The sequence below is a fragment of the Solihabitans fulvus genome, from assembly GCF_008386585.1.
Lineage (GTDB): Bacteria > Actinomycetota > Actinomycetes > Mycobacteriales > Pseudonocardiaceae > Solihabitans > Solihabitans fulvus.
Window position 1 is genome coordinate 113,182 of sequence record NZ_VUOB01000002.1, and the last position, 57,671, is coordinate 170,852.

Below are 57,671 nucleotides of genomic sequence, written 5' to 3' on the forward strand. Positions count from 1 at the left end.
GCCCTGCGGCGACAAGTCACGCTGTGTCCGTCGTGACGATTTCGAGGCTTCCGGAATCACCCTTCGCCCCGCACGTGCACAGGCTAACACGATCGATTCAGGGCACTGGTCGAGCCCTGGCGGCCCTCCCGGTCGGCCGCCTCCGGCACGCCGACGTCTCTGGCGAAGTGGTTCAGCGTCCCGGTCGGCAGCACCAGCAACGGCAGGTTGTGCCGCGACCGTCCCGTCGCCGCCGGCCACGCCGAGCGCCCGCACCCATGGGTCCGCGACGGCGTCCGTCAACTGCCGCACCAGGTCGACGCCCACCTCGGGCTCCAGGATCCGCGCAGCCGGCCAGAGCCGCGCGAACTCCGCGCACGGATCGTGGTCGCCTGCGCCCGAGTCGGGGTTGACCAGCAGCACCAGGCCCGCGCCGGTCGGCGATCTCGACGCCGTGTTCGCAGACGCGGGTGAGGACGTCGGCGGCGTTCGCAGCCCGCGCGCACCGGCCATCAGTTCGGCGGCCGGGCGGCGGCGCGGAAACAGGCGCTTGGCGACCAGGCTCGCCGAGGTGCTCGCGATCGCGATGGCGGCGATCCCCCTGAGCCCCGCGCGCCGCTGCTGGCCCTTCCGCATGGCCAACAGGGCGGCGACGGCGAACCACAGCCCGCTCCTGTTCGCCGAATGCGACAGCGACTTCAGACCCTGGTCCGCCGCGCTGCGCGGCAGCGCCGCGGATCGCCTGACCAGGGCCTGATCGGCTTCGTTGACGCTCGCAAGAGACCTGCGCACACGCCTGAACACCCCTCCGACCGTAGCCGGACGGTGGCCGACACGCCGTTCGACCCCCGAACGGCTCACTGATCGACACGCCATGAGCGCCTACTGTTGAGGGATGCAGCGGCGGATCTTCGGCATTGAGACCGAGTTCGGGGTGACCTGCACCTTCCATGGGCAGCGCAGGCTGTCACCTGACGAGGTGGCGCGGTACTTGTTCCGCCGGGTGGTCTCCTGGGGGCGGTCGTCCAACGTGTTCCTGCGCAATGGCTCCCGGCTGTACCTGGACGTCGGTTCGCATCCGGAGTACGCGACGGCCGAGTGCGACGACCTGGCGCAGCTGGTCACCCACGACAAGGCGGGTGAGCGCATCCTCGAGGACCTGCTGGTCGACGCCGAGCGTCGGCTGGCCGACGAGGGCATCGGCGGCGACATCTTCCTGTTCAAGAACAACACCGACTCGGCGGGCAACTCCTACGGCTGTCACGAGAACTACCTGGTCGCGCGGGCCGGCGAGTTCTCCAGGATCGCCGACGTGTTGCTGCCGTTCCTGGTGACCCGCCAGCTCATCTGCGGGGCCGGCAAGGTCCTCCAGACCCCGCGCGGGGCCGTGTACTGCCTGTCGCAGCGCGCCGAGCACATCTGGGAGGGCGTCTCCAGCGCCACCACCAGGTCGCGGCCGATCATCAACACCAGGGACGAGCCGCACGCGGACGCCGAGCGGTACCGGCGTCTGCACGTCATCGTAGGCGACTCGAACATGTCCGAGGTGACGACGCTGCTCAAGGTGGGCAGCGCGAACCTCGTGCTGGAGATGATCGAGCAGGGCGTCCAGTTCCGCGACTTCAGCCTGGACAACCCGATCAGGGCGATCAGGGAGATCAGCCACGACCTGACCGGCAGGCGGACGGTCCGGCTGGCCGGCGGCAAGGAGGCCTCCGCGCTGGACATCCAGCGCGAGTACTTCGAACGCGCCGTCGAGCACGTCGAGCGGCGGTCGCCCGATCCCGTCGCCCAGCGCGTCATCGAGCTGTGGGGCCGGACCCTCGACGCGATCGAGGCAGGCGACCGGTCCAAGATCGATCGTGAGATCGACTGGGCGATCAAGCACCGGTTGGTCGAGCGGTACCAGGAGAAGCACGGGCTGGAGCTGTCCAGCCCGCGCATCGCCCAGCTTGACCTCGCCTACCACGACATCCGCAGGGGCCGGGGCATCTTCGACCTGTTGCAGCGCAAGGGACAGGTCGAGCGGGTGACCGACGACGGCGAGATCGAGGCCGCGAAGGACACCCCGCCGCAGACCACCAGGGCCAAGCTGCGCGGCGACTTCATCGCCGCGGCGCAGGCCGCCGGCCGCGACTTCACCGTCGACTGGGTGCACCTCAAGCTGAACGACCAGGCGCAGCGGACCGTGCTGTGCAAGGACCCGTTCCGCGCAGTGGACGAGCGCGTGGAACGGCTGATCTCCTCGCTGTAGCGGCAGGACGGCGGAAACTCGCGTTCACCGACGCGGGTTTCCGCCGTTTCCGTGAGTTCTTCGGTGTTTCTACGGCATTTGGCGCTTGCGGCGGGGGCCGGTGAGCGTGTCGAGATCGATGGTCAGCTCGAACGGCTCGGTCGTCTCGTAGGTGCCAGTGAACCGGCCAAGCAGGCTGTATCTGCCGGTCCTGTGGTCCAGGGCGTGCACGGTGACGCCGGGGCCGTCCTCGGACAGCACGTCTACTACCCAGTAGTACGGGATACCGTTGGCTGCGTACTCAGCCGCTTTGGTGCCGTAGTCGCGCGCCCAGGACTCGCCGGGAGACACGACTTCGATAGCCAGCCGGGCGTCCTCGGCGTGGAATCGCCCCGCGTCGGTCTTGTCGGCGGGAAGCACGACGACGTCGGGAATCCGGCGCGGACTGACCCCGCTGAACTCGCCCTCGAACTCCTGAACTGCTTCCCAGTCCTCGGGGAGTTGGTCGTTGAGCAGTCCGGTCAGGCGTTGGGTAGCCAGGAGATGTGGGCCACTGGGGCGGTTCATGACGAGCAGCAGTCCATCCTCGATCTCGTAGCGGTGGCTGTTGTCCTCGGGCAGCGCGTCGAACTGCTCGACGGTGATGGGGTCACCGCTGTGGCCGGGAGCGCTCACGGCGTGGATCCTCCCTAGGCACGCGAGGTGGCGAACAGGACGTATTCGCAGCTTAGCTGGATGTGGCCTGGATGATGGAGTGACCCGGGCAGTGCTGCTGGGGCTCCTGTGGTTGAGTCGGGGGAGTTCCCGTCCAGCAGGAGGAGCTATGCGCGCGGTGGCCGTCACCGGCTTCGGAAGCACACCCCGGCTCATGGAGCTGCCACGGCCCGAGCCGGGGCTCGGCGAGGTCCTGGTCCGGCTGCACGCCGCCGGCGTCAACCCGTTCGACTGGAAGGTCGTCGACGGGATCCTCAAGGACGTCGTCCCGCACGGCTTCCCGTTGGTGGTGGGGATGGACGGCGCGGGCGAGGTGATCGAGGTCGGTAGGGGGATCACCCGCTTCCAGCCGGGCGACGCCGTCTACGGCCAGTTCATGCGGCTGCCGCAGGGCGGCGGTTCCTACGCGGAATTCGCCGTCGCCGACGAGTCCGCCATCGCGCTGGCGCCGCGCAGCGTCGGACCCGCCGAGGCCGCCGCGATCCCCACCGCGGGGATGACCGCGGCCAACGTCCTCGCCGCGACCGGGGTCGTGGACGGCGTGCGGGTGCTGATCGTCGGCGCGACCGGGGGAGTCGGCACGTTTGCCACCCAGTTGGCCGCAGGCCGGGGCGCGCACGTCATCGTCACGGCCCGAGCCGCCAGCGCCGAGCTGATGCGCGGGTTCGGCGCGCGGGAGGTCGTCGACCACACCACGGGATCGGTCGCCGACCAGGTGCGCGCGGCCCACCCCGACGGCGTCGACGTGCTGATCGACCTGGTCAGCGACCGGGCCGCGCTGACGGAGCTGGCCGGCGTGGTGCGCGACGGCGGCACCGTCGCGAGCACCATCGGCGCCGCCGACGTCGAGGCGCTGACGGCGAAGGGCCTGCGCGCCAGCAACTTCCAGAACACCTCCTCGGCCGCGCTGCTGGACGCGCTCGCCGTACAGGTCGACTCCGGGCTGCTCACGGCGCCGATCGGCCGCGAGGTGTCGCTGGACGAGGCGCCGGCCGCGCTGGCGGACAGCCGAACCGGCCGCGCCGCGGGCAAGACAGTGATCCTGCTGGGTTGAGGGCGGTGCGGTTGCGTTGCCGGTGACACGGCTGGGGTGACCGCGATCCGGCGTGGCTGAGGGCGGTGCGGCTGGGCTGGCCGCGATCCTGCCGGGCTGAGAGCCGTGCGGCTGGGCTGGCCGCGCGATCCTGCCGGGCTGACGGCGATGCTGCTGGGCTGACGGCGATGCTGCTGGGCTGACAGCGCGTTCCGAGCGTTGGCGCAACCTCCGGACGGGGGCAGACACGCGGCCGCGAGTGCGGCAGCATGATCGCGATCTGCCGGGTCGTCGAGAGGTGGTCCCATGCGGGCGCTCGTCCGGATGTTCGCGTTGGCCGGTGTCGTCGTGTCCCTGTTGCTGCCAGCCGTCGCGCAGGCGGCGCCGTGCCCGACCCCGTCGTGGCGGCTCACCCTGACGGGAGTGGACGCGCGGCTGCGCGGGCTGTCGGCCGTCGACGACGAGGTGGCCTGGGCGAGTGGCAGCAAGGGCACCGTGCTGCGGACCGTCGACGGCGGCCGGACCTGGCGGCAGGTGGCTCCGCCGAACACCGGCGCCCTGGACTTCCGGGACATCCAGGCGTTCGACGAGGACCGCGCGGTGGTGCTGTCCATCGGCCCCGGCGCCTCCTCCGGGATCTACCGCACGGAGGACGGCGGCGCGCACTGGTCGCAGACCTTCGGCAACACCGATCCCAACGCCTTCTACGACTGCATCGCGTTCTTCGACACGCGCAGGGGCCTGGCGCTGAGCGATCCCGTGGACGGCAAGTTCCGCCTGGTGTCCACTGTGGACGGTGGGCGCAGTTGGCGGCCGGTGCCGACCGAGGGCATGCCGGCCGCGCTGCCCGGCGAGGGCGCGTTCGCCGCGAGCGGCCAGTGCCTCAGCACCGCGGGCGGCCACGACGCCTGGATCGGCACCGGCGGCGGGGCCACCGCGCGGGTGCTGCACTCCGCCGACGGCGGCCGGCACTGGGAAGCCTCGGCGACCCCGCTGCCGAGCAGCCAGTCGTCCGGCGTGTTCGCCGTCGCCTTCCGGGATGCGCGGCACGGCCTGGCGATCGGCGGCGACTTCGCGAATCCCGGCTCGCCGACTCCGGCCCTCGCCGTGAGCGCGGACCGGGGACGCACCTGGCAGGGCACCCCGCAGGCTCCACGGGGCTACCGGTCGGGCGTGGCGTGGTCGGGTCGTCGGTCGGTGGTCGCGGTCGGCCCGACCGGCAGCGACCTGAGCACCGACGGCGGCGCGCACTGGACGCAGTTCGACTCCGGCAGCTTCGACACCGTGAGCTGCACCGAGGACGGCGACTGCTGGGCGGCAGGAGAGAAGGGCCGCGTCGCCCGCCTGATCGAGCCGGACCGCGACTAGCGTCCTTCGCGACGAATCGCCGGTGCGCCAACGAATCGGGCCCGTCGCGGTGCTGACCCGCGTGCGGCCTCGGGCTAACGGGCGGTAGGCAGTCCGTGCGCCTCGGCCAGTCGCGCCAGCGCCGCGCCGAAGGCGGCGGTGCCCGCCGGGTCGAGCGCGCCGAGCAGGTCCGTGTCGAGCTCGCGGGCCAGCCGGACGGCCCTGCGCTGGAGGTCGCGTCCCTGCGCGGTCAGTTCGATCAGCTGGCGCCGCCGGTCCACGGTGTCGCGGACCCTGCGCACCGCGTCCAACGCCTCCAGCTCGTCGAGCATGTCAACCACCACGCTCGGGGTGACGCCGAGGCCTCGGGACAGGTCGAGCTGCGCGAGCGGGGCGTCGGCGAGCAGTTCCAGCACTCCGCAGTGGCGGGGGCGCAAGCCCAGCGGCACGAGTGCCTCGGCGAACCGCGCGGTGGTCGCCTGGCCGAGCTTGCCAAGCAGGAACACCACGGTTTCGGTCACTGACTCTTGCCTCGCCATGGCTGTCACGTTAGCGTACCCATATGATTCGGCAACCGAATGATATGGCTCCCGACCGGATGAGTCGGAACGTTGCGATCGGCACGGTGCTCGCCACCGTTCTCGGCTCCGGGTACTTCGCGGTGGGCGGCCTGCTCGCGCCCGGCACGCTGGTGCCGGGCGGGGACACGCCGGCCGCCCGCACCTTCGCCGCGTACGTGGCCGCGCGCAGCGCGATCCTGCTCGGCGCCGCCCTGTGGCTCGTCCTGCGGCGCTCCTGGCACGACTTGCGGCTGTTGCTCGTGCTCAACGGGAGCGTGCAGGTGCTCGACGCGGTGATCGGTGTGGCCAAACATCAGGCCCCGCAGGCGATCGGGCCCGTCGTGTTCGCCGCGGCGTTGTTCGGCGCAGCGGCACTGCTCGGTCGCGGCGCGTCACCGTCGAGAGAATCTGCTGCCTGACTGTCGTTTTGGTCGGACACGATCGGGCAGTTACGGCCCTCGGGCTTTCGTGATCGAATTGGTGTCCCCGCGTCCCGGCATTCACTGATTTCCGGCAGGGGTCTGGACGCGGGCCGATCCTTGATCTAAATTTCCGCCAACGCGCCTGCCGAGCTGGGTGGATGCCCGCAGGTCCGAGGCGTTCCGAGGTGCGCGGAAAAGGATTTCCGCCCATTTTTCGCGCACCGTGGAAGATTTTCTCGGTGTGCCGCGCGCACGCCGCGAGGAGGTCGGCCGATGATTTCCAGCCGGGCTTTACGGGTGTGCGGCGTCCTGGCTGCGATCGCGCTGCTCGGGGCGTGCGGCTCCGGCAGCGCGTCCCCGAACGACTCGCTGGTGCGCCGCGCGTCCGCCTTCCACAAGCTCACCATCGGCATCGCCTACGACGTGCCCGGCATCGGGCTCAAACGTGTCGACGGCAAGGTTGTCGGCTTCGACATCGACGTCGCCCGCTTCATCGCCAACGAGCTCGGCGTCCAGGACCGCGACATCACCTGGCGGGAGGCGGAGCCGAGCGAGCGGGAGAACCTGATCAGGAGCAACGCCGTCGACCTCGTGGTCGAGGCGTATTCCATCACCGACGAGCGCAGGAAGCTGATCTCCCTGGTCGGCCCGTACTTCGTGGCGGGGCAGAGCCTGCTGGTCCGGCTCACCGACAACGACATCACCGGGCCGGACCACCTCAACGGGCACAAGCTCTGCTCCGTGACCGGCTCGACCTCGGCCGAGGAGGTGCGGGACAAGTACGCGCAGGGCACCCAGCTGGTCGAGTACAACCGGTTCTCCGACTGCGTCACGGCCCTGCTCGGCGGCCAGGTGGACGCCCTGACCACCGACGACGTGGTGCTCGCCGGCTACGCGGCGCAGAACCCCGAGCTGCTCAAGGTCGTCGGCAAGCCCTTCACCAAGGAGCTGTACGGGATCGGCCTGCGGCTCGGCGACGCGGACGGGAAGACCGCGATCGCCGCCGCGCTGCGCAAGATGATCGACAGCGGCGCGTGGAAGCGCTCGCTGGAGGCCAACATCGGCCCGTCCGACTACCCCATTCCCTCCCCGCCCGTCCTCGACGGCAAGTGACCGCCTGTCCTCGACGGCAAGTGACCGCCGCCGTGCGACCCCGGCCCGGTTCGGCCGAATGCCCCATTCGCCCTGCATGGCGAGGTGAACGGGACATTCGGCCACGCCGCACCCGGGTGTGTCGACAGCGCGCGGCTGGTCAGCGTTAGGGTGCCTGCGTGGCCACCGCACGCGCCGAACGGCTCGTCAACCTGGTGTTGTGCCTGCTGTCGACCCGTCAGTACCTGATAGCAGAGCGCATCCGCGCCATCGTCCCGGGCTATGCCGACGCACCCACGGACGAGGCGTTCTTCCGCATGTTCGAACGCGACAAGTCCGAACTGCGCGACCTCGGCATCCCGCTGGAGACCGGGCGCAACTCCATGTTCGACAACGCGGACGGCTACCGCATCGCCCGCAGGGACTACGAACTCGGCGACATCGACCTCGAACCCGACGAGGCCGCCGCCGTCGCCCTCGCGGCCCGGCTGTGGGACTCGCCGCAGCTCACCGGGGCCGCGCACGGCGCGCTGCTCAAGCTGCGCGCGGCCGGCGTCGACGTCGACCAGGCCGCCCCCGCCGTGATCGAGCCCAAGGTGCGCACCAGCGAGCCCGCGTTCGCGCCGCTGCTCGCCGCCGTGCAGGCCGGGCAGGTGGTCAGCTTCGAGTACCGCAGGCCGACCCCGGCCGAGATCCGCCGCCGCACCGTCGAGCCGTGGGGCGTGGTCGCCTGGCGCGGCCGGTGGTACCTGGTCGGCCACGACCAGGACCGCAGGGCCACCAGGTGTTTCCGGCTCTCCCGCGTGGTCGGCGAGGTCAGGACCATCGGCAAGCCGGGGGAGGTGCGCCGGCCGACCGACGGCACCGACCTCGACCTGCTGTCCATCGTGGCCGGCAGCAACCCCGGCGAAGCGCAGCCGGCGTCGGCGAAGCTGTGGGTCGCGGACGGCCGCGCCAAGGGCGTGCGCAGGCGGGCCCGGACCGTCGGCAGGCGCACGGTGGCCGGCGTCGACGGCGACCTGCTTGAGCTCGACCTGAACTTCCCCGACTCGGCGGCCAGCTGGATCGCCGGATTCGGCCCCGACGTGGTGGTCCTGGAACCCGAGCTGCTGGCCAAGGGCGTGCGGGAACGGTTGTTGGGCGCGCTCGCCAGGCAGCGGGCCGGAGAGGTGCGCAGGTGAACGGCACGGTGGTCCTCGAAGCGGACGTGTCGGCCGGGCAGCGGATGGGGGAGGTGCGCGCGTGAACGGCTCAGCCGAACGTCTGCCCAGGTTGTTGGCCCTGGTGCCCTACCTGCTGGCCAGGCCGGGTATCCGCATCGACGAGGTGGCCGCCGACTTCGAGGTCACCGAACGGCAGCTCCGGCGCGACCTGGAACTGCTCTGGATGTGCGGGCTGCCCGGCTACGGGCCCGGTGACCTGATCGACCTGTCCTTCGAGGGCGAGACGGTCACCGTCGCCTACGACGCCGGCATGAAGCGCCCGCTGCGGCTGACCGCGGCCGAGGCCACCGCGCTGCTCGTCGCGCTGCGGGCGCTCGCCGACACGCCAGGGGTTGCCGACGCCGCCGCCGTGCAGCGGGCGCTGGCCAAGATCGAGGCGGCCGTCGGGCAGGCCCAGCCCGCCGGCGTGATCGTCGGGCTCGGCAGCCGCGACACCAGCGGCACCATCGAACTGCGCGACGCGGTCCGCGCCGCAGTGCAGCGCGGCAGGGCGCTGCGGATCCGCTACTACACGGCGTCGCGGGACGAGGTCACCGACCGGGTCGTCGACCCGATGCGCCTGCTGCTCGTGGAGGGCCGCAGCTACCTGGAGGCCTGGTGCCGCTCGGCCGAGGGCGTCCGGTTGTTCCGGCTCGACCGCATCGACGAGGTGACCGAGCTGGACGAGCCCGCCGCGCCGCCGCCGCACGCCCAGCTCACCGACACCTCGGAGGGCCTGTTCCGGCCGGAGCCCACCCAGCAGGTCGCCAGCCTGGTGCTCGAGCCGGACAGCCGGTGGATCGCCGAGTACTACCCGGTGGACGAGGTGACCGAACTCGGCGACGGGCGCACCAGGGTGCTCATGCGCTACGCCGACACCTCGTGGATGGTCCGGCTGCTGCTCGGCCTCGGCGGCGACGTGCTGGTGGAGGCGCCGGACGAGCTGGCCGCGCAGATCACCGCGCGGGCCCAGGAGGCATTGGACCGGGCGGATCACCTGCTGGTCACCTGAGCCCGTTACGGTGTGCTTGTGCCGTACTTGCCGACCGTGCTGCTGGTCGCCCTAGGTGTGCTGCTGTTGGTCCTGATCGCGCTCCGGACGGTGCGCGCCGTGCGTCGGTTCAACGGGGTCAGGACCATGGTGGCCAGGCGCATGGACGATCAGGCCGGCCTGCTCCGCGCCAGGTCGGCCGCGTTGGGCGTGGCCTTCGCCGAACGCCGGTCGGGCAGGGGTTCCCGCGTAGGATCGAGGGAACCGGCGGGGCGTCGTGAGTAGTCTTGGCGCCGAGGCGGAGCTTCGGTCGTCACCGCAGGTGTTGGATCACCAAAGCACCCAGAGCTGAAAAGGACGGTCCACACGGTGGGGGCAAATCCACTCCGCCGCGAGCGAGCCGCGGGTCGGGGACGTCGTCGCAAGGGGCGCAAGAACAACCCCGACGGGACTATGACGCTCATCGAGCACCTGTACGAGCTGCGGCACCGCCTTGGCCTGGCACTCCTGGCGATCTTCGTCGGCGGCATCCTCGGCTTCCTGTGGTTCCAGTTCAACATCGGGCCGATTCCCAAGCTCGGCTCGCTGCTGACCGAGCCGTACTGCCAGCTGCCGCAGGAACTTCGGGCCGACATCGGCGGCCACGGCGAGTGCAAGCTGCTCCAGACCGCGCCGTTCGAGGCGTTCCTGATCCAGTTCAAGGTCGGCATCGCGGCCGGCGCGGTGTTCTTCAGTCCGGTGTGGCTCTACCAGCTGTGGGCGTTCATCACCCCCGGCCTGTACGCCAAGGAGCGCAAGTTCGCGCTCGTCTTCGTGTCCTGCGCGGTCGTGCTGTTCGCGACGGGCGCGGTGCTGGCGTACCTGGTGGTGCCCAAGGGACTCGAGGTCATCCTGCACTTCGGTGGCAACCAGTTCATCACCGCGCTCAAGGGCGACGAGTACGTCTCGTTCATCCTCGGCATGCTGATCATCTTCGGCGTGAGCTTCGAGCTGCCGCTGCTCGTGGTGATGCTCAACCGGGTCGGCATCCTGCCCTACGACAAGCTGCGCCGCTGGCGTCGGGGCATGATCTTCGGCCTGTTCGTGTTCGCCGCCGTGGCCACGCCGGGCAGCGACCCGTTCTCCATGCTGGCGTTGGCCGGCGCGCTGACGATCCTGTTCGAGTTCGCCATCCAGCTCGCCAGGCTGCACGACCGCAAGAAGGCCAGGCAGCGGGTGGCCGAAGGTTGGGAGGGCGTCAGCGACGACGAGGCGTCGCCGCTGAACTACCAGCCGGAGCCCGTCGCCCCGGCCGAACCCGTCGAGACGCCCGCCGCCGACCCGCAGCGCGTCCGCTACGACGACGCCACGTGAACCAGGGACGCACGGCGGCGTTAGCCGGGGTGCACGCTGCGCTGCTGGTCGTGCCGGCGTCCGGCCTCGGCCGCGCGGCCAGGGTTGCCGGGAGCGTGGCCGAGCGGCTGCGGTCCGCCGCGGGCCGGCTCGACCTGCTGGTGGCCGACAGCGCCGCCGGCACTCGGGGTCTCGCCGCCCGCGCGGTCGCCGACGGCGTCGACGTGCTGGTGGTGGTCGGCGGCGACGGCGCGGCACACCTCGGCGTGCAGGCGTGCGCCGGCACGGACACCGCACTCGGGTTGGTGCCGGCCGGCACCGGCAACGACCTGGCCACCGCGCTCGGCCTGCCGGCCGATCCGCTGGCCGCCGCGGACTCAGTGGCCGATGCGCTCCGCTCCGGGACGCGGCGGCGGATGGATCTTGGCAGGCTCGGGTCGGGCACCTGGTTCGCCACCGTGTTGTGCGCGGGCTTCGACTCGGCGGTCAACGAGCGGGCGAACGCGATGCGCTGGCCGCGCGGGCCGCGCCGCTACGACCTGGCGATCCTCGCGGAGCTGGCCGGGCTGCACACCTCGCCCCTGGTGGTGGAGACCGACAACGGCACGCTCGACCTGGACGGCACGCTGGTCGCGATCGGCAACACGTCCCACTACGGCGGCGGCATCCCGATCTGCCCCGGCGCCGACCCCACCGACGGCCTGCTCGACCTCACCGTGGTTGGCGCGGCCAGTCGCCGCCAACTGGTCGGCATCCTGCCCAAGCTGCGCACCGGCCGGCACGTGGACCATCCGGCGGTGACGACCCTGCGCGCCAGGTCGGTGCGGATCGCGGGGGAGAACGCCTGGGTCGGCTACGCCGACGGCGAGCGGCTGGACCGGCTTCCGCTCGCCGTGACGTGCGTGCCGGGCGCGCTCACCGTCGCCGCGTCCTGAGCGGGCGCTCAGACCGCCTCGGGGTAGAGCGTGTTGGCGACGTGGTGGGTGTCCGCGTACTCGCGAACCGAGGCGATCCTGCCCTCTCGCACCGTGAACACCCCGAGGCACTTGTTGTGGTAGGCCGCGCCGTTGGCCGCTGTGGCCCGCGAGGTCCACTCGGCGACCACCTGGTCGCCGTCGGCGAGCACGTTGGTCAGCTCGATGAGCACGGGCTCGCCGGCCTTGAGCCGGGTGCCGACGCCGCCGAGGAAGTCGTCGACGATGACGTCCCGCCCGGTCCAGACCTTCGAGAGCGGAAGCGTGCCGGGGTACTCCCAGGTGGCGTCCTCGGCGAAGCTGTCGCGGATCACCGCGAGGTCGCCGTCGCGGACGGCCTCGACGTAGCGGACGACGACGCTCTTGGGGTCGGTGACGGTCATGGCGGTGTCTCCCTGGTGCCTGTTCGGACGAACTGGTTGAGCTGGTCGGACTGTTCGAACCTAGTTGATATTGAGCACGGCGTTGCTGTGACAAATCTTGAAACGTCAGGTCAGCTGGACTGTTATACCGTCGCGCCATGATCGCTACGGCAACCGCTCGCCCTGCCCGTCTCTCGATAGCCGGGCACGGCCGTTTCGTCGCGGCGATCGTCGTTGACTCGGTCGGCACGGGGGTCTTCATCCCCGTCACGATGCTGTACTTCCTGGCGACAACCTCGCTGTCGCTGGTGCAGGTGGGCGCGGCGCTGACGGTCGGCGGGCTGCTGGCGCTCCCGGCGGGCCCCCTCGTCGGCGGGTTGGTCGACCGGTACGGCTCCAAGCCGGTGCTACAGGCGGCCAACCTGGCCCAGGCCTTCGGCTTCGCCGGGTATCTCGTCGCGGACCACACCTGGCAGATCGCCGTCTGCGCCTGGGTGAACAGCGCCGGGCGCGCGGTGTTCTTCGGCTGCTACGGCGTGACCGTCACGGCGCTGGCCGCTCCCGGTGACCGCGAGCGCTGGTTCGGCCTGCTCGGGTCCCTCCGCAACCTCGGATACGCGCTCGGCGGGCTCGTGGCGGCCGTCGCCGTCGGTGTCGGGACACGCAGCGTCTACACCGCGATCGTGGCCGTCAACGCCGTGTCGTACGTCGCCGCCTTCGGTCTGCTGCGGGCCGTTCCGAACGCCAAAGCCGGGCGCGACGCCGCCGGAGGCTGGCGGCAAGTGCTCCGGGACTGGCGGTTCCTGCCGGTCGTCGGACAGCAGCTGTGCTTCGCCGTCTCCCTGTTCGCCTTCAGCATCGCGATCCCGGTCTACGCCGTCCACGTGCTGGGGCTGCCGGGCTGGACGGCCGGGGCGGCCTTCGTGCTCAACACCCTGTTGGTCGGTTTCGGTCAAAGCGTCGTCGTCGGCAGGCTGCGGGGACGCGTCCGCAGCCGGGTCCTCGTTGCGGGGCACGGCGCCTTCGCCGTCGGCTACCTGCTGTTCCTCGCCGCCCGCGGCGTGGACGTGACCGCCGTCGCCGTCGGCGTCCTACTGCTCGGCGCAGCCGTGTACACGCTCGGCGAGATTCTCGGCGGCCCGGTCTCTTCGACGATCGCCGCGGACAGCGCCCCGGACGCCCTGCGCGGCCGGTACCTCGCCTTCAACCAACTTGCCGTGACCCTCGCGGGAGCAACCGCTCCGATCATGCTCTCCGGGCTACTGTCGACAGGGGCTTCCGCGACCTGGTTGACCCTGGTCGGGGTCAGCGTCCTCGGGGCGACGCTCGCCACCGTGGTCGGTAGGACGGTGCCGGCGGCGCGGAAGCGCATCGGGAACGGCTAGTACTCCAGCTGACAGCAGTTCTTGCGCGGCAGGTCGGATCGGTCAGGACGTGGCGTCGATCCGAACGTGCAGCCCTTCGGCGAACGTCCGTGCCGCCGCCAGATCGGCGGCGTCGGGCCGCGCCTTCCTGATGCCACCGACGAGCTTGAACGGAAGATAGGTGTCCAGTGCGCGACACGAGAAGGTGTCGACCACCTGGAAGCCCTTCTGTTCGAGCAGCCGTACCAGGGGGCGGGAGAAGCGCTGGAACCGCGCTTCGGGGAATCCGCTGGTGGCGAAGACAAACGCCGCGCCTCGTCGTTCCTCCGGGAGTGACTGGACGAACTCGCGCAGCTGTGCGTGAAAGGACCCGAGGAAGATCCCCGAGCCGAATCCCACGAGGTCATAGGTGGCGAGCTCGGCCGCGTCGATCTGCTCTGGGGTGACAACGCGGGCCTCCAGGACCTGGCCCATGACGTCGGCGACCCTCCTCGTGTTGCCATGGGACACGGACGTGCACACGATGACGGCCTTCATGACGATGCTCTTTTCGCTTGCCCGATGTCGGTGTCGTGCTGGTCGGATCGACTACATCCCTCAGAGACACCGCCCGAGCGGCGAACGTGACATCAGGGGAATGTGGTCCCGGTCACCACGACCGACCGCATGATCGGCAAACCCGGGCGTCGATCGGTGCGCGTCACCTGCGGCGGTCGGAAAGCTGTTGGTCGTACAGGCTTTCTGGTCGCAGGTGCGTCCTGGGGGACTGCGTCTCGCCGGGCTGGTGGCCCTCGGTCGGCGAGTCCTGCCTGCCGGTGCAGCCAAGCGCCCAGTTGTGCGCGGTTGGCGGGTTCTCCACGTGGTAGGTGCCCACAGAACAGTTCCACAGCACGCTGTTCGCGCCGGCCCAGCCCTGCCCACTGCCCAACGGTCGCGTGCGTGTACTGCTTCCCCAGTGCGGTGGGCAGCGGCACGTCCCTCCCCGGCGAGAGTCCGCGTCGGTGGACCGTAGGTTGGGCGCCATGGAGCTGATCCTGCGGGAGATCACCGATGGCAACCGCGACGCGATCCTGGCGCTGCGGGTGGCGCCAGGGCAGGAGCGGTTCGTGGGGTCGGTGCGGCGCGCGTTGGCGGACGCCGAGGAGTACCCACAGGCCAACCCGTGGTGCCGGGCGCTGTGTGTCGGGAACGGTCCGGTCGGGTTCGTGATGGTGAGCTGGAACGTTCGGCCGGAGCCGCCGAACCTGATCGGGCCGTGGTTCCTGTGGAAGCTCATCATCGACGAGCGGCGCCAGGGCCGCGGCTACGGCGCCGAGGCCGTGCGCCAGGTGGCCGCGCTCGTCCGGGCCGAGGGCGCCACGGAGTTGCTGACGAGCTACCTGCCGGAGGACGGTGGTCCGGCCGGGTTCTACCGGCGGCTCGGGTTCGTGCCGACCGGAGAGTTCGACGGGAACGGCGAGCCCATCGTGCGCCTCGCGCTGTCGTAGAAGCGCTGTCGTAGAAGCGTTTCCGTAGAGGCGTTGCCGTAGAAGCGTTGCCACCGAAGGAACGTCCGGCCTGTGCTAGTCGACGCCGACGGCCCGCAGCGTGGCGAGCACCAGTGTCCTGGCGACCTCGACGGTCTCGGCGAGGGAGACCTCCTCCCGTGGCCCGTGGGCGAGACGCACGTCGCCGGGCCCGAACTGGAGCGTCGGCACGCCCTCGGCGGCGTAGAGCCTGAGGTCACTTCCATAGGGCGCACCGCGTTCGCGTGGCCGGGTCGCGCCGGTGGCGTCGGCGTAGGCGGTCCCGACCAGGTCCCGCAGCGGATGGCCGGACGGCAGCCTGCCGCTGGCGAACTGGCCGCCGGACCAGGTCACGGTGGCCGGATGCTCGCGCAGCCACGGATCGTCGGCGCAGGCCTCGGCGACGCACCGCTCCAGCTCGCCGCGCGCCGCGGCGGGGTCCTCGCCGAGCCGGACGCCGAGCCTGCCCTCGGCGACGAGGGCGTCCGGCACGCTGCTCGCCCAGTCCCCGGCGCGCAGCGTGCCGACCGACAACGCGTAGGGGATGCGGTACTCCGCCATCAACGGGTCGGCTCCGGTGTTGCGCCGCGCCTCCAACCGGGCCAGCGCGTGATGGATGGGCAGGTACGCGTCGATGGCGCTGACCCCGGCATCGCGGGTGCTGGCGTGGGTGGCGAGGCCGGGGACGTCGATCCGGAAGGTCAACGCGCCGGCGTTGGCGGTCACCACCGTGCCCCCGGTCGGTTCGGTGATGATGCAGGCGTCGCCGGTGTGCCCGCGCTGGAGGGTGCCGAACGCGCCGAGCCCGCCGTCCTCCTCGCTGACCACGAAATGGGCCGCGATCCGGCCGCGCAGCCGCACCCCGCTCGCGCGGATCGCCTCAAGGGCCGCGAGATTCGCCGCCACGCCGGCCTTCATGTCGCAGGCGCCCCTGCCGTGAATGACATCGCCGACCACCCTCGGCACGAAGGGATCACCGTGCCACCGCGCGCGGTCGCCGGGCGGCACGACGTCGACGTGGCCCTGGAGGGTCATCGTCGGCCCGTCCGGGTCGCCCGAGGTGGTGGCCACCAGGCCCCAGGCCTCCTCGCGCGGCGCCTCCGTGCCGGGGAAGCCGGGATGGGCGCGCAGCGCGGGAAGATCCATGGCCCACAGGTCGACGTCAAGGCCGAGCCGGTCGAGACGGCGGGCGAGCAGGTGTTGCAGCTCCGACTCGGCGGCGCTGCCGGTCACGCTGGGGACCGCCAGCAGCTCCAGCAGGGTGCGGGCCAGGGCAGCCTCGTCGATCGCGGCGAGGGCGGCGGACTCTGCGGCAGCGAGCGCTGAGGTCATCGGGTGCTCCCGTCACGGTGACGATCACGACTGTGCGATCACTGCTGGAACTTACGCGCCAGTTCGCTTGGCGGAACAGGGAATTGGCGGAACAGGGAACGGGGAGGCCGGCAGCAGCCGGCCTCCCCGCCTGTCATGCCAGGATCATCAGCTCAGGGTGACCGCCGCGTCGTCGATGACGAAGGACGTCTGGAGCGAGCTGTCCTCGACACCGGTGAACTTCAGGGCGAGGGTCTGCCCGGCGAACGACGACACGTCGACCGTCCTGAGCACGTACCCACTGGCCGCGTCGACGTTGGAGTAGCTGGCCAGCGTGGTGGTGCCACTGGTGACGGTCAGCTTGTCGTACGCGGTGCTGCCCGTCTCTGCCGTGTCGATGTGCAGGTAGTACGTCAGCGTGGCGTGGCAGCCCGCCGGGATGGCCACCGACTGGGACAGCGTGTCGGTGTGGCTGCTGCCGTAGCCGTCGAGCCAGGCGTTCCAGGTGCCACCGTGGGCGGGCTGCTGGGAACCGTTCTGGCCGATGACACCGCTGCTTGCCGTCCACACGGTGTTACCGGACTCGAAACCGGGGTTGCCGAGCTTCTGGCCGCTGCATCCGCCGGTGGTGCCGACGGTCCAGCTGAACGACGCCGAGCCGGTGTGGCTGGCGCTGTCCTTCGCGGTCACCGTGACGGTGGAGTTGCCGGCGGTGTTCGGGGTGCCCGAGATCGTGCCGGTGGAGGCGTTGATCGACAGGCCGGCCGGCAGGCCGGTCGCGGTCCACGTGTAGGGCGCGGTACCGCCACTGGCCGACAGCGGCAGGTTGACGGCGGTGCCGGTGGCGGTGGACTGGTTGCCAGGGTTGGACACCGTGACGGTGCCGGTCGCGCTGCACGTCGGGTCACCCGACTGAGCCGGCACGCTGACGGCGTCCCACGCGGCCTTCACGGTGTTGAACTCGGTGCAGCTGCCGGGGAAGAGGTTCTTCGCCGCGGTCAGCGTCCAGGTGCGGTAGGCCAGGTACGAGCTTGCGCTGGTCTTGAGCAGCATCGCGTTGTAGAAGATCTTCACCGCGTTCTGCACGCCGAGCCCGGTGACCGTGGAGTTGTTGCAGGTCGGGCTGACCGGCTGGCCGTTGGTCGGGTTGGTGCCCTCGGCAAGCAGGTAGAAGAAGTGGTTGCCCGGTCCTGCGGCGGAGTGCACCTCGGTGCCGGGAATCGAGCTGCTGTAGCAGTTCGGGTCACCCAGCGCCGACGGGTTGTACATGTTGCGGATCGGGCCGTTGCCGACCAGGTTGATCTGCTCGCCGACGAGGAAGTCCGGCACGTCGTACGGCGCGGGCTCGTTGGCGAACCACTCGGTAGAAGCACCGAAGACGTCGGCGACGAACTCCTGCGTGCCGTTGCCGGAGATGCCACCGGGGGTGTGGTCGTCGATGCCGTGGCCGTGCTCGTGGGCGACGACGTCGATCGCGCCGATCCACTGATTGTTGTTGTTGTGGCCGATCTGGACCTGGGAACCGTCGTAGTAGGCGTTGACGTCGGCGAGGCCGACACGGATCGGCCAGCCGCCGCCGTTGCCATCGAAGCTGTTGCGGCCGAGCCACTGCGACAGCATCTTGTTCTCGGTCTGCGCCGCGAACAGCGCGTCGACGCAACCGGTCTCACGGCTGGTGGCGTCGCCGTTGCCCCAGTGGTCGCTGGACTTGGTGAACGTGGTGTTGTTCGCCGCGTCCTGGCAGCTGACGTTGCTGAGGGCAGGGTCCTGCATCGAGTAGGTGCCGCCGGACTGAGTGGTGTCCAGGTGCACCGGGTTCGGGCCGTTCCACGCGCTGGTGCCGTCGCCGTGCAGGACGTGTTCCTGCGTGTGCAGCACGGTTCCGGTGGTGGCGTCGACCACGACGTCGAGCTTGCTCGGGCCCTCGGCGTCCTTGCCTACCACGGTGCTCTGCCAGGCGAGCTTGGGCGTGCCGAGCGCGTAGGTGACCAACTGCGCCGCACTGACACCGTCCACAGCGGACAGCTGCTTGCGGGCGGTGGCCTCGGCCTCGGCCTTGGTGACCTTGGGGGTGAGCGTCGGCAGGGCGATGGTGCTGTCCTGGGCGACCGAAGTGCCCACGACCTGTCCCGTCGAGTTCGTCGCCACGACGAAGTCGCCGCCGACGACCGGCAGACCCCTGTAGGTCCTGTCGTACGGGACGTACTTCAGTCCGTTGGTGGACGAGATCGTGGCGTGCTGCTGGAAGGTGTCGTCCGCGCTGGCGTGCAGCGCGGCGGGCCTGCTTGCCACGAGACTCTGCGCGGCGTTGACGGCCATCGCCTCGGCGCTCTGGGGAGCGGCAGGGGTTGAGGCGGTGGACGGTTGCGCCTGCGCGACGGTGCTCGTGGCGACGGCTGCGACCAGGATTCCGGCCGCGGCCAAGGAGACGGAGTGTCTCAGCTTCATGGACAGTTCTCCTCTGGGCAGGGCGATTCCGGCCCGGGTGGCGGGCCGGTATCGGTAGAGGTGAAGGTGTTGCGAGATCGCGCACCAGGATCCGGCGTCAAGGGGCGGCAAACAACCGGCAAACGTACCAAGCTTATTAACAGTCGACTATATGTTGTGTTGTGAATATGTCACATACCGTGAGCAACGGCGTGATTCGGGTGAATCGGTCAGATCTTCCCAGGCTGTGGGAAGCGGACGCCGCCGCTGTGCACATCCCCGCCCACAGCGAAAAATGGCCTCACCGCCCGGATCGCCTAATGCGAGATCACCTACTGCGAGATCGCCGCGACCGGCAGCAGACCGACAGCAAAGGCCGGAGCATGACCGAACCCTTGTCGCCGCTGGACAATCCCGCCTGGGCCTCGTTGACCGGTCCGCACGCCCACTTCGCCGAGCGACACGGCCAGCTCAGGCGCTACCCGGTCGACGTCGCGCCGTTCGTCGCGGTGCCGGACCACCCCGACGAGACCGTGTGGCGCGACATCGCGGCGCTCGCCGGTCCCGGCGCGCAGGTTCCGCTCACCGGCTCCCTGACCAGGAGGACACCGCCGGACGGGTGGGAGGTGGTCGACCTCGGCGCCGGGGTGCAGCTCGTCGACGACAGTGTCGCGGCCAGGGCGGACGCCGAGGCGGTGCGGCTCGGGCCCGCCGACGTGCCGGAGATCCTTGCCCTTGTCGACCGAACGAAGCCCGGCCCGTTCCTGCCGCGCACCATCGAACTGGGCACGTATCTGGGGATTCGGCGCGGCGGCGCGCTGGTCGCGGTCGCCGGGGAGCGACTGCACCCGCCGGGGTGGACCGAGATCAGCGCGGTGTGCACCGACCAGGCGTTCCGGGGGCAGGGGCTGGCCACCCGGCTCGTGCTGGCGGTGGCGGCCGGCATCAGGTCGAGGGGAGAGACGCCGTTCCTGCACGCCATCGAGACCAACGCCACCGCGATCCGGCTTTACGAGTCGCTGGGATTCCGGCTGCGCCGCACGGCGACGTTCCGCCTCGCGCGCGTCCCGTCGGTCGAGTCCGCCGCCTGAGGTCGAACGGAGCGCGACGAGCGGCGCCGAACAGTCCACTGTGGAGGGAGCGGGGTGGGTGGTTCCGGCCGGCCTGGTCGCGTTGGTCGCCGCCGGCTCGCGCTGGAACACGGCGGCGCGGGCACCGGCGTCGGGCACACCGGTGTCGGGAACGCGCGGTTCGCTCCGACGGCCCCTGGCGTGCAGACTTGGCTGATGACCATCACGGGACCGGCCGTCGAGAAGGATCGCTGAGATGCACTCGGTTGGCCTTGTGCTGCACCCCCGGCGCGATTCGGCGCCCGCGGTCGCCGCGGTGCTGGACTGGGCGGCGAACCGCGGCATCGAGATACTCGGCATCGCCGACGAGATCGGCAGGCTGGACTGCGCGGCGGTCGGGGTGTTGCCCGCCGAGCTCGGCCGCCGGTCCGACCTGATGGTCAGCCTCGGCGGGGACGGCACGATGCTGCGCGCGATGCGGCTGGCCGACGGGCAGCGCGCCCCGGTGCTCGGGGTGAACCTCGGCAAGCTCGGCTTCCTGGCCGAGGTCGACGTGCCCGACCTGCCCGACGCGCTCTCGGCCATCGACGGCCACGAGTTCACCATCGAGCCCCGGCTGGCCGTCGACGCCGTGCTCGGTGGCCAGACCGTCACCGCGTTCAACGACGTGGCCGTGGTGCGGGTGCCCGGCGACGGCAGCGCGGTGGTCGCCGTGCGCGTCGCGGGCCAGCCGTTCGTCAGCTACTCGGCCGACGCGGTCATCGTGGCGACCCCGACGGGGTCCACCGCCTACAGCTTCTCCGCGGGCGGGCCGATCACCAGCCCGGCGGTCGAGGCGCTGCTGGTGACGCCCGCCGCGCCGCACTCCGCCTACAGCCGGGGCGTGGTGCTGTCCGTGCACGACGAGGTGGTGCTGGACATCCTGCCGTCCAGCGGGCGACTGGCCGTCGAGGTGGACGGGGAGGTCGCGGGCTACGTCCAGCCGGGAGACCGCATCGAGCTGCGGGGCCGACCGAGCGCCGCGCGCGTGGTCCGCCTCGGCCTGACCACGTTCTACCAACGCGCCCGCCGCAAGTTGCGGCTCACCGACTCCGCGGAGATTCCCCCGAGTGCGCCGGACGGCGCGGGTGGTTGGACCTGACGGTTCCGGCCTGTCGCACGGTTTCCGCGTTTGGTGCATGGGGGAGCCGTCAGCCGGTATGTTGATCAGTTGTTGCCGCGCACGGTCAGGGGCAGCACAGGTCGACCAGGAGAACGCCAAGCATGTGTACCGGCCCCACCCACGCCCTTCAGGGTGCGATCGTCGGCCTCGCCGTCACCGCAGCCGTCCCCACGATCGTCGGCTACACCCCGACCGTGCCGGCCATCCTGCTCGGCACCGTGCTGACCGCGGGCGGCGCGCTGCTGCCGGACCTGGACATGCCGCGCTCCACCGCGTCGAAGTCCGTCGGGCCGATCACGGACGTCATCTCGGACGGCGTGCAGGGGCTGTCCCGAATCACCTTCCGGCTCACGGCCAGCCGCGCCGACCGGGCACACATGAAGGGCACCCACCGCGGCCTCACCCACACGCTCGTGGCCGCCGCCGCGCTCGGCGCGGGCTTCACCTGGCTGACCGGCCTCGGCCGGATCGCGGCGCTGGCCACCGTGTTCCTGGTGTCGTTCGTGGCCCTGCGGGGCCTGCCACCGGTCGAGAAGAACTTCACCGACCTGATCACCGCCGCCGCGATCACGGGCGGCGCCTGGTGGGTGCTGACGACCCAGCCCGTTCCGGCGTGGTGGATCGGCGGCGCCATCGGCGTCGGCTGCCTCACCCACCAGCTCGGCGACGCCACGACGACGCACGGCGTGCCGTTGTTGTGGCCGTTGCCGCTGGCCGGGCAGCAGTGGCGGGGCCTTGGCATTCCCCGTTTCATGCGGTTCCACACCGGCGGCCCGTTCGAGAGCCGCGTGCTCCCTTGGCTGCTCGGTGCCGGCCTCGCCGCGCTGCTGGTCGGCCTCATCCCGGGTGCGTGGGCCGCCTGCGGCCACGTCGTGCAGTCCGCGCTGCACCACAACAGCTGAGCGGTCAGTAGGCGCCCTGGCCCCTGATGACCGCCGTGAACGTCTTCGCGACGATCAGGAGGTCGAGCGCCCACGAGGCTTCCTCCAGGTAGCGCAGATCCAGCCTGACCGTCTCCTCCCACGGCAGGTCGCTGCGCCCGCTCACCTGCCACAGACCGGTGATGCCCGGCTTGAGCAGCAGCCTGCGCGCCGCCCGTTGGTCGTAGTGCCCGAGCTCCTCCGGCAGCGGCGGCCGGGGGCCGACGATGGACATGTGACCCGCCAGCACGTTGAACAGCTGCGGCAGCTCGTCGACGCTGTATCTGCGGAGGAAACCGCCGACGCGGGTGACCCTGGGATCCCGCCGCATCTTGAACAACAGGCCGGAGCCCTCGTTGCGGTCGGTCAGACGGATCGTCAGCTCGTCGGCGTTGACGACCATGGACCGGAACTTGACCAGCGGAAAGATCGTGCCGTGTCGGCCGCAGCGGCGTTGCACGTAGAACGCGGATCCCCTGGTGTCGACCATGACGGCGACCGCCACGACGAACAGCAGCGGCGCGAGGACCAGCAACAAGACGAACGCCGCGAGCCGGTCGACGACCGGCTTCAGCCGATGCCACAGGGGAATGACCAGGTCCCTCGGCACGCCCGTCCAGGCGGCGGTGGTGTCCGGCTCGGTCTGGCTGAGTCGGACGTAGCGCAGTGACTCGGCCGGCGGGGTCGCGCCGAGGGTCCTTGCCTCGTGCAGGACCAGTTGGCGGTACAGAGCGTGCAGATAGTCCTCCAACAGGGACATCGCGATGACGCCGATCAGCCGCCGGTCGTCCTCCCGGCTGGGATCGAGGCGGCCCTGGATGCCGGCCGGGTCGACGACGGACTCACCGCCAAGGCGCAGGTACAGGACGCGTGCCATGGTGGACATCGCCAACACCATGATCCGGACGGTGCCGCGGTCCTGCCGCGGTCCCGGGTCGCGCCGGGACCGATACCTGGTGCGGTCGAAGACGTGCCTGGCCGTTCTGGCCAGGTCCGCGCCGATCCTGGTGAGCTCCCTGCTGGCGTCCTCCGCGGGATCTCCCGGCACGATCACGCCCGCGTACTCGTTCGCCACCGCGGCCACGTCGGCGACCGTGCCCATGATCTGCTGGAGGTCGCAGCTGCTCGGCAGCGGCCCGGGCGCGAGCGTCCGAGCGACGAGCGCGGCGTGGCCGAGGACCGCGCGGTCGAGTCGCCCGCCACCGGGCACCTCGAGGAACGGAGGACTGCCGTCGGCCAACCGGAACAGCTGCGCGGCGTCGTCCTTCGCGATCTTCGCGAGATCCGCGCGCCACGGCTCGTAGTTCGTCCTGGGATAGGGCACGCGCTGGCGCCGCTCGCTGTAGGTGCGGAACAGGCGAGAGGCGATGGTGTCGCCGTGCACGTCGAACGCGTCCGTGCTCCAGTACGCCTCCGGCGCGGCCGCCTCGGCGAGGATGTCGTCCAGCTCGCTGGTCGAGGGCAGCCGGAACGTGTGCTCGGACTCCAGCTCGGCGGTCAGCCACGCGCAGAACGCCCGGGCGTCCTCGTGCCGCATGCCGGCGGCCGGCTCGTCCTCCGCTCCCGCCGGGAAGACCGAGTCGACCCAGTGGTCCGGAATCCGGCAGTCGTCGACGGAGTCGAGGAGGTGCTGGTATTCCAACCAGGTGACGGGCGGGCCGGTGTACACGCCACGCGACACGCGTCGCTCGCGGGCAGCCCTGAGCAACAGGCGCGCCCGCGCCGCGTTGCGCCTGCTCGCCGGGTTCGCCCGCAGATCGGGCGGGTTGAGCCGCTGCTCGACCACCGACCGCGCCTCCGGCGACAGCTCCCTGGCCTCCTCGACGCACTGCACGGCCAGCGCCAACAGCTCCGCCTCCCGCCCGCCATCGGCGCGCAGGAACGCGACGACGAGGTCAGTGGCGTCCGCGTTGGCCGCGTACAGCAGCGCGGTCTCGTGCCACCAGTCCTGCTGCACGGCCTCGATCAGCTCGTGCCCGAGGTTGTTCTCCCTGATGTGCTCCGCCGCGAGGAACTCCTGCAACGTCAGGTGCGCGAACGTCAACAGGTCCCGTTCGCGCTCCAGCAGCAGGCCGCTGGACTCCTCGACCCTGCGCAGGAAGTCCACCGGGCTGACCCGGACGGTCACCCTGGTCAGCGCGGGCCTGACCAGTTCGGCCGCGTCCGCCGTGGAGATGTCCCGGACGCCGAGCCGCATCATCGCGTAGGCGAGTTCCTGGAGGACCATCTTCTTGCGTGCCGCCGGCATGTCCAGGGCGATGCCGCGCGCCTCGTGGCGCTTGCCGAGGAACACCTCGCAGATCTCCCGGTACAGCTCGGCCCTGCTGCCAGGCAGGGCGTCGCGGTAGTGGTGGACGGTGGCGATCATGGTCAGCAGCAGGGGGTTCGACGCCAGGTCGTGCAGGGCGCGGGTCTGGTCGAGGCGCGAGGACAGCTCCGCGGCGCCTCTGGCTGCGGCGATGCGGGAGGACGCGTTGTCGCCGCCATAGGACCGGATCGAGGTGGCGCTGTACCACTGGGTGATGAAGGCGTCGATCTGGTCCGGGCTGAAGGCCTGCACCCTGAGCACGGTGGCGCCGGTGATCTCGTTGTCCCGATAGCCGAACGGCCGGCTGGTGATCATCAGCAGGTTGTCGGTCTGCGCGCTGGCCTGGGTTTCCAGCCACGAGGCCATGGCGCGTCTCGTCGCCGGGTCCGCGATCTCGTCCAGCCCGTCCACCAGCAGCAGGAAGCGGCCCCTGCGGAGGTTCTTCTCGACCCACTGCGGAGGCCGTGGCCGGCCGCCGATGGAGGGCAGCGTCCGCTCGATCAGGTCGACGAGGTCCCTCGGCGTCGAGAAGGTCCAGTCCCGGTGATCACGCAGGTACACGATCACCGGGATCTTGCGCGGCGCCCTGAGTCTGGCCGCGGTGCGCGCGTTGCTCGCGGTGACGAACGCGATGTGCCTGAGCAGGGTCGTCTTGCCGCGGCCAGGCGGGGCGAGGATCGCGATGACGGAGCCGATCTCCCGTCCGCCGTCGCGCAGCCATTCCCAGATGTCCGCGCCGTTCGTGGTCCGGCTCGGGCCGTAGCCGACGGGGTTGGTGCTCGGCCGCACCGCCGGATCGGTGTCCAGGGCGAGACGGACGTAGATGTCCTTCATCTCCAAGGTGAACTCGGCCTTGGTGGTGACGCCCTTGAGGTCCACATACCGCGTCTCCGCGGCGACGTAGCGGAGGTAGTACCGGGTGTAGGGGGAGAGGAGTCGTTGCACCGCCCCGTCGAAGGCGTCGGCGGCGCGGGCGCTCCATCTGCTGCGGAGCTGGGTCACCACTGCGGCCGCGAATCCCACCAGCAGCACGCCGAACTCGTAGGCGAGGGTGAGCGCGACCGTGAGGGGCGGGTGGTCGCGCAGGGCGGGAATGCCGGCAATGCAGCCAACCGGGACACCGACGGCGGCCAGAACAGTCACGGCTGCTTTCGGTAAACCGGAGGTCATCGCGGTCGTTACCCCCTGCTGAGGTACCCGTGGTGACTTCGTATCGCCGATCATCGCGCCCCCGTTACCGGCGGCGTCGGCGGCGCGCGCGGGCACGCCGAACCACCTCGCGAGGACGGGGTCGAGAGCGGGTCAGACGCTGCGCAGCACCGAGACGACGGCGCCGAGCACGACGGCCCGATCGCCGTCGATGACCTCGTAGGCCGGGTTGCGCGGTTCGAGGAAGACGTGGCCGTTGCGGCGCCGGTACACCTTGACCGTGGCCTCGTCGTCGATCATCGCGGCGACGATCTGGCCAGAATGCGCCTCCGGCTGCTGGCGCACCACGACGATGTCGCCGTCACAGATCGCGGCGTCGACCATCGAGTCGCCGCGCACGCGCAGGCCGAAGACGTTGCCGCGCCCGGTGAGTTCGCGGGGCAGCGTCAGGATGTCGTCGACGTGCTCCTCGGCCGGGATGGGGGTTCCGGCCGCGATGTTGCCGACCACGGGCACCGGCACCGAGTCGCTTGCCGAGTCCTGTGTGGCCGGTTGACGCAGGAACACCCGGACGTCGATCGGGCGGGACATCGTGCTGCTGCGACGCAGGAAACCCTTGTCCTCGAGACTCGCGAGGTGTTTGGACACAGAGGACGACGACCGCAGGCCGACCGCGTCGCCGATCTGTCGAGTGCTCGGCGAGTACCCGTGCCGCACCACCCAGTCCTGGATCGTGGCCAGGATGTGCTGCTGACGTTGCGGCAGCTCCGAGGCGTCCAGGTGCTCGAACGCAGCACGATCGTCGTAGGCGGTCACCCTGGCAATGGTATAGGCACTCGATCGAGGCCGGCTCACCGGCTCGAACTCGTCGCTCCGTCACATCTCGCCGCCGCCCGTCACATCTCGCCGCCGCCGTCCGTCATAGCGGCGGCACCGTCACCGGAGGGTGCGCGCGATCGAGTTCCGAAGTGAGGATGATCATGTCTCAGCGGGTCGAAACCACCGTGGCCGGGCAGGTCGACGGGCCGCCGGACGGCCGCCGGCTCGGGCTCGCGTTGCTCGTCATCGCGGCGGCGCAGCTCCTGCTCGTGTTGGACGGCACCATCGTGACCGTTGCCCTGCCCCGGATCCGGGACGCACTGTCCATGCCGGACGCCGACCTGAACTGGGTGCTCACCGCGTACGCGCTGGCGTTCGGCGGACTGCTGCTGGTCGGCGGCCGCGCCGGCGACCTGTTCGGCCGCAGGCGGGTGTTCCGCGTCGGGTTGGTGGTGTGTGTCGGGGCCTCGCTGCTCGGCGGCCTGGCCACCAACGGGACGATGCTGATCACCGCCAGGGCGCTCCAGGGCGTCGGCGCCGCGATCGCCGCGCCAACGGCGCTGTCCCTGCTGGCAACGACCTTTCCGGCCGGGGCGGCGCGCAACCGGGCGCTCGGCGTGTACGGCGCGATGGGCGGGCTCGGGTCGGTGGTCGGGCTGCTGCTCGGCGGCGCGCTCACCGAATACCTGAACTGGCGCTGGATCCTGTTCGTGAACGTCCCGATCGCCGTGGCGATCCTGGTCGGCACCAGGGCGTTGGTCGAGGGTGACCGGGAACGCGGCGGGCTCGACCTGGCCGGCGCGATTACCGCGACGCTCGGCCTCGGCTCGCTGGTCTACGCGATCAACCGGGCGGGCCTGCATGGGTGGACCGACGGCGTGGCCGTCACCTTCGACGTGGTCGCCGTCGTACTGCTGACCGCCTTCGTCGTCCTCCAACGCCGCGGCCCGAACCCGATGGTGCCGCCGAGGGTGCTGGCCGATCGCGGCAGGCTGGCCGCGAACCTCGTCAACTTCCTTGTCGGCGCTGGCATGTTGGCCACGTTCTACTTCCTCACCCTCTACCTCCAGGCGGTGCGGGGCTACGCGCCGATGCTCACCGGCGTGGTCTACCTGCCCTTCGCCGTCGGCATGCTGGTCGCGGCGGGCGCGATCGGTCCGCTGCTGCTCGCCCGCACGTCCGGGCGGGTGGTCATCATGGTGGGGATGCTGCTCGCCGCGGTCGGCATGGCCTGGTTCGGCCTGCTCACCCCGGACCAGAACCCCTTCACGGTGCTGCTGCCCGCGCAGCTGGTCACCGGACTCGGCCTCGGACTCGCCTTCGTCGCCGTCACCATCGCCGGCGTGCACGGCGTCGACCCCTCGGACACCGGCGTCGCGTCCGGGCTGGTCAACACCACCCAGCAGATCGGTGGCGCGCTCGGACTCGCCGTCCTGGCCGCCGTCGCCACCTCGGCGACGGCGCACCAGCCGGCCGGCACCGCGCCGCGCGACGCCCTCACCCACGGCTACACCACTGGGATTCTCGCCGGCGGCGCGCTGTACCTGGTCGCGCTGTTCGTCGCGGCGTTCGCGCTCGGCCCGCGCGCGGATCGTCGCGGCGCTCGTGCCGGGCGACGCTGAACCCGTCCGCCGCGCTCGCGCGGACGCGGTGATTTCGATCGAAATCTGAAGCAGTGAAAGGAACTGACATGTCAATTGACCGAAGGAAGGCGCTCGCGCTCGGCGCCGGCGTGGCGGCGTTGGCGGCGGCCGGCGGCATGACCGGCGGCATGACCGGTGCGTCGGCGGCGGCCGGGCAAGACGTGCCGAGCGACCGGGAGCTGGCCGCGTCGCTGCCCGGCGGGTTCCGCAGCGCGCACGCGACGGTGAACGGCACGCGGCTGCACTATGTGGCCGGTGGGGAGGGCGAGCCGCTGTTCCTGCTGCCGGGCTGGCCCGCGACGTGGTGGAGCTACCGCAAGGTCATGCCGACCCTGGCCAGCCGCTACCGGGTCGTCGTCGTCGACCTTCGCGGCATGGGCAGCTCCGCCAAGCCGCAGGACGGCTTCGACAAGAAGACGATGGCGCGGGACGTCCGCGAGCTGGCGCGCCAGCTCGGGTACGACAGCGTGCACATCGCCGGGCACGACATCGGCGCGATGGTGGCGTTCAGCTTCGCCGCCAATCATCCCGAGGCGACGCGCACGGTGACGCTGCTCGACGTCCTGCACCCCGACGACGGGCTCTACGAGCTGCGGATGTTGCGGCGTCCCGACGGCCCCATCAGCATGTGGTGGATGGCGTTCAACCAGGTGCCGCTGCTGCCGGAGCAGCTGCTCGCCGGCCGAGCCAGGCACCTGATCGACTGGCACTACGGCATCGGGCTCGTCGATCAGTCCACTGTGGGCGATCGCGATCGCGCGGTCTTCGCGCACGCCTACAACACCGAGGAGGACGTCCGGTGTGGAAACGGCTGGTACAAGGCGTTTCAGCAGGACATCGAAGATATGCGGAGCTATCCCAAGGTGACCGCGCCGCTGCTCGGCCTGGCCTCGCCGTTCGCGTACCCGTGGTTCCAGGGCACCCTGCCGAGGATCGCCACCGACGTCCGGGGCGTGGTGAAGTTCGAGAAGTCCCTGCACTGGCTGTGCGACGAGGAACCGGAGCTGGTCTGCCGCTCGCTGCTGGGCTTCATCGGCTGACCGCGCCCCGGCTACCGTCCACGTCGGCGCGCCCGGGTCCGTCCGGCGCGCCGGCTTCGCCGTTGTCCACCTCGAACGAACGGAGCTCCATGACCGACGACACGTTCCTCGACCAGGTCGCTGACCGACTCGCGGCCCTGCCCGCCGTCGACGCCGTCACCCTCGGCGGCTCGCGCGCCCAGGGCACCAGCACCCCGGACAGCGACTGGGACCTCGCCGTCTACTACCGCGGCGGTTTCGACCCGGCCGATCTGCGCGCGATCGGTTGGGACGGCGAGGTTTCCGACCTCGGCGCCTGGGGTGGCGGCGTCTTCAACGGCGGGGCGTGGCTCACGATCGACGGCAGGCCCGTCGACGTGCACTACCGCGATCTCGACGTCGTGGAACACGAACTGGCCGAGGCCGGGCAGGGCCGTTTCCACTGGGAGCCGCTGATGTTCCACCTCGCGGGCATTCCCAGCTATCTGGTGGTCGCCGAACTCGCCGTCAACCAGGTGCTGCGCGGCAGCCTGCCGCGCCCCGAGTTCCCGCAGGCATTGCGGGACAAGGCTCCGGGCGAGTGGCGGGGCAGGGCTGCCGCGACGATCGCCTACGCGAAGGGCGCGTACGTCCGGCGCGGCCAGGCCACCGAGGTCGCCGGCGCGGTGGCCACCGCCGCGATGCAGACGGCGCACGCGGTGCTGGCCGCGCGCGGCGAGTGGGTCACCAACGAGAAGCGGCTGCTCCAGCGGGCGGGCCTGCGCGGCACGGACGCGATCGTCGCCGCGCTCCGGCCGGACCCTGCCACCCTGTCCCGGGCGGTTGCCGAGGCCGAGCAGTTGTTCGAGGCCGCCGCTCGGCGTGGATCTGGCGATGATCCTGCGTGCTGACGGCGGCAGACCCGTACCCTACGGCAGGTCACTGACCGGAAGTGGGGGAGTAGCCGGATGCAGCCTGGCGAGCACGGTTCACCGCAGCAGGACTTACCGCGGCAGGACTACCAACACCAGGGCCATCCCCAACAGGGATATCAGCAGCCCCAGGGTTGGCCGCAGCCGGGCATGGTTCCGCAGCCGATCGGCCAGGCGCCGACGGGCGGTGGCTGGGGGATGCCGCAGGGCAAACCGAGGACCAGCACACCCGTCGGCGTCGTCGCCGGGCTGCTCGCGCTGGTCGCCGCCGGCCTACTGGTGTGGTTCGCGGTCCTCAACATCTCCTACGCCCAAGGGGACTTCGCGTCGTCGGGCATGGCATGGCTGAATGTGGTCCAGGCGTTCGTCTCCGCCGCCCTGCTGGGGTGGCTTGGGGTGTACATGTTCACCCGCATCGCAGGCGTCGCCTGGATTCTGGCCGCCCTCTGCGTGCTGCTCGCGGTGCTGACCGTCGCCTTCCAGCCGCTGCGGGGCGCGGTGAGCTTCAGCGCCCAGTTCGACTTCGTGTTCGGCTTCCACAAGACGAACGGTGTGGCGATCGGCCTCGCCACCATCCTTGAGCTGCTGACCGCGATCGTCGCCGTCGTCGCGGGGGCCACCAACCGGTCGAGATGAACGGGACAGGGTCAAGGCCTGCGCACGCATCGCGGGGACCAGCACGGGTAGCGCGGCCAGCAGCGCGATCCCGCGCAGCACACCAGCGACGGGATAGGGCGCGCGCAGCCCGAACCCGTGTGCGAGCAGCCCGCCGGTGAGCGCGCCGAGCGGAATGAGCCCCCAGCCGAGCATCTTGTAGACGCTGGTGACGCGGCCGAGCAGGGACGGCGGCACGAGCTGCTGCCGGACGCTGACGGTCACGATGTTCCACAGCGTGGTGGCGAATCCGTTCACCGCGAGGAATGCGCCGAGCGCGACCGCGTTCGGGCTCAGTCCGATGCCGACGAACGCGACGACATTGGTGGCCAGCGCGGTCAGCAATGCTGGGAGCGCGCCGATCCTGCCGACGACGCGGGCGTTCACCAGGCCGCCGATGACGCTGCCGAGCGCGGCCCCGGTGAGCAGCAGGCCGTAGCCGCGAGTGTCGAGTCGCAGTTCCTGGGTGGCGAGCAGCACCAGCGTCACGTTGGCGAGTTGGCCGCAGAAGGTGTTGACACCGAGCAGGACCGCCAGCGTCCGCAGCAACCGGTGCCGGCCAAGCCAGCGCAGTCCGTCGACGACGGCGACGCGCCCCCGCACCTGCGCGTCGCGCCGGGGCGACCGCCGGGGCAGCGTCGCCAGCAGGACGGCGGACAGGACGAACGAGGCGGCGTCCACCCCGAACGGCAGTGCCGCCGCGAGCGCGAACAGCACACCGCCGGCGGGCGGTCCCGCGAACTGCTGGCCAACGACGGTGATCGTCTGTTGGTTGCCGTTCGCCCTGTGCAGCAAGGGCTTCGACACGAGGTCCGGCAGGGTCGCCTGGGCGGCGTTGCCGAACACGACGTCGCACGCGCCGAGACCGAAGGCCACGACGGCGAGCGCCGGGATGCCGACCGCGCCGATCGCCGCCATGGCCGCGAGCGCGCCGACGATCACCGCCTGGATCGCCTGCGACCGCCACATGAGGGCGACCCGGTCGTGCCGGTCGACGAGCGATCCAGTCGGCAGCGACAGCAGCAGCCAGGGCAGGTACGCCGCGGTCGAGACGAGCGAGACGAGCCGGGGGTCGCGGGTGATCGTGACAGCCAGCAGCGGCACCGCCGCCGTGAACACGCCGTTGCCGACACTGTCGATCCCGGTGGCGCACCACAACCGCCAGTAGGCCGGGGAAAGGCGCGGCGCGGCCGCGGTCTGCGTCATGCCGGAATCGTGGCGAGCCGGAGTGCCAGTCGGACACTGTTTAGCTCGGTGCTACATACTTGGCCGCGGTGACCCTGACGATCGAACTGGGCGTGGCGGAGTTGGCGGCGACCCGCTTCGCGATCTCGCCGCTGTCGGAAACGGTGGCCTGCCTCCAGCAGGTGGCAGGCCGCGACCGGCACGCGGTCAACCTGCCGTGGCTGCGGTGGGCGCAGGACGAACTCGGCCGCGAACCGCTCGATCTCGCGCGGACCTGGCCGCTGATCGTGAACGACCGGCGCAGCTGGCCGGAGTTCCTCGTCCCCGCTCCGCGCGACCAGGGGGCGTCCATCGAGGACGATCTGGCCGCGGTGCTGCGGACCACCGCGCGTCAGGTGCGGGCCAGTCTCCGCCGCGTGTTCGGCGACGACCTCCCGGACGCCGCCGCTGCGCTCGCCGCGCGTCCGGCGGCGGGCCTGCGCGCGATCGTCGCGGAACTGCGGGCGGCGCACGACCGTCTCGTCGCGCCGCACTGGCCGAGGATCCGAGCGGTTCTCGACGCGGACGTCGCGCACCGCGCCAGGCAGCTGGCCGCCGGTGGCGCCGAGAGGTTGTTCGCCGACCTGCATCCGGACCTGCGCTGGAGCGAGGGCTGGCTCAGGCTGGCCGGAGAACGCTGGCGACCCGAGCGCGTGGTGAATCGCGGTCCTGGCGGCCTTGTCCTCATCCCGGTCGTCCTCGGCCCCTCGCACGTGCTGATCAAGAAGAGCACGTCGACGCAGACCACCGTGCGGTATCCGGCGCGCGGCACTGGTGCACTGTGGACGGCGGGGACGCGGCCGCCGTCGGGCAGCGCGGTCCGGCTGCTCGGCCGGCCGCGAGCCGAACTGCTCCAGGCGCTGTGTTCGCCCGCGACCACCACCGACCTGGCCCGTGCGCTCGGCGTCACCCCGAGCGCCGTGTCCCAGCACCTCGGCGTCCTGCGCGACAGCGGGCTGGTCGCGCGCGAGCGCGCCGGACGCCACGTCCTGTACCTGACGACCGCCCTCGGCGCTGCCCTGCTCCGCCGGTCATGACTGTCCTGGTGAGCGCGCGGTCGATCGTGATCGCTACGACTTTCCCTAGATCCTTTTTGCACGTCCCGGTGGACGGTTGACCGGTAGATAGAGTCTGTGCTGCCTGTGCGCGGGAGCGACACAGCGATTGCCGACCCCAAGGGGGCAGCACCAACGGGGATCACGCGGAGAGGGACGGGTAGCGACCATGCCAGCCAGGGGCAGCCGGGGACCACGGCCGAGCGGTCACGTTCCCCCTCCGCCGGTGTCGCCACACAGGCCGCCACCGCCACAACACGCCCCAGCGCCGCACCCTCCGTCGCCGCCGTCAAGGTTCGGCGCGCAGCCAAGCCCGCATGGCCACGCGCCGGGTGGCGCGCGCCCGCAGGGACACGCACAGGGCGGACCGGGGCCGCAGGGCCACGTGCCGGGCGGCCGGGGGCCGCAGGGGCACGCGTCGGGTGGCGGAACGGGGTCGCCGGGCGGGGTGTCCTCGATCGGCCGCGCCGCCGCGTCGTCGATGACCGGGATCGGCCGGTCCGCGTCCCAGGCGCACGGCCTGACGACGAGCCTTGGCAAGTCGTTCACGCGCCCCGGTTCCGCAAAGCCCGGCGGTGCGGCCAGCCCGAAACACGTCTCGCCCCCGTCGCCGCGCTCGCCGGTCCCGCCGCACTCGACGACCACGTCCCCGTCCACGACGCCCGGCCCGACCAAGCCGTCCTCGTCGCCGCACGAGCCGTCGGGCGGCGCGCCGAAGCCGGTCGCCGACCCGCACTCGACGTCGTTTCCCGGACCGCAGGACCAGCAAAAGCTCCATCAGCAGCAGGCGGCCGGGCACCAGGCCGAGGCGGACAAGCAGCAGAAGCTGCGCGACGACCACAAGAACGCCGCCGCGCTCGAAGCGGAGAAGCAGAAGCAGGCCAAGGCCGAGATGGACTCGGCGCGAAAGCGCTTCGAGGACAACAAGAACGCGGCCGCGCTCGAGGTGGAGAAGCAGAAGAAGGCCAGGGCCGAGATGGACTTGGCGGAGAAGCACCACAACGACCACAGCAACGCCGCTGCGGCCGAGGTGGAGAAGCAGAAGAAGGCCAGGGCCGAGATGGACCTGGCGGAGAAGCACCACAACGACCACAGCAACGCCGCCGCGGCCGAGGTGGCGAAACAGAACAAGGCCAGGGCCGAGATGGACGCGGCGCGGCAACACTTCAACAACCACAATGCGGAACTCGGCAAGCTCGGTCCGCACCAGCAGGCCGCCGCCGCGCATCACCAGGCCGAGATGGCGAAGGCCGACCAGCACTACCGGCACAACGAGCAGCTCGGCAACCAGTCCGTCCAGCAGCAACAGCAGCATCAGGCTGAGATGGACAAGGCCAAGCAGCACTACCAGAACCACGAGCACCTCGGCAATCAGTCCGTCCAGCAGCAACAGCAACACCAGGCCGAGATGGACAAGGCCAAGCAGCACCACCAGGACCACGACAAGCTGGGTCAGCAGTCCGTCCAGCAGCAGAAGCTGCACGAGGACGCCATGGCTGCGGCCGACAAGCACTACCAGGACCACGACAAGCTGAGTCAGCAGGCCGCCCAGCAGCAGCAACATCACCTGACCGAGGCGGACACGGCGCAGAAGCTGCACGACCAGCATCAGGCCGCGGCCCAACACCACGCGCAGCAACAGGTCGAGCAACACAACTTCCAGCAGGCGGTCGACAGCTACTACAAGTCGGGTGTGCCCACGCACGTCCCGCTGGTGCACCAGGGCGGCTCCGCCATCGGCGCGGGTTTCGCCGACGACCGGGCCACGATCTCCCAGCAGTTCGCGCACAAGGCCAACCCGAGCGAGATCTACGGCATGACGCATGCCAGCCCCGACCACTTCTATCCCGACACGATGGTCGGCGGCAAGATCGTGCAACAGACGATGACCGGTCAGCAGTACGCACAGCTGTTCGCCAGCAACCCCGTCGTGCACAACGCGTTGACGAGCAATCCGAACAGCCACGTGGTGGCCATCTCGTGCCAGGCAGGCGCGGGGAAGGCCTTGCCGGACTTCGCCAACGCCCTGCACAGCATGGGATACACGAATCCGGTCCGGGGCTACACGCCGATCGTGCACGCCAATCCCGATGGTTCGGTCAGCGTGAGTGATGACGGCGTGAAGACGCGTCCGCCGCTGCCGCACGAAGTGATTACCATCCAGCCACCGAAGCCCTGAGGCTCGGACCGAACCGCGGCGACACCACCATGGAGACTCCCTTGGCCGATGACCAGGCCCAGCCCCCGGCCGAGCAGCAGAACTGGATGATGTTCATCGACCCGGCGTGGGATCCCGCGCGGGACGGGACGCCGCCCCCGGAGGCCGTGCTCGGCGGTTGGTTGCTCGACCAGGACGGCGCCCCCGGCCTGTTCCACCCCAACGCCGAGTACCGGCCGCTGCACCCCGACTCGCCGACGGATCCGATCGACGCCTCGCTGCGGCAGGTCCTCGCGGGACAGCAGTCGGCCGACCTGTTGCTCACGGCGTTGCGCGGGTCCTACCTCGAGATCGCGCTCGGCGAGGACGACCGGCCGATCGTGACGCCGGCCCCCGACCTGGTGCACTGCGTGCTCGTGGTGACCGCCGCAGTGCACAAGGACAAGGTCATCCCGGACCGGTGGCGACAGGTCGGGCTGGCGGAACTGGTCGCGCTGCTGCCCGAGGGCGTCGACGTGTTGATCAACCCAGGCGCGCCCGCGTCGATGCGGCTGCTGGCCAGCGTGCTACGGGAGGCTGTCGCCGCGCCCTGAGTAGTCGTGGAAGCCGCGCCCGCTCTTCCGGCCGAGCCGGCCGGCGCGGACCAGGTCGCGCAGCTGCCGGCACGGCTCGAACACCGCGTCGCCGGTGCACTCGCGCAGCACCAGGAGCGTGTCAAGGACGGTGTCCAGCCCGATCAGGTCGGCCGTGCGCAGCGGCCCCATCGGATGGCCGAGGCACGTCTCGAAGACCTCGTCCACCGTGTCGGCGTCCGCGGTGCCGGCCCCGGCCACCTCGGCGGCCTGGTTGACCGCCAGCATCAGCACCCGGTTCGACACGAATCCCGGCGCGTCGCCGACGACGATGGCCCGCTTGCCCATGCCGGCCAACAACCGCACGGTCCGGTCCAGGGTGTCGTCGCTGGTCGCCTCGGCGCGGACCACCTCGACGGCGGGCTTGAGCGGCGCCGGGTTCATGAAGTGCGTGCCGATCACGCGATCCGGCCGGCCGGTGAAGCCGCCGAGCAGGCCGATCGGGATCGCCGAGGTGCACGACGCGAACACCGTCGCCCGCGGGCACACCCGGTCCAGTGCCCGGTAGGCCGCCTCCTTGACCGGCAGCCGTTCGAGCACGCACTCCACCACGAACTCGGCCTCGGCCAACGCGGCAGGGTCCTCGGCCCACCGCACCCTGGCGAGCACCGTGCCGGGGGCGTGCCGCGCGCCGGGGCCGCCGAGCAGCGCGTGCAGCCGCAGCCCGTCCCGCAGCCGCGTCGGAGCGCTGGCGCGCGCCCCGTCGTCCGGATCGACCGCGACCACGTCGTGCCCGGCGCCGGCCAGGCACTGCGCGACGCCGATACCCATCACGCCGACACCGAGCACACCGACTCTCACGGGTGTCTCCGATCGACGACGCGGACGTGACCTGGCGGCGACACCGAAGGCCGGTCCTCGGGCAGCGCGAGCAGCACCTGCTCCTCGGTCCGCTCGATCGGCTCGAACCCGGCGAACCTCAGCGTCACCATCATGATCCGGTTCACCGGGGTCGGCACGAACCGCGCGACCGGCCTGCGGCCGCGCGCCAGGGCGTCGCCGACGATGTGGTGCAGCAGGGCGGCGCCGACGCCCCGCGACAGCACCCGGCAGGACATCAGCAGCAGCTCCAGCACGGTGTCGCGGCCCGAGTGCGCCACCACGGCGACGCCGATCGTGCCGTAGGACCCGAATCGGTCGGTGAGACCGGCCACCAGGACCTCGTGGTCGTCGGCCGCGCACAGCGCCCGCAGCGCGGCGAGGTCGAAGGTCCGGCCGGTCGTGTTCAGCTGGTGGGTGCGCAGGGTTAGCTCGTGCACGCGGGCGAGGTCGTCCTCGGTGGCGCGGTCCAGCGTCATGGCGAGGTCGAGCGAGGCGAGGAACTGCGCGGACGAGCCGGCGAACTCGTGCCCGGCGCGGACCCTGCGCTGCTCGGCGCGGTAGTAGTACCGACGGTTCGCCGACTCCTCGGTGACGTGCGCCGGCTGGAACTCGCGGAGCGCGTGGAGCCCGCCGACCTGGTCGGCCCGGTAGCGGCGCACCATCGGCAGGACCGAGGCGACCTCGGCCAGTTCCGCGGCGTCGTTGTCGACGAACGCGATGGTGTCCAGGCCGAGGTTCAGCTCGGCGCCGATGCGCCGGATGGCGTCGGACTTCGCGCCCCAGCCGATCTCCAGCGCGCAGAACAGGCCGGCGAGGTCGTGCTCGGCCAGGTGCGCCGCCGCGGTCGCGTGGTCGCCCCGGCTGGCCACCGCGTGCAGGATGCCCCTGCGGTCCAGCGTTCGCAGGGTGCGCACGGCGGCCGGGAACGGGCCCGGCCGGTCGCCCTCCAGGACGACGCCGTCCCACAGCGTGTCGTCCAGGTCCCAGACCAGGCACTTGACGGTGCTCGCGGGGGCCGGGGTCACCGGGACCGCCCCGGACGGCGCAGCGCGTACTCGCCGAGCCGCAGTTCGGCGGGCTCGTCGGCGCCCTCGATGATCCGCATGACCTTGGCGTCGCGGAAGAACCGGCCGACGGTGCTGTCCTGCGCGCAGCCCGCCGCGCCGTGCAGCTGGACGGCGTGCTCGCTGAGGGCGCTCGCGGCGCGCGCCGCCGCGTACTTGGCCAGCACGGTCTCCGCGATCGCGTCGGCGTCGGCCCGCGCGCGCAGTTCGGCGGCGTGCTCGCACAGCCTGCGTGCCGCGCTCGCCTCGACCAGGTCGCGGCCGAGCAGCGCGCGGACCGTCTCGTGTTCGGCCAGTCGTACCCCGCCCTGGCTGCGTCGCCCGACGTGCGCGGCCGCCAGGTCAAGGCACGCCTCGGCGAGGCCGACACAGCCCCAGGCGACGGTGAACCGGCCGTGGTCGAGCGCCGTCGCGACGACGTGCGACAGGCCGAAGCCGGGAGCGCCGACGAGATTCTCCTGCGGCACAACGACATCGTCGAACCGGAGGTTGGCGAGGTGCGCGGCGCGCATGCCGAGCTGCCCGCCGATCGGCTCGACGGTGACGCCCGCGCGGTCGGCCTCGACGAGCACGGCGACCGGTTTCCCGTCGAGCGCCGCGAGCACCAGGTAGACGTCCGCGACCGCGCCGAAGGTGACCCACAGCTTGCGGCCGCGCACCCGCAGCCCGCCCACCGTCGGCGTCGCCGAGGTGGTCGCGGCGGACAGGTCGGTGCCCGCGCCAGGCTCGGTCGCGGCGAACGCGGCCCGCCGCGCGCCGCTGGCCAGCGCCGGCAACCAACGCGCCCGCTGCTCCCGATCGCCCCAGCGCAGCACGGCCGCGGCCACCATGCCCTGCACCGTGACCAGTCCGCGCAGGGCGCTGCACGCCCCTCCGAACGCCGCGCACAGCTCGCCGAGCTCGGCGGGAGACCGACCGAGGCCGCCGTGCTCTGCAGGCACGTCCACGGCGAGGAAGCCGGCCCCGGCCACGGCGTCGAGCACGTCGGTCGGGATCGCGCCGCGCCGGTCCCAGCCGCCGGCCTCCTCCCGCGCGGACCGCGCGAAGGCGACGGCGTCGGCCAGGGCGGTCGATGCCGTCATGTCACGACCCTCCGGAGGTTTCGGACAGTTTGTGTCGGACAAATCGGGCTATGCGGTTCATTGTCCGAAAATTGTCGAGATCGAGGTCCTCGACCTCGACGGTGAGTCCGAAGGTCCGCTCGACGTGCGTCACCAGTTCCAGCGCGAACAGCGAGTTCACCAGGCCGAGCGCGAAGTAGTCGTCGTCGGGGTGCGGAACGCCCTCGCCGACCGCGCTCGAGAAAAATGTGCGGATTTCGTCAACGACCTCGTCGACAGCCGTCTCCGACCGCGTCGAGCGTTGGTTGACCATGCGACCTCCCTGCCGCCTCCCGGACCGAAGGTAACACGGCGAATATATGCGCAATATGTGCCGGGCGGAGCAACGGTATTCAGCCGACCGACCGGTAACTCCATTGTGGACGATCGGTTTCCCGTGGGAATCCCGTCAGCCGTTCGGTGGCTTGTCCGGCCCGTTGACATGCTGTGACGATGGCCATCTCGCACTGGTCGCCGGTTCGCCGATGTCGAAGATCGAGACACCGTGGGCCAGCTAGTCGAAACGGTCAGATGACGTACGAAGCGCCGCCGACGCAGTCGGCCACCGAACCGTACCCATTGTCTTCCGCCCAGCGTCGCCTGTGGTTTCTGGAACAACTCAGGCCAGGTGGTTCCGAATACAACACCAGCATTGGATACCGGCTGCACGGGCCGCTGGACGTCGGCGCGCTGCGTGCCGCGCTGAATGGCCTCGTGATCCGACACGAATCGTTGCGCACAACATTCCGAAACGTCGACGGCTCGGGCGTGCGGGTGGTGAATCCGCCCTTCGAGGTGCCGCTGCGATTACGCGAGGCGGCGCCGGGGGAGGAGACCGACGCGGCCCTGCTCGACGAGGTGACCAGGCCTTTCGACCTGCGCGAAGGGCCGCTGGTGCGGGCGTTGCTGCTGCGGCACGACCGGGCCGAGCACCTCCTCGTGCTCGCCATGCACCACCTCGTCACCGACGGCTGGTCGATGGGGGTGCTGACCGTCGAGCTCGGCAAGCTGTACTCGGCGGCCGCGCGCGGCCGGCCCGCGACGCTCCCGCCCGTGTCGTACCCGGACCCGTCGGCCCGGCCCGCGCAGCCGGACCTGGACGCGCAGATCGCCTACTGGCAACGACAACTCGCCGGCGTGACCCCGCTGGAGCTCCCGACCGACCGGCCCCGCCCAGCCGAGCGCTCCTCGGCCGGCGCGATCCACCGGTCCACGATCCCCGCCCCGCTGACCGCCCGCGTCGCCGCGCTGGCCAGATCCATGGCCACGACCCTGTTCACGACGCTGGCCGCCGCCACCCAAGTGCTGCTCGCCAGGCACAGCGGTCAACGCGACATCGCCATCGGCGCGGTGACCTCCGGCCGCGACCGGGACGACCTGGAGAACCTGGTGGGGTTCTTCGTGAACACCATCGTCGTGCGCGCCGAAGTGGACGGGTCGGCGAGTTTCGCGGAGTTCCTCGGGCGGGTCCGCAGCACCGTCGTCGACGCGATGGCCAACGACCAGGTGCCCTTCGACCGGTTGGTGGAGCTGACCCAGCCGGAGCGGGACGCCAGCCGCCCGCCGCTGGTGCAGGCGATGGTCGTGCTCCAGAACACTCCCGCGCCGCTGCCCGACCTGGTCGGCGTCGAGTGCGCCGACCTCGAGTTGCCGAGGGCGGCGGCGTTGTTCGAGCTGAGCTTCGAGTTCCGGCTCGCGGACGGCGAACTGCGCACCACCATCGAGTACAGCACCGACCTGTTCGACGCGGCCACGATCGCGCGACTGGCCGAGCAGCTGGCCGTGCTGCTGGCCGGCATCGTCGCCGATCCAGGGTGCGCGCTGGCCCGGCTGCCGGTGCTGCCGCCCGCCGAGCGTCGGCTCGTGCTGACCGAGTGGAACGACACCGGGACGGCGGAACCCGGCTGCCTGCACGAGCTGTTCGCGCGGCGCGCGCTGGAGCGGCCCGACGCCGTCGCGGTCACTGTTGAGGGCGCCGGACTCACCTACCGGGAGCTGGACATCCGCGCGAACCGGCTCGCGCACGCGCTGGCCGCCAGGGGAGTGCGCCCCGACACGCTCGTCGGGCTGTTCCTGCCGCGCGGCGCCGACGCGATCGTCGCCATGCTCGGGATCCTCAAGGCGGGCGGCGCGTACGTGCCGCTGGACCCGGCCTACCCGGCGGACCGGATCGCGTTGCTGGTCAACGACTCCGGGCTGCGGCTCGTGGTCGCCGACGCGGCGGCGCGCGACCGGCTGCCGCCTGGTGTCGAGGCCGTCGGCGCGGACGAGGGGGCGCTCGCCGGCTACCCCGGGCACGCTCCTGAGGTCGCGGTCGCGCCGGACAACCTCGCCTACCTCATGTACACCTCCGGCTCCGGCGGACGCCCCAAGGGCGTGCTGGTCGTGCACGGCGCGGTGGCCAGGCTGTGCGCCGACGAGCACGTCCGGTTCGCGCCGGCCGACGTGCTGACGCAGTACGGGACGCTGTCGTTCGACTCGTCCACGTTCGAGATCTGGGGCGCGCTGCTGTCCGGCGCGCGGCTCGCGGTCTGCTCGGAGACACCGACCGCGACCGGGCTCGCCGCCGACGGCGTCACCACGTTGTGGCTGACCGCCGGCATGTTCCACGAGATCGCCGGCGTCGACCTCGAACTGTTCGGCGGGGTCCGGCGGCTGCTGTCGGGCGGCGACGTGCTGTCGCCGCAACACTGCGGGCGGGTGGTCCGCCGGTTTCCCGGCCTGGCGCTGACCAACTGCTACGGGCCGACCGAGGGCACCGCCTTCACCACCTGCCACGACATCCGCGAGGCGGACACGCTCGGCGCGTCCGTGCCGATCGGCCGGCCGATCATCGGCACCCGCTGCTATGTCCTCGACACCGACCTGAACCCCGTCCCGATCGGCGCGCCCGGCGAGCTGTACATCGGCGGGGACGGCCTGGCGCGCGGCTACCTCAATGACGCGGGCCTGACCGCGGAGCGGTTCGTCGCCGACCCGTTCGGCGTGGGCACCCGGCTGTACCGGTCCGGCGACGTGGTGCGCTGGTCGGCCGACGGCGTGCTGCACTTCCTCGGCCGCGTCGACAACCAGGTCAAGATCCGGGGCTTCCGGGTCGAGGTCGGCGAGATCGAGGCCGCGCTGCTGCGGCATCCCCGCGTGGAGTCCGCCGTGGTGTTGGCGCGCGAGGACATCCGCGACCACAAGCGGCTCGTCGGCTACGTCGTGCCGCGCGGCGAGGTCGATCCCGGCGAGCTGCGCGCGTTCCTCGAGTCGACGCTGCCGGCCTACCTGGTGCCCAACGCGTTCGTCGTGGTGGACCGGATGCCGTTGACGAACAACGGAAAGATCGACCGAGCGGCGCTGCCCCGCCCGGAGACGCCGGCCGACCGCTCCTACCTCGCGCCCCGCACCGAGCACGAGGAGATCCTGGCCCAGGTGTGGGCGGAGGTGCTCGGCCTGGAATGGGTCGGCGTGCACGACAACTTCTTCGACCTCGGCGGCGACTCCATCCTGAGCATCCAGCTGGTGGCCAGGGCGCGACAGCGCGGGCTGACGGTGACCTCCAAACAGGTCTTCCTGCGACAGACCGTCGCCGGGCTGGCCGCGTCCGCGACCCGGTGCGGCCCCGGCGCGGCGCCGGACCGGGCCCCGGTGTCGGGGCCGGTGCCGCTGACGCCGATCCAGCGCTGGTTCTTCGACACCGTCGGGGACCGGCCGGAGCACTTCAACCAGTGGATCGCGCTCGACCTCGTCGCCGACGTCGACCCCGACGCGGTGCGCGCGGCCGTGAGGGCCCTGGTCCGCCAGCACGACGCGCTGCGGCTGCGGTTCGAGCGCAGGGACGGCGACTGGCACCAGGACGGCGCGGCCGAGGCGGACACCGCCGGCTGCTTCCGCCGTGTGGCCCCGGCCGACGCGGATCCCGTCGGCCGCGCGGCGCTGTTCGACCGGGTCGTCGCCGAGACCCAGGCCGGGCTGCGGCTGGACACCGGTCCGTTGCTGGCGGCCGTGTTCGGCGAACTCGACGCAGGGCCCCGGTTGGTGCTGATCGCGCATCACCTTGTGGTGGACGGGATCTCCTGGCGGATCCTGGTCGAGGACCTGGCCACCGCGTACCGCCAGGCGGTCGCCGGCGAGGACGTCGACCTCGGGCCGAGGACGACCTCGTTCCAGGACTGGTCGCGGCGGCTGTGCGAGCACGTCGCCTCGGGCGCCCTCGACGACCAGCTCCCGTACTGGGCCGAGGCGGCGGACGGGCCCACCGAGGGCGCGGGCGGGCCGCCCCGAACGATCACCGCGCGGCTGCCGGCCGAGCCGACGGCCGCGCTGCTGCGGGACGTGCCGGCCGCCTACCGCACCCAGATCAACGACGTGCTGCTCGGCGCGGTGGCGCGGGTCTGCGCCGACTGGACGGGCCGCGACCGGGTGGCGTTCGACCTGGAGGGCCACGGCAGGGAGGAGCTGTTCGACGACGTCGACCTGTCCCGCACGGTCGGCTGGTTCACCACGCTGTTCCCCTGTGCGCTCACGGTGCCGCGCGGCGGTTGGGGCACGGTGCTGAAGGCGGTGAAGGAACAACTCCGCGCGGTGCCGACCAGGGGACTGGGCCACGGCGCGCTGCGCTACCTCGGCGGCCATCACCTCGGCACGCGCGAGGCGTTGCTGCGCTTCAACTATCTCGGCCGCTTCGACGAGTTCGCGGCCGACGGCCTGTGCCGGTCCGCGCCGACCCCGATCCGGCTCGACCGCGCCGACCCGGCGAACGGTTCGGCGCGGCTGGACGTCACCGCCAGTGTCACCGCCGACGGCGAACTCGCGGTCGACTGGACCTTCTCGCCTGACGTGCACGAGGAATCGGTGGTGCGCGGGCTCGCCGAGCGGACCCTGTCGGCGCTCGCCGAGATCATCCGGCACTGCGCCGAACCTGGCTCGGGCGGCTGCACGCCGTCGGACTTCCCGCTCGTCGCGCTCGGCCAGGCCGACCTGGACCTGCTCTGCGGCAACGGACACGACGTGGCCGACGTGTATCCGCTGACCCCGATGCAGGGCGGCATGCTCTTCCACAGCCTGTCCGCGCCGGGGGTGTACTTCGAGCAGCTCTGCTTCACTCTCACCGACGTCGCCGACCTCGACGCGCTGGCCCGGTCGTGGCAGGGGGTCGTCGACACCACGCCCGCGCTGCGCGCGGCGGTGGTCTGGGAGGGGCTGCCCGAACCCGTCCAGGTCGTGCGCCGCCGCGCGAGGCTGCCGATCTCCCGGCACGACTGGCGCGGCCTGTCGCAGGACCGACAGGACGAGGAGCTGCGCCGCCTGCTCGCCGAGGATCGCGCCGCCGGCCTCGACCTCGGCTCGGCGCCGCTGCTGCGGCTGGCGATCGCCCGGCTGGACGGGGCGCGGGTGCGGCTGGTGTGGTCGTTCCACCACATCCTGCTGGACGGCTGGAGCACGTTCCAGGTGCTGTCCGACACGATCGCCGGCGTGCGCGGCGGGCCGATCCCCAGTGCCCGCAGGCCGTTCCGCGACCACCTGGCCTGGCTGTCCGAACAGGATGGTGCCGCGACGGAGGAGCATTGGCGTGCCGTGCTCGCCGACTTCCGCGCGCCGACCGCGCTGCCGTACGACCGACCGCCCGGCGCGGCACACCGGGCCTGCTCGACGGCCGCGGTGACCGGCGAGCTCAGCGTCGCCGACTCGGCGCTGCTGACCGCGTTCGCGAAACGCAACCGGCTCACGGTGAACGCGATCGTCCAGGGCATGTGGGCGCTGCTGCTGGCCAAGCACAGCGGGGAGCGCGACGTGTGCTTCGGCGCGGTGGTCTCCGGCCGGCCCGCCGACCTCGTCGGCGTGGACACCATCGTCGGGATGTTCATCAACACCGTGCCGGTGCGGGTGGACGTCGGCACCGCAGGCGACCTGGTCGCCTGGTTGCGCGGGCTCCAGGACGCGCAGGTGGAGTCCCGCAGGTTCGAGCACGTGTCCCTGGCCGCGCTGCGCAGGTGGAGCGGCCTGCCAGCGGGCTCGAACCTGTTCGACAGCGTCATCGTGTTCGAGAACTACCCCGTCGACCGGGACGCGCTCACCGCCGACGGCATCCAGCTGGAGAAGGTGACGGCCGTCGAGATCACCAACTATCCGCTCAACCTCGTCGCCGCGGGGGGTTCGCGGCACACCGACCGGCTGTCCTACCTTGTCGGCTACGACCCCGAGTTGTTCGACCGGGCGACCGCCGAGGCCATCGCCACCGGGTTCCGTGACCTGGTGGCGGCCCTGGCCCGCGACTCCGTGCGCCCGGTCGCCCCGAGCAGGCCGCGACCCCGGCGGCCGGTCGTCGCCCCGATCCCCGACGAGCAACCCTATGTCGCGCCAAGGAACCGGACCGAACAGGCGGTGGCCAGGATCTGGGCCGACGTGCTCGCGGTCGACCGGGTCGGCGCCAACGACAACTTCTTCGCGCTCGGCGGGGACTCGATCCTGAGCATCCGGGTCGCCGCGAGGCTGCGCGCCGAGTTCGGTGCGACGCTGCCGCCGAGGGTCCTGTTCGACAACCCGACGGTCGGCGCGCTGGCGATGATGTTCGAGCATCCGACGATCGAGGCCATGGCCCGCCTCGTCGACCTCGGGACAGAGCCAGCGCACGACTACGAACTGTGAGGCGAGAACTCGTGCCAGGCGACGACATCGCGATCATCGGCAGCGCAGCGCTCCTGCCGGACGCCGACACGCTGGATGCCCTGCACGACAACCTGTCCGCCGGCCGGGACAGCGTCGGCCAGCCGACCGGGCAACGGGTGCACCACACCGGCGGCGAGGCGGGCGTGCGCTACATGTCCATGGCCTACCTCGACCGCATTGACCTGTTCGACCACCGGTTCTTCGGGCTTCCGTTGCGGGAGGCCGAGATGATGGACCCGCACCAGCGGATGATCCTGCGGCTGGCGCACCAGGCCGTCGAGAACGCCTGCCACGCCCCGAAAAGCCTGCGCGGCTCCCGCACGGCCGTCGTCGTCGGGTACTCCCGCTCCGACTACTACACCCTCTACGAGGAGGACGACCCGCAGCAGCTGCTCGGCGCGCTCGGCGCGTCGATGGCGGCGCGGATCAGCTACCTGTTCGATCTCACCGGGCCCGCGCTGGTCACCGACACGGCGTGCAGCAGCAGCCTGGTCGCGGTGGCGCAGGCCGTCGCGGCGCTGCGGCGCGGTGACGCGGACCTGGCCATCGCCGGCGGCGTCACGCTGCGCCCGGTGCTGTTCCGGCACGACGAGCACAACCCGTTGCGGGGCATCGAGTCCGAGGAGGGGCGCTGCCGGCCGTTCGATGAACGCGCCAACGGCACCGTCGGCGGCGAGGGCGGGGGAGTGGTGCTGCTGAAGCCGCTCGCGGCCGCGCTCGCCGACGGCGACACCGTGCAGGCCGTGCTCAAGGGCGCGTCGGTCAACCACAACGGGTACCGGATGGGGAGCATGAGCGCGCCGAGCCAGCTCGCGCAGGCCGAGGCGATCACGGACGCGTGGCGTGACGCCGACGTGGCCGCGCGGACGGTCGGCTACGTCGAGTGCCACGGGTCGGCCACCCCGCTCGGCGACGTCGTGGAGGTCGACGCGCTGGGCCGGGCATTCCGGGACGCCGGGGTGACGGCGCCGCGCTGCGCGATCGGCTCGATCAAGGGCAACATCGGGCACCTGGACAACGCGAGCGGCATGGCGGGGCTGTTCAAGGCCATGCTGAGCGTGCGGCGCGGTGTGCTGTACCCGACCGCGCATTTCAGTTCGCCCAACCCGTTGATCGACTTCGACGGGCCCGTCTACGTCAACCCGGCCGAGCGAACCTGGCGTGAGCCGGCCGGGACGGCCCGGCGCGCCGGGGTCAGCTCGTTCGGGCTGAGCGGCACCAACGTGCACGTGGTGCTCGAACAGCCACCGCCGCCCCGCCCAGCCGAGCCGGACCGGGACCGCGAACTTCTGACCGTGTCGGCGAAGTCGGCGTCCGCGCTGCGGCGCTACCGCGACCTGCTCGCCGACTTCCTCGACCACACCGAGCATTCGCTGCGCGCCGTAGCGCACGCGATGAACCGGGGGCGCGACGACTACCCGTACCGGGTCGCGATCACCTGCGCCAGCAAGGAGGAGGCGAGCAAGGCGCTGCGCGCGGCGGCGCTGCCCGAGGAACCGGCGCCGGACGCGCCGCCGATCGTGTTCCTGTTCTCCGGGGACACCGTGGCCGCCGACGCGGACCTGCGCGATCTCGGCATCGCGCAGCCGCCGTCGAACCAGGCCGCCCGACTGGTCGCGGCCTGCCACGCGCGCCACCGCCGCGCGCTGTCCCTTGGCCTGCCCGACGGCCACCTCGTCGGCTTCGGCGCCGGCAACCTGGCGGTGCGCGTGGCGCGCGGGGACCTGCCGCTCCGGGATGCGTTGGCCGCCGCTACCGAGCTGGACACCGTCGTCGGTGCCGACCGGGCGCGGCTCGCGCAGGCGGTGCGCCAGTTCACCAGGGACGGCGCGGTCCTCGTCGAACTCGCGTCGGCCGGCGGACTGTCCCGCGAGCTGCGGCGGCTGGCCCCGCAGCTGCTGTGCGTCGAGTTCACCGGCCGGGACACGCTCGACCACCTCGCCGAGCTGTACCGCCTCGGCGTCGAGGTGGACTGGGACCGGTTCTACGCGGGGACCCGGATCCCGCGCGTCGAGGCGCCGACCTACCCCTTCGACGAGGTGCGGTGCTGGTGCCGGCCGGCCGGCGTGCCCGTGCGGACCGAGGGAGGCGGGCGAGCCGAGCGGCCGCCGGGGCCGGCCCCGGAGACCAGCGCGGACGCCGAGCGGCGAGTCGCCACCGTGTGGGAGGAAGTCCTTGGCGCGCAGGAAGTCGGACCCGACTCCGACTACTTCTCGTTGGGCGGCACGTCGATCGCGGGCATCAGCGTCCTGCGGCGGCTGGAACGCGACTTCGGCGCGGAGCTGAGTTTCGGGGACCTGTATGCCTTTCCGACGGTCCGCGCGTTCGCGGCCCGCGTGCTCGCCCTGCGCGTCAGCGACCCGCACGCCGACGACCACCGGGCGATCGCGCCCGTGCCGCGCGGCGGCCGGCTGCCGCTGTCCTTCGGCCAGGAACAGCTCTGGTACCTCGACCGGCTCGACCCGAACAGCCCGACCTACAACATCCCGCACGACCTCCGGCTGACCGGACCGCTCGACGAGGCCGCGCTCGCCGCCGCCGTGCGCGACCTCGTCGCGCGGCACGAGGTGCTGCACTGCCGCATCCCGAGCGACGACGACGGCCTTCCCTACCTGTGCCCGCGCACCGAGGAGCACGCGTTCCCGGTGCTCGACCTGAGCGCGCTGCCGGAGGCCCAGCGGCACGGGTCGGCGAGGTCCATCGTCGCCGAGGAGGCGCGGCGCCCGTTCGACCTCGCCGAGGGACCGCTGGTGCGGACCACCCTGATCCGGCTGGCCGACGACGACCACGTGCTGCTGTGGACCTACCACCACATCGTCTTCGACGGCTGGTCGCCGACCGTGTTCTTCCGCGACTTCACCGAGTTGTACGAGGCGCGGCTGGCCGGGCGCGCGCCGGCGCTGCCCGACCTGGCCGTCCAGTACGCGGACTACGCCGCCTGGCAACGACAGTGGTTGTCCGGAGCGCGACTCGACCGCGCGATGGCGTTCTGGCGCACCGAACTCGCCGGCCTGACGCGGCCGGAGCTGCCGCTGGACCGGCCGAGGCCGCCGGTGCGGACCTACGCCGGGGACCTGACCAGGTTCGTGGTCGACGGCGAGCTGGCCGAACGGGTCCGTCGGTTCAGCCAACAGCACGGCGTCACCACGTTCGTCACCATGCTCGCCGCCGTCGACGCCGTGCTGTTCGGGTGGGGCGGGCTCACCGACGTCGTGGTCGGCGTCGGCACCTCCGGCCGCACCAACCCGGCGACGCACGACCTGATCGGCTACTTCAACAACCTGCCGCCGTTCCGCACCGAGGTGCACGGCGACCTGTCCTTCGCCGACCTCGTGCGGCGCTGCGCCACCACCGTGGCGCGCGTGCTCGACCACGAGGACGTCCCGCTGGAGAAGATCGTCGCCGAGGTGTGCGATCACCGCGACGCGGACCGGCACCCGCTGTTCGACGTCGCCTACACCTACCAGAACGTGCCGCAGGACACCGCGACGCTCGCCGGCCTCGACTGCACCCAGTACCTCGACCACACGATGGCCGGGATCGCCGAGGGCACCGCCAAGTTCGACCTCACCTTCGGCGTCATCGACCAGGACCGTGGGCCGATGGCCGGCTACGTCGAGTACGCCACGGCCGTCTACGACCCCGCGACGGCCCGGCGGCTGGCCGACCTGCTGCCGGCCGTCGCCGCCGCCGCGATGGCCGACCCCGCCCGGCGCGTCGCGGACCTGGTCGCCGGCGAGGAGCCGCCCGTCGACCTGATGGCGCACGAGTCGTTCGAGCGCTGGGCCGCCGAACGGCCGGACCACCCAGCGGTCGTCGACGAGCGGGGCACGCACATGTACCGGACGGTCAACCGGCTGGCCAACCGTGTCGCCCGCCGGCTGATCAGCGCCGGGGTGGCGGCCGAAACCCCGGTCGCCGTCGCCGCCGACCGGGGCGTCGGGCTGGTGGTCGGCTGGCTCGCGGTGGCCAAGGCGGGCGGCGCGTGCGTGCCGATCGACACCGCCTCCCCGGCGGCGCGCAGGGACGACCTGGTCGCCGGCTGCGGGGCCCGGATCGTGTTGACGGACAAGGACTTACTGGTCGGTCCGACCAAGGACGGCGACGACGCGAACCCCGAACGCCGCGCCGGGCCTGACACCCTCGCCTACCTCGGCTACACCTCCGGCTCGACCGGCAGCCCGCAGGGCTGCGCCGTCGAGCACCGCAACCTCGCGCACACCCTGCGCTGGTACCGGCGGGCGGCCGGCATCACGGCGGCGGACCGGCTGCTCCAGGGCGTTTCGCCGGCGTTCGACGCGGCCATGCTCGAGGTGTGGGCGGCGCTCGGCAGCGGCGCGACGCTGTGCGTGGTCCCGTCGCTGCGCGACGAGCCGAGCCGGCTGCTGCGCTGGCTGGCCGACCACGAGGTGACGGTGGCGTTCCTGCCGACGCCGCTCGCCGAGGTCGTGCTTGCCGAGGGCGAGTGGCCGGCGAACCTGCGGCTGCGGGTGCTGGCCACCGGCGGCGACCGGCTCCGGTTCCGCCCGCCAGAGCGGACCCCGTTCCGGGTGCTCAACATCTACGGCCCCGCCGAGTGCTCGATCGCGTCCACCGCGGGCTACGTCGCCGCGACCCCGGCAGACACGGTGCCCGACATCGGCCGGCCGATCACCGAACTCCACCTGCTGGACAACCAGAACGGCGAAGTCCGAAGTGGACAGTGGGGTGAGGTGTTCGTCGGCGGCCCCGCCGTCGGCCGCGGCTACCACGGCAAACCCGGCCTGACCGCCGAGCGGTTCCTGCCGGACCCGTTCGCCGGCACGCCAGGCGCCCGCATGTACCGGACCGGCGACCTGGCCAGGGTGCGCCACGACGGGACGCTCGAGTTCGGCGGCCGGGTCGACGACCAGGTACAGGTCAGGGGGCAACGCGTCGAGCCTGCCGAGATCGAGCGCGCCCTCGCCGCCCATCCCGGGGTGCGCGAGGCGCTCGTCGTCGCGGCGACCGCGCCAAGCGGTTCGGTCCGGCTGGTCGCCAACGTCGTCGGCGACCGGATCGACGGGGCCGAGCTGATCGCGTGGACGGCGCGTCGGCTGCCCGCCTACCTGGTGCCAAACGACGTCGTCGTGCTGGACCGCCTGCCGAGGACGGCGACCGGGAAGTTCGACCGCAGGAGGCTGACCCAGATGCCAGTGCCGACGCAGGACGACCTCGCGGACCAGGACCAGCACGGCCGCGCGGAACGCGTGCTGACCGAGATCTGCGCCGACCTCCTCGCGGTCGACCGGGTGTCGCCGAAGGACAACTTCTTCAGCCTCGGCGGCGACTCGATCCTCGGCGTCCGGGTCGCGGCGCGGGCGGCGAAGGCCGGCGTCCACTTCACGCCCCAACAACTCCTCCAGTGCCGCAGCGTCGGCGAACTGGCCACCGTCGCGGTGATCGCCGACGCGGACACCCCGCCGCCGGTGCCAGCGCCGAGCCCGCCGCCGGCACCCGAGGCGACGCCGGCCGGGCCCCTCCAGCTGACCCCGATCATGCGGAGCTTCCTCGAGCGCACACCCGCCAGCGTCGGATCCTTCATCGAGGTGCAGACCCTCGAGGTCGCGCCGGAGATCGACGGAGCCGCCGTCCGGGCCGCCGTCGACCAGCTGGTCACCATGCACGAGGCGCTGCGGTATCGCTTCCGCCGCAACAGCATCGGCTGGCACGTCGAGTGCGGCGACACCGTCGACCCGACCATCGTGGACACGCGGGTCCTGCCGCCGCTCGGCGACGCCGAGGAACGCGCGGTCATCGTGGCGGACTGCGAGGCGATGCAGGCGGACCTCGACCTCGGCAGGGGGCCGCTGCTGCGAGTCCGCCACTACCGCAGGGGCCGCGGCCGACCGGGGCTGATCGTCGTCCTGGTGCACCACTTCGTCTTCGACAACATGTCCATCGTGGTGCTGCTGGACGACCTGGACACCCTGCTCGCCGACCACCTCGCCGGACGGTCTCGGCCCGCGAGCCCCCGACCGGCGGCCTGGCGGGAGTGGTCGCGACACCTCGGGGCCATGGCGCAGTCCGACGAGCTGGGCGGCGAACTCGGCTACTGGACGGCGGTGCTGCGGTCCGGGATGGCCTCGACCCCGCCGCGCGGGTCGGCAGGCTCGGCCGGCGGCATCGTCCTGCGCGACCTCGACCCGCCGCGCGTGGCGAGCGTGCTCACGGCCAGCGCGGCCGAGGGCAGGGAGGCGGCGACCTGCGCGGCGGCGTGCGGGCTGGCGCGCTGGCAGGGCACCGCGGGCGCGGCCATGATGGTTGAGGGGGAGGCGACCCCGACGGTGTACCGGCCAGGCGGCAGGGGGCCGTCGGTCGGCTGGTTCACCAGCCTGCACCCCGTCGTCCTGCCGGTCGCGCCAGGCGCGTCGGTGCGCGAGGCGCTGCCGGCCGCCACCGACGCGATCCGGTCGGTGCCCAACGACGGTGTCGGGTATGGGATTCTGCGCTACCTGACCCCGGGATTCCCCGCGGTGGCGGAGTTCCGGTCGCTGCCGGAGCCGGACGCGATCATGCTGCACGGCCCGAGCGACACGGGGGCGTTCGACGTCGGCGTCGGCCTGCTGCGCACCAGATGGGACTTCGGCGTGAATCTCAAGGGGCCGGTGGCGTCCTGGTTCCCGCTGATCATCGCGACCGCCGTGCGCGGCGGTTCGCTGCGGCTCGCGCTGGCCAGCACGAGCACGTACGGCCAAGAGGAGCTGGCGGCGCTCGCCGACGAGATCGTGGCCGCCTTCGCCGAGCTGGCAACGGAATGATCGCGCTCGCGGCGTCCGGCTGGTACGTGCCGGCCACGTCGGTCCCGGTCGCCGAGCTGCCCGAACTCCCCGAGCTGACCGAGGCCGAGCGGGCCACCTGCGCCGCGCTCGGCATCGAGCGGGTGCCCGTCGACGACGCGCTCACCGCCACCGACCTCGCCGTGCGGGCGGCGCACCGCGCGCTCGCTGCGGCGTGCCTGGACCCGGCGTCGATCGACGCGGTGATCACGGTGGAGCCGCGCGCGCCGGACACGCTCGTCAGCTCCGACTCGACCAGGTTGCAGGCGCAGCTCGGCGCGGACCGGGCGATGGCGTTCTCGGTTGGCGGACTGGGTTGCGCGTCGGTCACCCCGGCGCTGCTGGTGGCTCGTGGGCTGCTGCACACCGACTCCGGCGTGGAGCACGTGCTGGTGGCGCACGGCAGCAAACCAGCGTCGCCGCGCCGCTACCGCCATCCCGTGACGGTCAACGGCGACAGCGGCGGCGCGCTCGTGCTGGCGCGGCGCGGGCCGGTGCAGATCGTGGACATCCTGTTGGAGACCAGCGGTTCCTACGCCGACCTGTTCCGGGTGGTCTACCGCGACCGGCCGTTCGAGCGGTGGCGGGAGGAATGCGCCGACCTGCCCGCCTACTCGTTCCGGCTCGCGGTCGAGACCCGCAACCGGCTGCGCTCCCTGACCGGGACGCTGCTCGACCGCAACGGGCTCGGCCGGGGCGACATCGCCTGCTACGTCAGCCAGAACCTGTCCGTCGGGGCGTTCCGCGCCTACGAGGACGCGCTCGACGTCACCATCGCCGACGCCTGCTTCGACAACCTCGCGCGGTACGGACACCTGGGTCCCAACGACGTGTTCCTCAACCTCACCACCATGATCGAGCGCGGCAGCCTGAACGACGGCGACCGCGTCGTGCTGCTCAACGTCAGCCCGGCCGCGGGCTGGAGCGCGCTGCTCGTGCGGATCGGTGCAGAGGAACACACCGCGCGCCTGCTGTGACGACGGCGTCGACCTATCGAGGCCGGTGCCGCTGAACCGCAGTCGCGGTGGCTTCCTCGCCGTGTTCCCGCAGCCCGTCGACCACGCCGGTCACGTCCGCCGACGGACGGTTCTGGCTGAGCTTGAACTTGGCCTCGACGCGGGTACCAGCATCTCCGAGCGAAGTGGCGTGCCAGACGTGCCATTGACTTGCTGATTGGGAATGCCACTTCGCGTTCGGGGTTGTGCCGGGCCAGCCCGGCGTCCACCGACGCGATCCGCGCGTCTCGCCGCAGGTGCTGAGCCCGTCCGGGTTCGTCCGGGTTCGTCCGGACCCGTTGCCGGTCGCTCGCCGGCCGACGAAGACTCGATGAGGTCAACAAACCGCTTCACCCTAAGGATATTGGGGGACCAATGCGGAAATCTCATATGTTCGTGCGCAGGGCTCTGACGGCCCTGGCGGCCCTGGCCATGCTGGCGGTGCCCGCCGTCACGATGGCGGGCACCGCGCAGGCGTCTGGCCAGATCTTCGGCTCCGGCGGCGGCTGCCGCGCGCTGTACGACGACGGCAGCGGACACCAGTTCCAGCCGTCGATCAGCTGGGACGGCGCCAACGTCGTCAGCCACACCAACGGCAACTACAACTGCTCCGACGGCTACCGCACCACCGACGGGTGGAACGTCTACGGCGCGACCCTCTCGCTGCTCAAGTACAACTCCAGCAACGGGAACTGGGACAACGTCGAGCAGCAGGGCTGCAACGACGTCTCTGGCCACGGAAACACCCACGTGTGGTGCAACAACGCGTTCTCCTGGCACGGTTACGGCTACTACATCATGGACATCACGGCGTACGAGGACACCGGTGGCTCGTGGCACCCCACCGACATCGAGTCGCCGCAGATGTACGTGTACTACCAGTGCTGCATTAACTAACCAGGTCGCATCCGGTCGGATAGGCGATTGACGGACGGGCCGCCCAGCCGCGCGCTGGGCGGCCCGTCCTCGGCACGCGGCTCCCGTCACCCGCCGGGTCGGCGCTTCGGCTGTGTCATCGGGATTTCATTGCCCGCCCCTAGCGTCGCTTTTGTACACCGGCTGAACCGCGGCAACGGCGGCGCTCGGATCGCGCAGACCACCGCAGCCGGGCGAGCCCGCCCCCGAGCCGTGAGGTGACCCGTGTTCCGAACCCGCTTGTCCCTGTTGATCGCCGCGGCGGCCGTCGTGCTGATCGCGGCTCCCGCCGGCGCGGCGCCGGCCGCGCGGCCCGGTGCGGCCGGTGGAGTCAAACCGTTCGACTGCGGCGTGCCGAGCACCCGCGACATCGCCGTGACCAGGAAGGTCTACGAGGTCGGCCAGCGAAGAGGCGTGTCGCCGAGAGTCATGCTCGCCGGGTTCGAGACCGGCTGGGTCGAGTCGCACATGAACAACCTCAACTGCGGCGACCGCGACTCGCTCGGCGTGTTCCAGCAGCGCCCGTCGCAGGGCTGGGGTTCGCCGGACCAGGTGCGCGACGTCGACTACTCCTCGAACAAGTTCTTCGAGGTGGCGCAACAGATGGAGCCCGACGTCGGCGGCACCGCAGGCAACCTCGCGCAGGCGGTGCAGCGGTCGGCCTACCCCGACCGCTACGACCAGAGCGAGGGCATCGCCGTGCAGATGCGCGACGAGGCGTTCCAGCCTTACGGCACGATCGGCGACAAGTACGCCGCGATGGGCGGTTCGAACAGCCCGCTCGGCAACCCGGTCAGGGCGGAGGCCGACGCCCAGCTCGGCGGCCGGTTCACCGAGTTCGAGCACGGCATGATCATCTGGCACCCGGACGTGGCCTGGGCCGTGTACGGCGACATCCTCCAGAAGTACTGGGCCACCGGCTCCGAGAGCACGTGGGGCTTCCCGACCATGGACGAGGCCGCCGCCGGCACGTCGCCGGGCGGCACCACCGGGCGGTACCAGAACTTCGAGCAGGCACTGTTCCTGTGGTCGCCGGCCACCGGAACGCACATCGTGCACGGCGCGATCGGCGGGGAGTTCGGCAGGAGCGGCAACGAGCGCGCGCTCGGTTTCCCCACCAGCGACGAGATCTCCGGCAGCGGCGGCGAGATCTACCAGACCTTCCAGAACGCGGTGATCCACTACACCTCGAGCAGGGGCACCTGGATCACCCACTGACGGCGGGGCGGCCGTCGCCTCGGTGCGCACCGCGCGTCGGCCGCCTGCCCCCGCTGTCCGTGCCTGCCTGAGGCGCGGACCCTCCCGTGCCCGGCTGCCGCCCCGATGGCAGCCGGGCACGGGCTTGCGTCAACCGATCGCGTTCCCCATTGCGACACAGCGCCTTCGGCGGCGCGTTCGTGGCGCGGCAAGTACATTCCGGGGAACCACGAAGGGACGCACATGAAGATCGCAGTACTGGGCACCGGCGAGGTCGGCCGCCGACTCGCCACCAAGCTCGCCTCCCTCGGCCACGAGGTGACGATGGGGTCCCGCACGGCCGACAACGCGGCCGCGGCCGCGTGGGCCGAGGAGAACGACGCAGCGCACGGCACGTTCGCCGACGCCGCCGGTGTCGCGGACCTGGTGGTCAACGCCACCAGCGGCCAGGTTTCCCTTGCCGCGCTTGAGGCAGCGGGCGCGGACAACCTCAGCGGCAAGATCCTCGTCGACGTCTCCAACGCGCTGGACTTCTCGGGCGGGTTCCCGCCCAAGGTCGGCCTCCCGGACGGCGGAAGCGTCGCCGAGCAGCTCCAGCGGGCCTTTCCCGAGACGAGGGTCGTCAAGACGCTCAACACGATGAGCAACAGCGTGATGGTCGAGCCGAGCCGGGTTCCCGGTCACCACACCGTGTTCCTCAGCGGCGACGACGAGCGGGCCAAGGCCGAGGTGTCGGCGCTGCTGGAGTCCTTTGGCTGGACCCCGGCCCAGATCACCGACCTCGGCGACCTGTCCAGCGCTCGCGCCACCGAGTCGTTCGTGGAGCTGTGGCTGCGGCTCTACGGGGTGCTCGGCCCGGTCGACTTCAACATCTCGGTGGTCACCCCGGCGGTGTGACGGCGCGGTCGCGTGTCCCGGTCGGCGTTCATCGCGCACGCCGACCGAGAAGTCCTCGCGGTGGTGGGCCGTCTCGCGCTACCCGGCCGGCTCACCCGGCCGGGACGAGCGCCTTGACCGCGATCGAGGCGGCGCCGGCCACCGTCGCCTGCCCCGCCTTGGAGGCGCGGTCGGTCGGCGCGGTGAACACGGTCACCACCAGCGGCGCGTGGTTGGGCGGCCACACCACGGCGACGTCGTTGACCTCGCCGGCCGCGCCGGAGCCGGACTTGTCGCCGGCCCGCCAGCCGGCCGGCAGCCCGGCCCTGACCAGCGCGCCGCCGGTGGTGGCGGCGGTCAACCAGCCGGTGAGCAGGTCGCGGCCGGCGGGGTCCAGCGTGTCGCCCAACGCCAGGGTCCTCAGGTCGGCGGCGAACTGGGCCGGGGTGGTGGTGTCGCGCTCGTCGCCGGGGGCGCCCACGTTCAGGTCGGGCTCGAGCCGGTCGAGGCGGGTGACCTGGTCGCCGGTGGTCCGCACGTACGCGGTCGCGGCCGCGGGCCCGCCGAGCACCTGCTGGAGCAGGTTCACCGCGGTGTTGTCGCTCACGGTGATCGCGGCCTCGCACAGCGCGGACACCGTCATGCCGTCGGCGACGTGCTGGGAGGTGACGGGTGCGTACGACAACAGCTGCGACCGGTCGTAGCGGATCAGCCTGTCCAGCAGGCCGGGCTGTCGGCCGCGCAGCGCGAGGATCGCCGCCACGACGAACACCTTGTGCGTCGAGCACATCAGGAACCGCTCGTCGGCGCGGTGCCCAACGGTCCTGCCGGTCCCGGTGTCCACCGCGGACACTCCGAGCCGGCCGCCGAACTTGGCCTCCAGCGCGGCGAACGCCGCCTCGGCGGCCTGGTCGGCCGAAGGAGGAGCCGATGACGCACCCGATGACGACGCGCCGGGCGGCGTCGCGGTGGTGGAGCAGCCGACGAGCGCGACGCCGAGACCGGCCAGCCCGCCGTGCAGCAAGGCACGGCGGGATAGCCGGCCGCGTCGGATTCGGTTGTCGGGCTGCGGCATGTGGTCTCCCGATCGTGTCGAACAGGTCGAATCGAACGATCCTCCACAGAGCAGGACGTGCGGGCCGCCGCCGCGTTGCCGCGAACGGAGCAATCAACCTGTTGACACCTGTCCCCGTCAGGGAAGGACGGCGACCGTTCCGCAGGTGAGGGATCCGTTCACCGTCAGCGGTGGGCTGTCGACGCTGTAGGTGGCGGTCAGCGCGGCGTTGACGAAGGTGACCGTCCAGACGCCGTTGTTCTGCTTCGCCGTCACTCCCGCCGCGCGGGTCTTCACGAAGCCGCCGGGATGGGCCGCGGTGCCGAAGGTCAGCGACCAGCCGCCGCCGGCCACGCCGCCCACTTTCGGGGGCGGGGCGTTGTCGTCGGCCGGCGCGCCGAAGGAGTACAGCTCGCCCTTCGCGACGGTGCACGCGCTGCTGGTGAACTTCGCCGTGCCAGACTCCGCCCCGGAGTAGGTGAGTTCGCCGCCGCCGCTGGCCGAGGCTCCTGGCGTGGCAGGGGTGCCGGCTGCGGCCGATGCGCCGGGCGAGGCCGCCCCGCTCGCGGGCTGGGTGCCGGCGCCCGGACTGGTCGGGGAGGACCCGCATCCCGCGGTGAGGGCG

General features: G+C 71.6%; 44 protein-coding genes (2 of these 44 only partly in view). 27 read left to right on the forward strand and 17 right to left on the reverse strand.

Translation table 11 applies throughout. From position 1 onward, the window contains the following. Positions 1-783, reverse strand: the 5' portion of a protein-coding gene (locus F0L68_RS43230; RefSeq protein ID WP_223198414.1) for a diacylglycerol kinase family protein. The gene continues 36 nt to the left of window position 1, outside the view; 783 of the gene's 819 nt are visible here — the first part of the coding sequence; its start codon is at positions 781-783; its stop codon lies off the left edge, out of view. A gap of 91 nt (positions 784-874) precedes the next feature. Between F0L68_RS43230 and pafA the strand changes: the two genes are divergently transcribed. Beyond that, positions 875-2,233, forward strand: coding sequence for a Pup--protein ligase (gene pafA / locus F0L68_RS01900; RefSeq protein WP_149847624.1), 1,359 nt, complete (start codon positions 875-877; stop codon positions 2,231-2,233). A 69-nt stretch (positions 2,234-2,302) separates the two neighbouring features. Here pafA and F0L68_RS01905 read toward each other — a convergent pair whose 3' ends face one another. Then, positions 2,303-2,887, reverse strand: a complete 585-nt coding sequence (locus F0L68_RS01905) for a Uma2 family endonuclease (protein ID WP_188316335.1) — start codon at positions 2,885-2,887, stop codon at positions 2,303-2,305. Between the two features lie 148 nt (positions 2,888-3,035). On the opposite strand from F0L68_RS01905, the gene F0L68_RS01910 reads away from it, so the two are divergent. Together F0L68_RS01910 and F0L68_RS01915 are read left to right on the forward strand one after the other, a co-directional pair. Then, positions 3,036-3,980, forward strand: coding sequence for an NADP-dependent oxidoreductase (locus F0L68_RS01910; protein ID WP_188316336.1), 945 nt, complete (start codon positions 3,036-3,038; stop codon positions 3,978-3,980). Between the two features lie 285 nt (positions 3,981-4,265). Further along, a complete protein-coding gene (locus F0L68_RS01915) occupies positions 4,266-5,327 on the forward strand; it encodes a WD40/YVTN/BNR-like repeat-containing protein (protein ID WP_149847627.1) in 1,062 nt (353 codons plus the stop codon). 74 nt (positions 5,328-5,401) lie between these two features. On the opposite strand, the gene F0L68_RS01920 is transcribed toward F0L68_RS01915, so the two are convergent. Next, positions 5,402-5,845, reverse strand: coding sequence for a MarR family winged helix-turn-helix transcriptional regulator (locus F0L68_RS01920; RefSeq protein ID WP_149847628.1), 444 nt, complete (start codon positions 5,843-5,845; stop codon positions 5,402-5,404). Between the two features lie 59 nt (positions 5,846-5,904). Between F0L68_RS01920 and F0L68_RS01925 the strand changes: the two genes are divergently transcribed. The 7 genes from F0L68_RS01925 (at position 5,905) to F0L68_RS01955 (ending at position 11,840) form a co-directional block, all read left to right on the forward strand. After that, entirely contained in the window at positions 5,905-6,285 is a 381-nt protein-coding gene (locus F0L68_RS01925) for a hypothetical protein (protein ID WP_149847629.1), read from the forward strand. A 276-nt stretch (positions 6,286-6,561) separates the two neighbouring features. Beyond that, complete coding sequence (locus F0L68_RS01930; RefSeq protein WP_149847630.1) at positions 6,562-7,401, forward strand: glutamate ABC transporter substrate-binding protein; 840 nt, start codon at positions 6,562-6,564, stop codon at positions 7,399-7,401. A gap of 158 nt (positions 7,402-7,559) precedes the next feature. Continuing rightward, positions 7,560-8,561 (forward strand): helix-turn-helix transcriptional regulator, encoded by a 1,002-nt coding sequence (locus F0L68_RS01935; protein WP_149847631.1) that lies wholly within the window; start codon positions 7,560-7,562, stop codon positions 8,559-8,561. 61 nt (positions 8,562-8,622) lie between these two features. After that, positions 8,623-9,594: a helix-turn-helix transcriptional regulator gene (locus F0L68_RS01940; RefSeq protein WP_149847632.1), complete on the forward strand. Its 972-nt coding sequence runs from the start codon at positions 8,623-8,625 to the stop codon at positions 9,592-9,594. Between the two features lie 18 nt (positions 9,595-9,612). Next, positions 9,613-9,858, forward strand: coding sequence for a bacteriophage holin (locus F0L68_RS01945; protein WP_149847633.1), 246 nt, complete (start codon positions 9,613-9,615; stop codon positions 9,856-9,858). A gap of 168 nt (positions 9,859-10,026) precedes the next feature. Then, complete coding sequence (gene tatC, locus F0L68_RS01950; protein WP_149847634.1) at positions 10,027-10,926, forward strand: twin-arginine translocase subunit TatC; 900 nt, start codon at positions 10,027-10,029, stop codon at positions 10,924-10,926. A 29-nt stretch (positions 10,927-10,955) separates the two neighbouring features. Next, the gene (locus tag F0L68_RS01955) at positions 10,956-11,840 is read left to right on the forward strand and encodes a diacylglycerol kinase family protein (protein WP_149847741.1); all 885 of its coding nucleotides are present in this window, start codon (positions 10,956-10,958) and stop codon (positions 11,838-11,840) included. A gap of 8 nt (positions 11,841-11,848) precedes the next feature. Here F0L68_RS01955 and F0L68_RS01960 read toward each other — a convergent pair whose 3' ends face one another. Next, complete coding sequence (locus tag F0L68_RS01960) at positions 11,849-12,262, reverse strand: nuclear transport factor 2 family protein (protein WP_149847635.1); 414 nt, start codon at positions 12,260-12,262, stop codon at positions 11,849-11,851. Between the two features lie 137 nt (positions 12,263-12,399). Between F0L68_RS01960 and F0L68_RS01965 the strand changes: the two genes are divergently transcribed. Continuing rightward, entirely contained in the window at positions 12,400-13,626 is a 1,227-nt protein-coding gene (locus tag F0L68_RS01965; protein WP_149847636.1) for an MFS transporter, read from the forward strand. A 42-nt stretch (positions 13,627-13,668) separates the two neighbouring features. Here F0L68_RS01965 and F0L68_RS01970 read toward each other — a convergent pair whose 3' ends face one another. Next, positions 13,669-14,142: a flavodoxin family protein gene (locus tag F0L68_RS01970; RefSeq protein WP_149847637.1), complete on the reverse strand. Its 474-nt coding sequence runs from the start codon at positions 14,140-14,142 to the stop codon at positions 13,669-13,671. 163 nt (positions 14,143-14,305) lie between these two features. After that, the gene (locus F0L68_RS01975; protein WP_188316337.1) at positions 14,306-14,533 is read right to left on the reverse strand and encodes a hypothetical protein; all 228 of its coding nucleotides are present in this window, start codon (positions 14,531-14,533) and stop codon (positions 14,306-14,308) included. Positions 14,534-14,627: 94 nt separating this feature from the next. On the opposite strand from F0L68_RS01975, the gene F0L68_RS01980 reads away from it, so the two are divergent. Then, complete coding sequence (locus F0L68_RS01980; RefSeq protein ID WP_188316338.1) at positions 14,628-15,092, forward strand: GNAT family N-acetyltransferase; 465 nt, start codon at positions 14,628-14,630, stop codon at positions 15,090-15,092. Between the two features lie 75 nt (positions 15,093-15,167). Here the strand turns inward: F0L68_RS01980 and F0L68_RS01985 are convergent, their stop codons facing one another. Beyond that, a complete protein-coding gene (locus F0L68_RS01985) occupies positions 15,168-16,442 on the reverse strand; it encodes an ArgE/DapE family deacylase (protein WP_149847638.1) in 1,275 nt (424 codons plus the stop codon). Positions 16,443-16,589: 147 nt separating this feature from the next. After that, on the reverse strand, positions 16,590-18,869 hold the full coding sequence (locus tag F0L68_RS01990; protein ID WP_149847639.1) for a M4 family metallopeptidase: 2,280 nt from the start codon (positions 18,867-18,869) through the stop codon (positions 16,590-16,592). Between the two features lie 362 nt (positions 18,870-19,231). Between F0L68_RS01990 and F0L68_RS01995 the strand changes: the two genes are divergently transcribed. The 3 genes from F0L68_RS01995 (at position 19,232) to F0L68_RS02005 (ending at position 21,982) form a co-directional block, all read left to right on the forward strand. After that, positions 19,232-19,939, forward strand: a complete 708-nt coding sequence (locus F0L68_RS01995; protein ID WP_149847640.1) for a GNAT family N-acetyltransferase — start codon at positions 19,232-19,234, stop codon at positions 19,937-19,939. Between the two features lie 235 nt (positions 19,940-20,174). After that, positions 20,175-21,059, forward strand: a complete 885-nt coding sequence (locus tag F0L68_RS02000) for an NAD(+)/NADH kinase (RefSeq protein ID WP_149847641.1) — start codon at positions 20,175-20,177, stop codon at positions 21,057-21,059. Between the two features lie 122 nt (positions 21,060-21,181). Continuing rightward, positions 21,182-21,982 (forward strand): metal-dependent hydrolase, encoded by an 801-nt coding sequence (locus F0L68_RS02005; RefSeq protein WP_149847642.1) that lies wholly within the window; start codon positions 21,182-21,184, stop codon positions 21,980-21,982. Positions 21,983-21,986: 4 nt separating this feature from the next. Here F0L68_RS02005 and F0L68_RS45500 read toward each other — a convergent pair whose 3' ends face one another. Both F0L68_RS45500 and lexA read right to left on the reverse strand, forming a co-directional pair. Beyond that, positions 21,987-25,451, reverse strand: coding sequence for a sugar transferase (locus F0L68_RS45500; protein WP_188316339.1), 3,465 nt, complete (start codon positions 25,449-25,451; stop codon positions 21,987-21,989). 159 nt (positions 25,452-25,610) lie between these two features. Next, positions 25,611-26,273 carry a transcriptional repressor LexA gene (lexA, locus tag F0L68_RS02015; protein WP_149847644.1) on the reverse strand — a complete coding sequence of 221 codons (663 nt, stop codon included), beginning with the start codon at positions 26,271-26,273 and terminating at the stop codon, positions 25,611-25,613. A 164-nt stretch (positions 26,274-26,437) separates the two neighbouring features. Between lexA and F0L68_RS02020 the strand changes: the two genes are divergently transcribed. From F0L68_RS02020 to F0L68_RS02030, 3 genes are all read left to right on the forward strand, one after another. Next, on the forward strand, positions 26,438-27,898 hold the full coding sequence (locus F0L68_RS02020; RefSeq protein WP_188316340.1) for an MFS transporter: 1,461 nt from the start codon (positions 26,438-26,440) through the stop codon (positions 27,896-27,898). 68 nt (positions 27,899-27,966) lie between these two features. Then, entirely contained in the window at positions 27,967-28,959 is a 993-nt protein-coding gene (locus F0L68_RS02025) for an alpha/beta hydrolase (RefSeq protein ID WP_149847646.1), read from the forward strand. A gap of 89 nt (positions 28,960-29,048) precedes the next feature. Then, positions 29,049-29,828 carry a nucleotidyltransferase family protein gene (locus F0L68_RS02030; RefSeq protein WP_149847647.1) on the forward strand — a complete coding sequence of 260 codons (780 nt, stop codon included), beginning with the start codon at positions 29,049-29,051 and terminating at the stop codon, positions 29,826-29,828. 294 nt (positions 29,829-30,122) lie between these two features. Here the strand turns inward: F0L68_RS02030 and F0L68_RS02035 are convergent, their stop codons facing one another. Continuing rightward, positions 30,123-31,709 (reverse strand): MFS transporter, encoded by a 1,587-nt coding sequence (locus tag F0L68_RS02035; protein WP_149847648.1) that lies wholly within the window; start codon positions 31,707-31,709, stop codon positions 30,123-30,125. Between the two features lie 68 nt (positions 31,710-31,777). Here F0L68_RS02035 and F0L68_RS02040 point away from each other — a divergent pair, with 68 nt between their 5' ends. From F0L68_RS02040 to F0L68_RS02050, 3 genes are all read left to right on the forward strand, one after another. After that, positions 31,778-32,764, forward strand: a complete 987-nt coding sequence (locus F0L68_RS02040) for an ArsR/SmtB family transcription factor (RefSeq protein WP_223198415.1) — start codon at positions 31,778-31,780, stop codon at positions 32,762-32,764. A gap of 466 nt (positions 32,765-33,230) precedes the next feature. Beyond that, complete coding sequence (locus F0L68_RS02045) at positions 33,231-34,961, forward strand: cell envelope integrity TolA family protein (RefSeq protein ID WP_149847649.1); 1,731 nt, start codon at positions 33,231-33,233, stop codon at positions 34,959-34,961. 41 nt (positions 34,962-35,002) lie between these two features. After that, entirely contained in the window at positions 35,003-35,533 is a 531-nt protein-coding gene (locus F0L68_RS02050; protein WP_188316341.1) for a type VII secretion system-associated protein, read from the forward strand. Here F0L68_RS02050 and F0L68_RS02055 read toward each other — a convergent pair. The 4 genes from F0L68_RS02055 to F0L68_RS02070 are packed head-to-tail and all read right to left on the reverse strand — an operon-like array spanning position 35,507 to position 38,832. Continuing rightward, complete coding sequence (locus F0L68_RS02055) at positions 35,507-36,373, reverse strand: 3-hydroxyacyl-CoA dehydrogenase family protein (RefSeq protein WP_149847651.1); 867 nt, start codon at positions 36,371-36,373, stop codon at positions 35,507-35,509. The genes F0L68_RS02050 and F0L68_RS02055 overlap by 27 nt on opposite strands. After that, positions 36,370-37,419, reverse strand: coding sequence for an HAD-IIIC family phosphatase (locus tag F0L68_RS02060; RefSeq protein ID WP_149847652.1), 1,050 nt, complete (start codon positions 37,417-37,419; stop codon positions 36,370-36,372). Before F0L68_RS02060 ends, F0L68_RS02055 begins: the two co-directional genes overlap by 4 nt. After that, positions 37,416-38,540, reverse strand: coding sequence for an acyl-CoA dehydrogenase family protein (locus F0L68_RS02065; protein ID WP_149847653.1), 1,125 nt, complete (start codon positions 38,538-38,540; stop codon positions 37,416-37,418). The genes F0L68_RS02060 and F0L68_RS02065 overlap by 4 nt, the downstream gene beginning before the upstream one ends. A gap of 1 nt (position 38,541) precedes the next feature. Continuing rightward, the gene (locus tag F0L68_RS02070) at positions 38,542-38,832 is read right to left on the reverse strand and encodes an acyl carrier protein (RefSeq protein WP_149847654.1); all 291 of its coding nucleotides are present in this window, start codon (positions 38,830-38,832) and stop codon (positions 38,542-38,544) included. Positions 38,833-39,089: 257 nt separating this feature from the next. Here F0L68_RS02070 and F0L68_RS02075 point away from each other — a divergent pair, with 257 nt between their 5' ends. The 6 genes from F0L68_RS02075 (at position 39,090) to F0L68_RS02105 (ending at position 56,013) form a co-directional block, all read left to right on the forward strand. Then, on the forward strand, positions 39,090-45,191 hold the full coding sequence (locus F0L68_RS02075; RefSeq protein ID WP_223198416.1) for a non-ribosomal peptide synthetase: 6,102 nt from the start codon (positions 39,090-39,092) through the stop codon (positions 45,189-45,191). An 11-nt stretch (positions 45,192-45,202) separates the two neighbouring features. Then, positions 45,203-51,991, forward strand: coding sequence for a non-ribosomal peptide synthetase (locus F0L68_RS42095; protein ID WP_188316342.1), 6,789 nt, complete (start codon positions 45,203-45,205; stop codon positions 51,989-51,991). Then, on the forward strand, positions 51,988-52,986 hold the full coding sequence (locus tag F0L68_RS02090; RefSeq protein WP_149847656.1) for a 3-oxoacyl-[acyl-carrier-protein] synthase III C-terminal domain-containing protein: 999 nt from the start codon (positions 51,988-51,990) through the stop codon (positions 52,984-52,986). The genes F0L68_RS42095 and F0L68_RS02090 overlap by 4 nt, the downstream gene beginning before the upstream one ends. A 414-nt stretch (positions 52,987-53,400) precedes the next feature. Then, positions 53,401-53,901: a hypothetical protein gene (locus F0L68_RS02095; RefSeq protein ID WP_149847657.1), complete on the forward strand. Its 501-nt coding sequence runs from the start codon at positions 53,401-53,403 to the stop codon at positions 53,899-53,901. A gap of 243 nt (positions 53,902-54,144) precedes the next feature. Further along, a complete protein-coding gene (locus tag F0L68_RS02100; RefSeq protein WP_223198417.1) occupies positions 54,145-55,137 on the forward strand; it encodes an LGFP repeat-containing protein in 993 nt (330 codons plus the stop codon). 222 nt (positions 55,138-55,359) lie between these two features. Continuing rightward, positions 55,360-56,013 (forward strand): NADPH-dependent F420 reductase, encoded by a 654-nt coding sequence (locus F0L68_RS02105; RefSeq protein ID WP_149847658.1) that lies wholly within the window; start codon positions 55,360-55,362, stop codon positions 56,011-56,013. A 91-nt stretch (positions 56,014-56,104) separates the two neighbouring features. On the opposite strand, the gene bla is transcribed toward F0L68_RS02105, so the two are convergent. Together bla and F0L68_RS02115 are read right to left on the reverse strand one after the other, a co-directional pair. Next, positions 56,105-57,067, reverse strand: coding sequence for a class A beta-lactamase (bla, locus tag F0L68_RS02110; RefSeq protein WP_149847659.1), 963 nt, complete (start codon positions 57,065-57,067; stop codon positions 56,105-56,107). 117 nt (positions 57,068-57,184) lie between these two features. Further along, positions 57,185-57,671, reverse strand: the 3' portion of a protein-coding gene (locus tag F0L68_RS02115; protein WP_149847660.1) for a hypothetical protein. Its footprint extends 62 nt past the window's final position; 487 of the gene's 549 nt are visible here — the last part of the coding sequence; its start codon lies beyond the right edge, outside the window; it ends in the stop codon at positions 57,185-57,187.

Excerpts from the sequence above, each read along its gene's own strand:
- pafA (WP_149847624.1), top strand. The coding sequence starts at position 875 with ATGCAGCGGCGGATCTTCGGCATTGAGACCGAGTTCGGGGTGACCTGC.
- F0L68_RS01910 (WP_188316336.1), top strand. The coding sequence starts at position 3,036 with ATGCGCGCGGTGGCCGTCACCGGCTTCGGAAGCACACCCCGGCTCATG.
- F0L68_RS01915 (WP_149847627.1), top strand. The coding sequence starts at position 4,266 with ATGCGGGCGCTCGTCCGGATGTTCGCGTTGGCCGGTGTCGTCGTGTCC.
- F0L68_RS01920 (WP_149847628.1), bottom strand. The coding sequence starts at position 5,845 with ATGGCGAGGCAAGAGTCAGTGACCGAAACCGTGGTGTTCCTGCTTGGC.
- F0L68_RS01925 (WP_149847629.1), top strand. The coding sequence starts at position 5,905 with ATGAGTCGGAACGTTGCGATCGGCACGGTGCTCGCCACCGTTCTCGGC.
- F0L68_RS01930 (WP_149847630.1), top strand. The coding sequence starts at position 6,562 with ATGATTTCCAGCCGGGCTTTACGGGTGTGCGGCGTCCTGGCTGCGATC.
- tatC (WP_149847634.1), top strand. The coding sequence starts at position 10,027 with ATGACGCTCATCGAGCACCTGTACGAGCTGCGGCACCGCCTTGGCCTG.
- F0L68_RS01960 (WP_149847635.1), bottom strand. The coding sequence starts at position 12,262 with ATGACCGTCACCGACCCCAAGAGCGTCGTCGTCCGCTACGTCGAGGCC.
- F0L68_RS01965 (WP_149847636.1), top strand. The coding sequence starts at position 12,400 with ATGATCGCTACGGCAACCGCTCGCCCTGCCCGTCTCTCGATAGCCGGG.
- F0L68_RS01970 (WP_149847637.1), bottom strand. The coding sequence starts at position 14,142 with ATGAAGGCCGTCATCGTGTGCACGTCCGTGTCCCATGGCAACACGAGG.
- F0L68_RS01980 (WP_188316338.1), top strand. The coding sequence starts at position 14,628 with ATGGAGCTGATCCTGCGGGAGATCACCGATGGCAACCGCGACGCGATC.
- F0L68_RS01985 (WP_149847638.1), bottom strand. The coding sequence starts at position 16,442 with ATGACCTCAGCGCTCGCTGCCGCAGAGTCCGCCGCCCTCGCCGCGATC.
- F0L68_RS01990 (WP_149847639.1), bottom strand. The coding sequence starts at position 18,869 with ATGAAGCTGAGACACTCCGTCTCCTTGGCCGCGGCCGGAATCCTGGTC.
- F0L68_RS01995 (WP_149847640.1), top strand. The coding sequence starts at position 19,232 with ATGACCGAACCCTTGTCGCCGCTGGACAATCCCGCCTGGGCCTCGTTG.
- F0L68_RS02000 (WP_149847641.1), top strand. The coding sequence starts at position 20,175 with ATGCACTCGGTTGGCCTTGTGCTGCACCCCCGGCGCGATTCGGCGCCC.
- F0L68_RS02005 (WP_149847642.1), top strand. The coding sequence starts at position 21,182 with ATGTGTACCGGCCCCACCCACGCCCTTCAGGGTGCGATCGTCGGCCTC.
- F0L68_RS02020 (WP_188316340.1), top strand. The coding sequence starts at position 26,438 with ATGTCTCAGCGGGTCGAAACCACCGTGGCCGGGCAGGTCGACGGGCCG.
- F0L68_RS02025 (WP_149847646.1), top strand. The coding sequence starts at position 27,967 with ATGTCAATTGACCGAAGGAAGGCGCTCGCGCTCGGCGCCGGCGTGGCG.
- F0L68_RS02030 (WP_149847647.1), top strand. The coding sequence starts at position 29,049 with ATGACCGACGACACGTTCCTCGACCAGGTCGCTGACCGACTCGCGGCC.
- F0L68_RS02035 (WP_149847648.1), bottom strand. The coding sequence starts at position 31,709 with ATGACGCAGACCGCGGCCGCGCCGCGCCTTTCCCCGGCCTACTGGCGG.
- F0L68_RS02065 (WP_149847653.1), bottom strand. The coding sequence starts at position 38,540 with ATGACGGCATCGACCGCCCTGGCCGACGCCGTCGCCTTCGCGCGGTCC.
- F0L68_RS02070 (WP_149847654.1), bottom strand. The coding sequence starts at position 38,832 with ATGGTCAACCAACGCTCGACGCGGTCGGAGACGGCTGTCGACGAGGTC.
- F0L68_RS02075 (WP_223198416.1), top strand. The coding sequence starts at position 39,090 with ATGACGTACGAAGCGCCGCCGACGCAGTCGGCCACCGAACCGTACCCA.
- F0L68_RS02090 (WP_149847656.1), top strand. The coding sequence starts at position 51,988 with ATGATCGCGCTCGCGGCGTCCGGCTGGTACGTGCCGGCCACGTCGGTC.
- F0L68_RS02105 (WP_149847658.1), top strand. The coding sequence starts at position 55,360 with ATGAAGATCGCAGTACTGGGCACCGGCGAGGTCGGCCGCCGACTCGCC.
- bla (WP_149847659.1), bottom strand. The coding sequence starts at position 57,067 with ATGCCGCAGCCCGACAACCGAATCCGACGCGGCCGGCTATCCCGCCGT.